Below are 57,046 nucleotides of genomic sequence, written 5' to 3' on the forward strand. Positions count from 1 at the left end.
ATTCCACCCTCGGCTACCTCAGCCCAGTCGACTACGAGCAGCAGACCACCGCTAGAGTGCTGCTCGCCGCATAACAGCCCGGTGTCCACGCTTCGGGGCGAGCCCCCGTTCATCTCCTCCAACACGGCCACCGCCTCCATCAGCTCGCCCGTGCCCAGCCCGCCCTGGAAGTCGATCGCGGCCAGCACGTTCGGGGTGAACTGGCGCAGATAGGTGTAGGAGGGCTCCAGCTCCGACAGCCGGCCGTGATCGCAGGCAGCGGCTTCCACGCATCGGAGGTGATCTCCCACAGCCGCTGCATGCCGATCCGCTCGCGCAGCATCCCGCCCACCTCATCATCCGGGATCGACCAGTCGGCCAGCACCGGCAGGATCGACTCCATCACCAGTTGCCGGGCCTCACCCTTCTTGGCCCGCTCGACCAGCGCCTCATCCGTCTTGGACTTCGCCCGCGACTCCCGCGCCGACACCGCCTGGTCGAGCTGGTCGACCGCGGCCTGCGCGACGAACGCCAGCAGGATCGGGAACTGGCGCTCCTTGCGCCGCTCCAGCCCCTGGTCGGTCGAGCGGCGCGCGACCTGGGCCAGAAACCGGCGGCGCTCGTTCGGCAGCACCGACACGTCCATTTGGTGGGCGTCGATCGCGCGCAGCCAGGTCAGCTTGTCGATCGCGGTCTTCACCGAGGTCGCCGAGGCGTCCCGGGCCGGGCTGACCAGCCACTCCAGCCGGGTCGTCCCCAACCCCACATCCACGACCAGCATCCGTTCCAGATCGGCGCGGACCTCCGCCGTCAGCAGGTGCCCCACCAGCTACGAGATCCGAGGCCGCCTTGCGGGCCGTGGCGACCATCTTGGCCAGGATGAGCGCGCCGGGCCGGATCACCTTCGCCGCCACCAGATACTCGCGCGCCAGGTTGAACAGCAACGTCGGCGAGTCGTGCTCCATCGCCCAGCAGGAACTGCTCCAGCTCCTTCATCGCCTGGCTACCCGCCGGAACGGTCTGCCACTCCAGATACTTGGCGACCAGGCCCAGATGGTCCGAGCGCGTCTGATCACGCTTGCCATATAGCCGCAGCGCCACCGGCACTACCCCAAGCCGCTCCGCGACCCGGGCCACGGCCGCCGGCGGTGCCGAACCCGAGCCACGGCAGCGTGCAGAGCTGGACCAGCATGCCCAGCCTGTCGACAGGCCCCGCCCGCTGGGACTCACGAACGCCACGTCAGCCGACGTCGGCATGAAATACCGGATCAACTCATCCGCGCTGATCTCCGGGAACGAGCGCAACTGCTCCTCGGAGAACATCTTCTCCGACATCGCACCACTCCACGTGCCGTACCAAACAAAACCGGAACGAACGTAGCGACAGTGATCATCGACCCGCCACAGGAGATCCAACTCCTTCGTTACCGCAGGTCAGACGCTACTTCGGTGAAAATTTGTCCATTGCTACCGGGACCCTACTGGGCACGGACATCGCCTACCTGCCGGTCACCGATCTGGAGTCGCTGGTGTGGCGGAGGGAGGCGGAGAGCGAGCCCATCCGGGCCCTGGCCGGGATCATCCGTGACCTGGGCCCTCTCCCGGTTCTTGATGTCGTCGGTCACCCTCGGGTGGGATCTGATGCCAAGCGGGCCGGGTGTTGCCTGGCTGTACGCCAATTCGCGCTGTTTCCGATGGGCAGGTGAGTGGCGGCGTCGCAGTCGTAGGAGCCGACCCGGACAATTACGAGAGGTCGAAGGGGGCGGGAGAGTGGCCTTCCCAGATCTGGCGGGATGCCTGTTCGGGGTAGGGCAGAGTCTTCGACTCGGTGTCCAGGACGCGGGTGAGGTGCCCGCCGGGCCGGTGGGCGGACCAGCCCGCGTCGCCGGTGGTGACGAAGCGGACCCATGCCTCCTGGAGTTCGCGGGAGAGCGCCACGGCCTCGGGAGTGGGCTCCTCGCCGATGAGCTGGGTACCGACGGGGCTGTCCAGCGTGCCGAACGCCAGGGGCACGTCGAGGCTGTGGCAGGCGCCCAGGATGCCGCCGAGGGCCGGGGCAACCCAGCACAGTTCGAACAGGTACGAGGTGCCGCCGGCTGCGGCGTTCGCCTCGGCCAGCTTCTGTGACGGCATGCGGAAGAGGGCGTCGGAGTACACCGTCTCCACCAGCTCCTCCGGGCCTGCCTGCGGGAACGCGGCACGGTAGGCCCGCGCGCCGTCCGGCTGCGGGGCGTGCAGTTCCAGGGCTGCGTGGGCGTCCTCCTCGGTGAAGGTGCCGTACCGTCCGCTCATGACGCTGAAGTACCGGAATTCGTCCCGGGTGTGGCCGACGAGCAGTTCGGTCCCGCTCGCGCGCGCGCCGGTCAGCGCGGGCCAGGGCGTTTCCGGGAGGACCTCGCCGTCGACGACGGGGCACAGCGCGGTGCCGGTCTCCGTGAGGCGTCCCCAGCTCTCCCGGTGCGCGTGGAGGCCGGCGTTGAAGGAGGTGAGCTCGGCGGCCAGGTGCCATGGATCGATGTCGCGCAGGGCCTCGGCGGTGGGGGCCGGCGCGCCGAGCCGGTCCGCGAACGCGGCGGTGACCTGCCGTGCCAGCGCGGGGGTGCTGTGCAGCCCCGGCACCGAGTGGGCGATGGCCCGCCGGAACAGGCCGCGCGCGGACTTCATCGTCAGCAGGGCGGCGACCGACCCTGCCCCGGCAGACACCCCGGCCACGGTGACCTGGCCGGGGTCGCCTCCGAAGGCGGCGATGTTGCGCTGCACCCACTCCAGTGCCGCGATCTGGTCGAGGAATCCGCGGTTGGGCGGCGCGTCGTCGAGGAACGCGAATCCCTCCGCGCCCACGCGGCAGTTGATGGTCACCACGACGAGTCCCGCCTCGGCCAGCGCTGCCGGGTCGAACATCGGGTCGCTCGACGCCGCCGAGAGGTAGCCGCCCACGGGGATCCACACCAGCACCGGCAGTCCCGCCGAGCCGGGATCCGGAGTGCCGACGTTGAGCGTCAGCCAGTCGGTGCCCTGCGGGGGCACGTCGATCGGCAGGGACAGCGGCACCACGGGGCCGAACTCGACCGCCTGCCTCGTCCCCTCCCAGCGGTGCGGCGGCGCGGGCGCGGCGAAGCGGAGCGCTCCGACCGGGGGCTGGGCGTAGGGGATGCCGCGGAACACCGCGTGCCCCTGCCGTCGGCGCCCCTGCACCACGCCTTCCGTGGTCCGTACCCTTGGCTGTTCGGACATGACGATTCCTTCCCTCGAGTGGACCCCAGGATTATGGGTCAGGTGTATTATGTCAACCGTATTGGAACAGTCCCGGGGTACGAGGGGAGGCCGGCGATGCCGAAACAGGTGGATCACCGCGGACGCCGCGAAGCGATCGCCCGCGCACTGTGGCGGGTGGTGGAGCAGCGCGGCGTCACACAGCTGACGATGCGCGTGGTGGCGCAGGAGGCGGGCATGTCACTCGGGCAACTGCAGCACTACTTCGCCTCGCGGACCGCCATGCTCTCCTTCGCCATGGACTTCGCGTCCGAGCAGACCTCGGCGCGCGTACACCAGGAGCTCGAAAAACTCGGTGACCGTCCGCACCCCCGCGACGTGCTGCGACTGACGCTCGCGGAAATGCTCCCCCTGCATGCCGACGCCCGTGCGACCAGCCGGATGAGCGCCGCCTACGTTCTGGAGGCGCTGCACGACGAGGCCGTGCACGAGCAGGCGCGCCGCGGCCTCGTCCAAGGGCGGGCCCTCGTCGAGCAGTTGGTCCGCCAGGCGATCGCCGACGGGCACATCGACTCCGGCCGCGACCCGGCGACCGAGACCAACCTGCTCCTCGCCCTCACCGGCTTCACCTCCCTGATCGAACTCGACGTGATCGAGCCCCAGGACGCGCTCGCCGCGATCGACGTGCATCTGGACCGGCTGTTCAGGAGTACGTGACCTGCCCCGGACACGGGGGCAGGGGGGACAAGATCAGCTCTGGCCCGGCCGCCCCCCGGCCTGGTCCACGACGCCGATCGCGACGCGAGTGAAGATCGACCAGGTCGCTCCCTTCTCGATGCGTCATTCCAGATGGGGATGAACGGGAGCCTGCTTGCCGTCCTTCATGGTGAACTTCCGGGCGCCGTTCGGCTTGGGGTAACGCGGCCGCCGACATCCGCCCGCACACCGGCCGCGCCGGCCTGGGCTACGACGGCCTCGCCATCTAGGAACGTCGCCCCTGGCTGGCGGCTCGGTGACGGCGGCTCGACGGCTGATCCGGGAACGCTGGTGGCCGCCACGACAGCGCTTGGGCCATCGCTCTGTTGGTGCTGAACGCGGCGCGCGAAGGCGGCGCGGAGGGTGTGCAAGGGCCGCTCGACGATGTGTCTCACAATCAGACGACTTGAGTACAGAATCGCGGGAAACCGCAGGCGAGAGTGGTAGAGCGCCTGGGGCTCGAACCCAGAACGTACGGATAAAGCGCGATGCCGCCGCGGTCGCGCCGGCCGGGCGCGACGGCGCGCTACCGCAGCGAAGGGCCTGGCGTAAGCCCGAACGGGCTTACGCCAGGCGACTTACCCGGTGAGGTCGCTCTTGTAGAAGACGGTCGCCCGGAACTGGTCAGGGCTGCCACTGATCTTGCTGGAGAAGCCGAACGCGAGGCGCGGGCCGCCCGACGATCGCCAGATCGCCATTCCCTGAGGTTCGCGACCGGGCAGCGACTCGCCCGCTCTCGTCCGGTACACCTGCTCGACCGAACCCCCGGCCTTGTTCATGTCGAGACGGACCAGGTAGGACGGCTTGGCCGGGTCGGAGGGCTTGGCGGGCGGACCGCCGAAGGAGAGGTACGCGTACTGGCCGTACGAGGTCATGCCCTGGAAGTGGTCGGAGTCGGAGAGACCGAGTTGGGCGTTGGTCGGGAGGGCGCGCTTGGCAAGGATGGGGGTGGTGTCGCTGATGCCCTTGTTGATGACGGCGGGGAGGTCGAACAGTGCCAGGCGCCACGGGCTCGTCGTCCCCATGTACCGGACGAGCAGTCGGTTGGTGTAGGGATCGATCGACGGTCTTGGACAGTCCCGGAAATCAGAGAGGCCTATCGGGAAGTTCCAGATCCCCGCGTCCTTCGTGTAGTCGAGCTGGCCCCCGTCCTTGTACTTGATGCGGCAGATCGTGTGGCTGTTCGGGGCCGTACCTGGGGACAAGCTCCTCCAGTCGCCCGCGAGCCACACATACGGAGATCCAGACGTGTGCGGCTGGATCGCCATCGACGAACCGTGGTCGAACCCGTGGAGCGCCATGGCGCCCAGCACCTTGCCGCTCAGGTCGGTCCTGGTCATCCAGAGATCGCCGTTCTTGCTCCCGACCTTGGTCTGCACGAAGTAGATGTGCCCGTGGACGTGGTCGAAGGCGAAGGACTGCATCGCCCAGTAAGGCTGGTGAAGTGTGGCCCGCACAACGGGATCGCCGCCGGCCCCCTCGAATGCGAAACGCCGTGAGGTCGGGACGTCCGCGGACGCCGATTCACCCGAGAACCAGGAAAGGCCGCTGGCGGCGGCTATCCCTGTACCGGCTCGGAGGAGTACGCGACGACTTACGGCAGACGTTCCGCCGATTTGGGTAGCTTTGCGCAAGTACCTCACCTTACTGGCCGTTCGGTTGATTAGGTTGATCGCGATCAACCTAATCAACCGAACCGATGGGTGTCGACAAGATGGACTGCGGGCGAAATATGGGCACTTCACGCGCCAGAAGCAGGTCAGCGCCCCTCCCCCGCCACCGTCCTGCGCATGCTCCAACGCTTGTGGCCGATTCCAGGAAGCCAGGCGTCTCGGCACCGTGCTTGCCCACAGACGTGAAGGGCGCGTGAACGCCAGGTTGAGCGCGGCCACTTCGTGGCACCCCTATGGGCAGATTCCGCCCGGCGACGGACACCGCGGCGGCGTGGGCACGCCCGCCGAGTGGCTACCGCGCCGCCCGGCACGGTGATCAACGCCTTACGGGAAGTCCGGTACCCAGGCTGCCCATTCGGTGAATGATCTGATTACTGAGAAAATTCACTCGGCCTGAGAACGGACGCAGAATCCGCGCCGGCCCCGAAAGAACGCACAAGCTCTGAGTCGTACCTCGGGCGCCGGGGTGCAGATCGTCCAGTGCCACAGCAAAGGTCAGATGGAGCCGACGTGAGTTCGTTCTCCGGGAATCGGGTCGCCTGTCATTCTCGACCCGGCCCCGATATCCGCACCGGAGAGATCAGAGGCTGATCGGCCGCCAGTCCTGCTCCCCATGGGGACCGCTGCTGTGACTGGCGGCGGCAACGGACGGGCACAGTTGGCTGTTCGCATTCTGCAGCTTTATGTCGTGCGCGCCGTAAGTCCTGTACCAGCGCTGCTCCGGACCGCCATTGGCCGTGCTGCCGTTCTCGATGGCCAGACACTTTCCCGAGGAGCCGTAAAAGGAACCGAGCCGGAATGGAGTCGCGGCGTTGACCGGCACCGCGCCGACAAGCGGCGCCACCATGGCGACCCGCAGCCTTGCCCGAAATTCCGCTCACAAGTTCGCCTTCCGAGGAATGGCCTGAATTCTTAACCAGGTTGTCGATTGTTGATGCTGTGTCCATGTCGATGGTGGCGCGAGGAGACGACGTCACCCCGACGACGGCCCAGCGCCATCCGCCCCCGGAGTCGGCGAAGGAGGGCATAGGGCAGCACGGCGGCCTCTTCACCCGAGATCTCTCGCGATCAAGCAGACCAGTTCCACTGCCCGCTGTCCAATATCGATTCGAGTCGATCATCGATAGCGAATCGGATATCACGCCTGATCATCTCGGAATGCCTGGACCACCGTACGGTCCGGAAGGGTCCCACCTCCGGACCGGCCAAGATCCAAGGCTTCGGTCGGCGGGGGCGACTTGCCAGGCGGGCAGGCTCCGACCTGGCCGGCGGCCGTGACGGCGGCCCTGCCGGACACCACGCCGTTTTCCCGAGGCTGATGACCTCGGCCATCGCAGACCACGCCCACGTACTTCCCTCTCAAGATCGAGGGGTCTCCTTTCTCGGGTATGATCGCCGACAAGCTTCTCCTCCGAGCCATTCATCTGGCATTGCCTATCGCCGGATTTCTGATGCATCGGTGGTAGATCAAGCACTGTTCACGGCATTAGATGTCTGACGCTTCAAAGCGTTCTGGTGCCACGCCCTCTCATTCGGAAGGTTTTTCTATGACCATTTCAAGTTTCGCTCGTTCCGCTGCGATGGCCCTCGCAGGTCTGGCCCTGGCCACGACGGTCTCTGGCTGTGGGGGTGGCGACAGCACTGCGGATAGTGCCAGCACCGGGAGCGTCGACAAGGCCGCCCTGATCACCAAGATGAAGGAGAATCCGGCCTCGAAGGACATCCCGGATGCAGTCATCGACTGCATGGTCAGTGTCATGGTGAAGCACGGTGACCAGGCCACATTGCAAGGCATTGTGGATGGCAAGGTGAACGTCGACAACGACTTCAAGGCCTTCGGCGCGAAGGAGAAGCAGGTCGACGAAGAGATAAACAAGTGTCTCTAGCCTCGATGATTCACGAGTTTGGGTGGCCGCGCCCGGCGCGCGTTGCAGTTGCCAGCCCAGGGCCAGGTGTAGGAGATCTCGATGGTGCGTCATCGTCGGCCGCTGACCGGGCGGGCGCCGGCGTGTAGCAGCGTGTAGCGCAGGTCGACGGTTCGGCGATGGCCAGCCTGGCCTCGCAGCACAGCAGGCGAACCCAGGTGAGCAGGTCGCAGCCGATCGCGGCGGCGATGCGCCGGGAGGGCAGGCTGGCCAGCCCTGTGTTCTTGCCGCAGTGGATGAGGTGCTCCACCCGTGCATGGACGCGGTGGCGCACCTCGCCCTGCCGCGGCGGCAGTGTGCTGGTCGCGATCGGCTGGTACGCCAGCCGATCGCTTCTCGAAGTCAGTCAATTTGGCGCCGGAGGCGGGCTTCTCCTGGCGCACCAAGAAGCGAGAACAGGTCCAAGCTCAACATCGCTGAAGTATCACTGTGAATGAAGTATTAACACCCTCCAGGAGAAGATCGACGGCTTGGTGGTATTCGCGGGGCTTCTTGGTGCCGATGGAGGCCTCTACCCGGTCCCAGGCTGCTTCGAGTCCCTGGGCAAGCCGGTTCAGGTGGAGTTCCCGGCCTGCCGTCGCTCGTGTTCCTGGCGGGCCTGTTTTCGGCGGGCCGGGCCGGCTCCTGTTGCTCGCGGGCGTGGCGGCGGACGGCGGCGGGGTCCAGCAGTTCCGAGCGAACCCTTGTGGCGTCATCGTCGATCACCCGCAACAGCAGCGCGTCCGTGCGCTTGGCGGGCAGAGCGCCGATCCAGCCGGCCAGGGCCTTGCGATCGTGCTGTACGGCTTGCGCCGGCCGCGAGCAGGTCGTGCTCCAGGAGCAGGAAGTCGGCCAGGGCCCGTTGCGGGCGGCCGTGCCGGGCGCGAGCGCTGTCGTGTCGATGCTGCACGACCAGATCGATGCGGCGGTCGCCGACGCCGCGGGGCGGGGGCTGCGTGTGGTGGCAAACGTGGCCGTCGGCTACGACAACCTCGACGTGACAGCGCTGCGTGAACGCGGCGTCGTCGCGACCAACACCCCGGGCGTGCTGACCGACGCAACCGCCGACCTGACCATGGGGCTGCTGCTGGCGGTGACCCGGCGGCTCGGCGAGGGAGAGCGGCTCATCAGGGACGGTCGCCCCGTGGCGGTTCACGCTGGAATTCATGCTCGGCTCGCAGGTGACCGGCAAGCTGCTCGGCGTGGTGGGGCTGGGCGAGATCGGCCGCGCCGTGGCCCGCCGGGCCCGCGCGTTCGGCATGCGCGTCGCCTACACCGGCCCCCGTCGTGCCGATCCGGGGGTGGAACGCGAGCTTGACGCGACCTATTTGTCTCAGGCTGACCTGCTGGCTCGCTCGGACGCGGTCACCCTGCACTGCCCGCTGACCCCGCGCACCCGCCACCTGATCGACGCCGCGGCGCTGTCCGCAATGAAGCCGACCGCTTTCCTGGTCAACACGAGCCGCGGCGCGGTCGTGGACGAGGCGGCCTTGGTGGAGGCGCTCAGAAGCCACACGATCGCGGGCGCGGGGCTGGACGTGTTTGAGGACGAGCCGCGGGTTCACCCCCGGCTGCTCGAACTCGACAACGTCGTGCTCGTGCCGCACCTGGGCTCAGCCACCACGGAGACGCGGACGGCGATGGCGCGGCTCGCCGCCGACAACGTACGCGCCGTGCTCTCGGGGGCCCCGCCTCTGACCCCGATCACCGGCTGAACTGAGGGCTGAAGGATGGGTTCTGAGGGCCGCCCACCGATCGCCGACGCTCCACCACTGCGCCTGCCGAGGACGTGGAGATTCTCGTCCTGCGTCACCAGCTCGCCGTCCGCGGACGGCAACTCGGCGCTGACACCAGAGTGAGATTCGCGCCCGAGGACCGGGCCTTTCTCACCGCGCATGACCTCGTTGCCGCGCGAGGTCATGCGCCGGGTGCGGCTCCTCGTCCGGCCGGACACGGTGCTGCGCTGGCACCGCGATCTGATGAAACGGCGTCATGCCCGTACCTGCCGCGCCAAGCGACCTGGGCGCCCGCCCAGGGTCCGCTCCGTCCGTGCCCTCATTCTGCGCCTGGTTCGGGAGAACCTCGCTGGAGCTATCGGCGGGTGCACGGCGAGCTCACCACCCTCGGTGTCGAGGCTGTCGCTCTCAGCGGGCAACGCCAGTACGTCCTGGCGGTCATCGAGCACGCCACCAGGCGCGTCCGTGTGCTCGGCGCCACCGTTCACCCGAGCGCGAACTGGGTCATCCAGGCGATCAAGAATCTGGTGATGGATCTGGACGATGCGGGCTGCCGGGCGCGCTTTCTGCTCCGAGATCGGGATGGAAAGTGCCCTGCGCTCATGGATGAGGTCCTCGCCGAGGACGGCACCAAGACGGTGCTCACCGGTATCCGGATGCCGCGGATGAACGCGATCATCGAGCGGTGGGTGCAGTCCTGCCGCCACGAGCTTCTCGACCGCTGCCTCGTATGGAACGAACGCCATCTTCGGCACGCCCTGCGCGAGTACGAACGCTTCTACAACCAGCACCGAGCCCACCGAACCCTGAACCAAGCAGCCCCGCTGCGTCCCGCCCCTGACGCGATCACCGATGCCGGGCGAATCATCGACCTGAAGAACCGACGGCGAGACCGGCTCGGCGGAGTACTCAACGAGGACTCGCATGCTGCTTGACCTGCATGGATGAAATTTTCGACAGGCGCACAGCCTTCGATGACAAAGATCACGCGGGCGATCGCTGCGTCGACCTTCCCCGCCTCGGAGATCGTCGAGGCGCAGTGGGTTGCCGAACGGCGCGGTCTGGAGCGTTTCCGGACCGAGCAGCCGCCGTACTCGATCGTCAACCAGAGCATCGAACGAGAGATGCTGCCGATCTATCAGCGCTACGAGATGGGCACCCTGGTCTGGAGCCCGCTGGGCCAGGGCCCGCTCACCGGCTGCTACCGCAAGGGGTAGCAGAGCCGCTCGCTCTCTTCGCCCGAGATCCCCCAAGAGAGCACCGACACGGGTGGGCGAGCGCTGCTGGGTCCCGGAACAGAGCACGGGGCGGGAGATACGAATCGGGCAGCTATGATCCCTGGACCGCCGATCGAATATGAAAACGGTCACCAGGGATCACTGCCGTGAATCTGTTCTGAGCTTCGCCTGCCCCGACGACGGGCCCGTACCGGTGCGAGATCCGCGCCAGCGCCTCGCACCGGGGGGCATCAATTCAACTTACTCAGCCGGAGTCGCGTCCCAGCCAATGTCACCGGCCGGAGTCGCGTCCCAGCCAATGTCACCGGCCGGAGTCGCGTCCCAGCCAATGTCACCGGCCGGAGTCGCGTCCCAGCCAATGTCACCGGCGCTGGCGGCAGGCGCCATCGCCATGGTCGCACCGAAGAATGCCGCAGACGCGGCCAGCGAAAGAACGATTTTCTTGGTATTCACAGATTCTCCTAACTTTCCGATAAGTGGAACACTTTATACGCGTTCCCCGATTCGGTTGAACCTGGCCCAGGGTATAGATATTCCATAATGTGCGTCAACTGCGGCGATCGGTTAATTCCCACAAAGTGGAGAGGTTACAGAAAACCATCGCCCCGCGTACCCTCGCGGATGCCGCCAACAGCATCGAGCACGGAGCTGTTCCGGCGCACCGTCGCAGGTCCACTGGATGGCCCCAACCATTGGCCGTGCCTTGATTTCGAGCTCCGCTTATTGTCGCTGTATCGATGTCGATGGTGGGCGCGAAAGGACAATGCCGCCTCACGTGACGACCTGGTGCATCCACAATCGGCGACGGTGAATGCGGGCACAGGGCAGCACAGCGGAATCTTCGTTTTCACTTCTTCGTGATCAAAGCACACCAGCCAAACGGTCCGCTGTCCAATATCGACATTAGTCGATCATCGATATCGGATCGGATATCACGCCTGGCTCAGCATGCCTGGACGCCGCGCGATGGTCATGAACATCACATCCTCAACCAGCGGTGACGCGGTTCGTCGGGCGGCGTGGTCGGATCGCGACGGCTCAGCGTGTCCCGCTCGGAAACCCGGGTTTCGCGCTGCGAGCTGGGGCTTTGCCGCGCGATCAGGTGCGGTTGCGACCATCGGCGAGGTCGGAATGCTCGCGACCTGCTCCAGGCTGGGCAGCCTGCCTGGGAATGGCGGGCCGCGTTGCCGCAGAAGCCTCTGGGACATCGGCCGCGCTATCGGCCGATGTTTCGCCGGGATGGCAAGAGCAGGTACCTCCGCCAAGCGTTGACGGCTGGGAGAAGGCAGCGCTCGGCTGGTTGTTCGATCACCTTCCTGCCGACTACCGCAAGCACCCTGTATTCACCGAGCATCCTGCGGTGCTCGCTGATGCTGCTCTTGTGCCCCTCCAGCACGCCTACAGCGCGGTCGTCGGTGGATACCGGGCGGCCGTCGTAGATCTGAAACCCCATCTGCCTCCCCACGTGCCGGCCGAGGTGCTCGGTGTGTATCGGCAGGAACGTGAGCGGATCATCCGGTGCGGCCGGGCTGTCCCCGTCGTCTCGCAGGCACTGCGGAACCGGGAGACCGGCTGAGCCTGTGTGCGGCCGCGAAGCAAACCTCGGCGGACGCCCGCTGATGATCATCGGCGACATGCCGCACACCGTGCTTCGCTGCCGCGCGAACGGCGAATCGGTGAAGGACATCCGCCCGGACCTGGTCATCTCCACCGGCGAGCGCAGGAGACGATTGCGTCCTGGCCTGGCGAGCATCGGCCACTGGCCGAGCGCGGGAAGCGGCAGGCGTATCCCAAGGCCCGTGGCAGGCCCGCTCCGACTTCGCCGTGCTCCACGCGAGCACCTGATCGGCACGGTCTACCGGCCGCATCATCGCTGGCCAGCGATATCCGCCGATTTTCGGCCGCAACTACGGCTACCCCATCCACTCAATCTCGGAAGTACACTCCAGGTGACTTCTCGATAAGGCGTCGTGGGGCATTTCCAAGAGACCGGTCCGCTTCTGAGATTACCGAGCTTGCCAGTTGCGGCAGCTTGACCATGGCCTCCGGACGAGCCTTTTACGGCCAGCCCAAATCACCGTAGGTGAACACCCTCGGAGAGTCACATGAGTGCTGCCCGCGGGGTCCGGCCGCTGGGAGGCGGAAAGCGGCCAGGACAATTCAGGCGACCCGCACGTGCACCTTGACGCGCCGTAGTGCAGTACGCCGAGGAGGTTAAACCGGACACGATTTCCGCATTCTCAGAAATCTTGACATTATTGTATGCGGTCGTCGGGTGACTCTGAAAGCGGCGAAGCAGAAGACTTTGATGGCGCCTTTTCTCGGTCATCCTGATCAGGCCGAGACCTTCCGCGTAGCCCTCGTCCAGGTACTCCACCACCAGGCGCGGGGTGGAGGAGCGCCCGTTGACGGTGAAGGAGTTGCAGTCGGAGCGCTGGGGCGGCTCGCCGGAGGCGCCGACCATCGCGACCGGTCGGACGGCCACCTCGGCGGCGGCCCGAGACTGCCTCCTCATAAACCCGCTGGGGACGCGCGTGCCGGCTTATTCTGACCAGGCTGCCGTTGCGGCGCCATCCCTCCCAGGAAGGGTGATGTGAGGTATTCACGACGTAAGAAGTCACCCCCTCGCGGGCCGCAGAAAGGCCGCGCAACCGTGCGGGGAAAGGGATTCTGGGCTGCGGCGATAACGGCGGTAACCACCATCGTCGTCGGTGTGGCCACAGGTCTGGGCACCTCTGCCGGTCAGAAATTCCTCGGCCTGGGTGAGAACAAACGGCCCGCCCCCATCGGCCCGCCGATCAAAATCACCAAGGTCACCCTGGTGCCGCGGGACACCGACCAGACCTGGGTCTTTCCCGATCCGCTGAGCGGGCAGGCGCTCGACAAGATCAATGGCGAGTACGCGGCGTTCAAGGATCACGACGAGATCCTGCGTTCAAGCGGAGCCGTCGAGACCGGTGTGTCCACGGTGGAGGTGGAAGTGGAGGGAAACCGCGCCAAGGACGTACGGATCACTGACATCGCCGTCGTCCCGCGATGCCGGGCGCCATTACGCGGCGCGCTCTTCTACTTCCCGCCGCAAGGAGAGACCGAGACCGTTCAGATCGGCTACGACCTCGACAGAAGGCCCTCCATCGGGCAATATCCGAAAAAGGACGAGACCGATCCGTTGCCGCAACTCACGGGCAACTACTTCGCCGACCAGAAATACGTCCTCAAGCTGGCCGAGCAGGCGACGTTCCGGCTCTCCGCGGTGACCCGCGGCCAGTACTGCGAGTACCACTTCGAGCTGAAATACATCGCGGACGGGAAACCCAACTCCCTGCTCATCAACAACAACGGCAAGGATTTCCGCGTGTCGGCGCTGATCGAAAAAGACCGCACACTCGACTGTTCCGCCTACGGGCAACGATACTCACCCGGAGATCCGGGATGGAAAAGCATGGACACCTCGCCATGCGCCGGCTGATCGCCGCGGTGCTCGCTGTCACGACGATCGCCTCGTGCGCGGCGGACAAGCCTGCCGCCAAATCCGCGGCCGCGCCTCCTCGGGACTTCCGGGTGACACTTCTGCGCGACGCGGTCCACCACGGTGTGGCGCTGAGTGCGGACGCCGAACGCGCCGTCATCAGTTCCGTGAACCTAGAGGCCAAGCCGCCGCGCGGTTCCGTGGCAGTCTGGGATCTGAGTGACCCGCTGCGTCCGCGTTCCTCCCCGCTGATCCCCGACCGGGGAGGCACGGACGTCGAGGTGGCTCTCAGCGGGGACGGCAAGCACGCCGCCACCTTCACCATCCTGGGGCAGTTGACCCTCTGGGATCTCACCGACCTCGCGAAGCCCTCCTCACGAACACTCACCACCAAAGGATTACGGGACTTCGCACTCAACCATGACGGCCGCTACGCCGTGTCCAGTGGCGACGAGGGCGTTCATTTCTGGGATCTCACCGACCCTGACAGACCACGGAAGCGCCAGCTTCTGGCTCGCGGCAAATACGATGACAGCTCCTACGCGGTGGCGCTGAGCGGCGATGCCAGGCGCGCCTTGGTCAGCCCCGTCCTGAAATACAACGGGGGTGAAGTCACCCTCTGGAATCTGTCCGACCCCACGCACCCGGAGGCGTACGTGTTGCTACGCAACGTCGACCATTACGCCGCCAACTCCGTCGCGCTCAGCGGTGACGGCAATCATGCGCTGATCGGTTTCCACCGCTGGACGACGTACGACGACCTCATCACCTATTGGGACCTGCGTACGTGGGACAAGACCGAGCTGAGACCGATGACCGGCTGGGAGATCATCCCAGAGGCCGTGGAAAGCGCCTGGCAATGGCAGGTCTCGCTGGACCAGTACGGGAAACGCGCGCTCATCGCCAAGACCTCCTACGTGCCAGGGCCCGAAGGACCCCCCTACACCAACAAGAGCGATGTGCGGTTCTGGGCACTCGACAGCCTGGAGGGCTTCGGCAGGTTCAAGCTCACTCCTTGAGCGTATTCCTCGCGGTTGAGGGCATCGGTAGCCTCACATCCGGCTTCAGCCTTCATCGTTGGAGCAGGGCCGTAGCGTTCTCGGCCGGCATGGCGACAGCCCGTACTTTCGGCGTGTGCTGGAGGGTGTGCGCATCCAGCGCCGCGGGCTGGGCTGCCCGCGTAAGCGTCCCGGGCGTGTGCTGGCCGACAAGGCGTACTCCTCTCGTGCCAACCGCGCTTACCTGCGCCGACGCGGTATCAGGGCAGTCATCCCGATCAGGAGGGATCAGCAGGCCAACCGCCTCAAGCGCGGCAGTAAGGGTGGGCGACCGCCCGGGTTCGACACCGAGCGGTACAAGGAGCGCAACGCCGCCGAGCGGTGCGTCAACAAGATGAAGGGCTACCGCGCGGTGGCCCTTCGCACCGACAAGCGCGAGCGCATCTACCAGGGCACCGTCGACGTCGCCTCGATCAGGATCTGGCTCCGTGACCCGGTTCAATGGCGACACTGCCCACACGGTAGAGAGGTGGTCGTCGATGAGTGAGAGGACGGAAGACGTGGATGTGTATGAAGCCGTGGACAGCCGCCGGGCTGTGCGGGCGTTCAGCGACGAGCCCGTGCCCAAAGAAGTACTTGAACGAGTGCTGACCGCAGCGACGCGGGCTCCATCGAGCGGGAACCTCCAACCGTGGCATCTGTACGTTGTGGCCGGTGAGCCCTTGGCCGAACTGAAGAAGCATGCGACGGCCAGGGCACTGGCAGGAGACCCGGGCGATGAGCGGGAGTATCCGATGTACCCGGCAGAACTGACATCGCCGTATCTGGACCGCTTCTCCGCCGCTGCTGCCCAGCGGTACAAAGCGCTGGGAATCGAGCGCGACGACCCCGACAGGCCCATGAAGATCGCCGCTTTGAACTCGGAGGCGTTCGGGGCGCCAGTCGTACTGTTCTGCTACCTCGACCGGACGATGGGGCCCGGGCAGTGGGGGGACGCGGGGATGTACCTACAGACGGTCATGCTGTTGCTGAGGGCGGAAGGGTTGCACAGCTGTCCCCAGGTGATGTGGACGATGTATCGCAAGACCGTCAGCCGCGTAGTCGGAGCCGATGACACGCTCGTGCTGTTCTGCGGTGTCTCGGTGGGATTCGAGAAGGAAGACGTGGCACGGCTGCGTACTGAGCGCGCGGACATGACGGAAACAGTGAGCTTCGTCGGAGCGTGACCGTCGGGCGGTGAGGATCTACGGGACAGACCGTAGCACCCGGCCCGAATGATCGTCAGCATCGAGACCAGACCCGGGTGGGTGGTCCGACCGAGATTTGGACGTGACTCCGAGACGAACTCAGCGCATCGATCTCCAACGGCACGCTCAGGCTTCACCCTGAGCTGCTCAAACTGCGCTGATACAACTCAAGGTTCGTTGTCACAGGACAGTACCGTGACCGGGCTACGAGAGCAGCCCGACCAGACGCTCCAGGCCAAGGCCGAGACCGCGGCGGCACCGCGCGCCCGCACTGGGCCCGGACGTGATTCTCGATCTGCCAGGGCTGCTCACCGATCACCTGCGTGCCGCCGGCGCCGAAGCCGTCCGCCAGGCCCTCGCCTCCGGGCAGTTCATCCGCCGCGGCTGCGGCTACTCGGTCCGCAGCCCGCCACCGGTGGCCGCGCTCAGTCGCCGGCCAGCGTCCCGCCCAGAGGGGTGCGCTCGTAGCGCACGGATCGGCCGGTCCGCGTCCGCGTGACCAGGCCGGATTCGCGCAGCACGGCCAGGTGGCCGCCGACTGCGCCCAGGCTGAGACCCAACTGGCGGACCAACTGCGTGGTCGTCGCGGGCACCGCGAGCGCCCGCAGCACCTGCGCGCGATGCGGGCCGACCAGCCGCGCCAGCGCCGCCGCACCGTCCTGCGGGGGCGGCGGCCCGAGCAGGTTCGCGACGCCACGCGCCGGATACACCAGGGCGTACGGCCAGGGCGGCTCGACGTAGCTGATGAGGGTGCCGAAGACGGTCGGCATCAGCAGCAGTCCCTTGCCGCCCAGCCGGTGCCGCTCCCACCCGTTCCGGGGGCCGGTGCGCACCTCGATCACACCGTCGGCCCCTTCGGAGCGCCAGCCCACCCGCGGATCCAGGTCGGACAGCGCCGTGGCCCAGCCGTACATGGCGAGGTGCCCGGCGCGGTGCACCAGGTCGCGCTCCAGCACCGTACGCAGCCGCGGCCAGTCGGGCTTGACCAGCGCGTGCCAGGTCGCCTCGATCGCGTCCGAAAGCCGGGTGAGCACGTCGGGGGCGGCCAGGAGCTGCTGGACGTGGCGCGGCGGCGTACGCAGCCCGACCAGGTTGCGGGCGATCTCCGCGCGAACCTGGCCCGGCGGGGTCGCCCGCACCGCGGCGAGTTCGGCGGCGAAGTCGCCGCCAGGGCCCGAAGGCGGAGGATGGATGAAGTCGGCGTTGTAGGCGCCGCGGCGCAACAGCGCTGTCAGCGCCGCGACCGCGGGCGTCTCGCGCAGCAGCCGCTCGTACCGGGGCGCGATGCGCTCCGCCCAGGGACGCAGCGGCCCGGCCGGCTGCTTGCCCGCCGCGACCCGCAGCGCGTTCATCGCCTCACCCAGCGGCGAGATCGCGTAGCGGGTGTGCGCCACGTCGACCGGCCCGACTTCGATGGCAAGCATCTTTCGCCTCCACGCGAAAGCTTAACGCTTCCGCCCGCACCGCTCCGAGACTGGCCCGCATGACGACACTCCAGGCCGTACCGGCGGGGGCCACCTACCGCGAGGTGTTCGCGGTGGGCCAGTTCCGCGTGCTGTTCACCGGCTACACGCTCTTCCTCGGCGGCGAGACGGTGAAGATGCTCGCGCTCTCAGTGACCGTCTACGCCGGCACCGGCTCGCCTCTGATGGCCGCGCTGGCCTACGTCGCCGGTTTCCTGCCCTACGCCCTCGGTGGCACGCTGCTGCTGGCGTACGCCGACCGGTGGCCGCCGCGGGCCGTGATGGTCGGCTACGACCTGGTCCGCGCCGCGGTCGCCGCTGTGCTCGCCGCCGGGCTGCTCTCCCCCATCGCGATGCTGGTGCTGGTGTTCGTCACCGGCATCCCCAGCGCGGTCGCCTCCGCGGCGCGCAGCGCGCTGCTGCCCGAACTGCTCGACGGCGACCGGTACGTGCTCGGCCGGGCCGTTTTCTCCATGGCCGCCGGGGGCACGCAGGTGCTCGGCTTCGCCGTGGGCGGGGTGCTGATCGCGGCGCTCGGCCCGTACGGCGCGCTCTGGATCACCGTGGCGAGCTGCCTGCTGTCCGCCGCGCTGCTGCGCCTGCGGCTGGCCGAGCAGCCGCGCCGCGGCACGACCGCAGGGTACGCGGTACGCGAGACCTGGCGGGTCAATCGCGAACTGCTGCGCCGACCGGCGATCCGTTCGCTGCTGCTGGCCCAGTGGCTGCCGCCCGCGCTCGTGGTCGGCGCCGAGGGCGTGCTCGTCCCGTACGCCGTCCAGATCGGCATGCCGGACTCGGCCGGGCTGCTGTTCACCGCCGTGGCGCTCGGCATGCTCACCGGCGACCTCGTGATCGGCCGGCTGGTCACCCCGCAACGCAGGGAACGGCTGGCCGGGCCGCTGGCACTGCTGCTCGGCGCGCCGCTGCTCGGGTTCGTGCTCTCGCCCGGGCCGGTCACCGCGGCGCTGCTGCTCGCCGTGTCCGGGTTCGGGGTGGCGTACCAACTGGGGTTGGCCCGCCGCTTCCTGGAGGCGGTGCCGGAGGCGAACCGAGGCCAGGCCTTCGGGCTGGCGCTGACCGGGACCATGACGTCGCAGGGGCTGTTCGCGGCCGGCGGCGGGGCGTTGGGCGAGGTGGCAGCGCCCGGTCTGGTCGTCGGCGCGGCGGGCGCGGCGTCCCTGCTGGCCGTACTGGGTCTCTGGCGCGTGCTCGCGTCGCCGAAGGCGTAGCAGCGCATGAGGAGCGGCCGATGCCGGAGAAGAGTTTGGCCAAGGCCACAGACTCGCCAGTGTCAACACGCGTAAAGAGGACGGTCAGCCCGTCCACCTGATCAGCAATCTGCAGTCCGGCAGGGCCAGCCGGCCTCGTAAGACGCGTTGGGTCAGGTTCCGGCCGCGGGGTCCGATGACGGTTCGGTGCTCTTGGTGTGAAGCGCGAGGCCGCCACCGTTCGCGGGCCGGAACCCCAGTCCATGGAGCTCCGGATCGTCGAGCGCGGTGACCACGCGTAGGGCGCCGGCCTCGGCTACCTCGCAGACCACGAGACGCACCAGCGCGTCGCGCACCGCTGATGGGACGCCGGGCAGGATATGCACCAGGTCGAGACGGGCGATGGTGCGTCGCTCGTCCTCCCAGGACGCGGCTGCCTGACCGACGAAAGGTTCCCCGCGGGCGTTGTCGGCGCAGGCCTGAAGCCAGCAGGCAAGCCTGGCCTCGACGATCAGCTTTCTGGGAATGGTGACATCCATCCCTGCCCGGGCCAGCCAGGCGCCGACCTCGGACACAGGCGGAGAAACCGATGCCGGCAGCGATCCGAGAATGGAATAAGCCTTCTCGAGGTCATCCGGCGAGGCGGAGAGCTCAAGGTCGTTGAGTGCTACGCGACCGATGTCGAACCCGGCGGGCCAGGCGTCCGGGGCATCGTGAGTGTCCAGCAGGACGTACCCATCTCGGATCATCCGGCGGCTTCGACGAACCAGGCCGGTATCGAGTTCGATCGCGAGGCGGGATGCGAAGTCTGCGGCCCATTCATCAGGCGCGGTCACCGGCAGGCCGGTGTACGAACCGCCAATCCACGGACTCGCCGATCCCCTCGGGAACTCGACCTTGACGGCGTATGTGTTCGGATCTCGCCGCCAATGGAAGATCACCAGCATGCCGCCGGACTCTGCCACGACGTCGACCGCGGAGTATCCGTCCAGCACAGCGCCCGCACGTGACAAACGGGTCCTGACCGCTTCGAGGACCTCCTGCCGGGACCACTCCATTGTCATACGTCCAGCCTCCCACGCCCTTCTCGGATGGCTGCTGCGGCCGAACCCGGATGAGTGGATGCGCCGCCTCGGCACGTGCCGCTGAGGCCACTCGGTGCGCCTCGCGGCCCCGCTTGCGCTCCACCGCGCGGCGCTGGAACAAAGCCTCGCCTTCGTCGAGGGCACCGACCCGGCCGCACGCAGCCGTTCCAGGGTGGCCGCGTCCAGTGCGGTCGCCGGAGTGAAGCCCTGACGCGTCAAGCCTCCGGCGGCGGCATCGGGCCGCTCAGGGGCGGGCGCTGGTGCGACCCCCTCAGGCCAGACGAAGGAGAGCGGACGCCGCCTCGGCGCTCGCGACGACGTCGAGACGGCCCCAGCGGACGGGCCAGGTGAAGCGGCGGTCGACGGTCCAGGCCAGGACGGCGTCGAGGTCGTCCGGGGAATCCAGGCGGTCCTCGTCGGCGACCACCAGGGCCGCGGCAGGACCGACGGCGGGATCGGCGATGGCGCACCACGAGGAGTCCGCCAGAGGGAAAGCGTCGGACCAGAACATCCCGTGCAGGGTCGCACAATCCTCGTCGAGCGAACTCCGCTCACTGTCAAAATGACGGCCGAACACGAAGTCGCCCAGCACGGCGCCCGTGAAGGCGTCGACAAAGCGCAGTGTCTGCGCGCCAATCAGCGCGAGCACCCCGTCCGCGCCCCACAACACCGCCTGCGTCCCGTCCGGCGCGTCGATCGACCCCACCCGGGCCGGTTCGTCGCCCAGTGACCACACCTCCGCCCGCCCGTCCTCGGTCAGGCACGCGGCGAAGTCGCCCGCGCTCTCCCAGGCCCAGGGCCGCTCCTGGCCATCGTAGAAGTACCGGCCGATGCGCCTGGTGGTGGCGATGGGCAGGTGATACTGGTGACGGCCGCGCGCATCGTAAACGTCGACACCGCCACCGCTCTCCACCACGACCGCCAGCCGGGCCTCGGCCCCGCGCATGCCCCAGTGCAGTGACCCCTCGGCCTGGTCCACGGGATCGCCCACCGGACGTCCAGTGCCGGCGTCGAGGACGGACAGCCGGCGCGGGCGGCCCGGCGTCAGCGCCGCGGCATACCGGTCGTCCGGGCTCCATGCGACGGGCCCGGCGGTCAGCGCCAGCCAGCGCATCCGCCCGCCCGGGAGATCGACCACGGCGGCCCATGTCTCGTTGTCCCCGAGCAGCCGCCCGCCGTCGCGGGACCAGCGCACCCGGCGGAAGGAGAAGTAGTCGTTCTTGAGCCGCTCCTTCACCTCCTCCGGCAGCGGTTCGGTCAGCATGGCCGGCTCGGGGCCTGTGTTGTGGAGGCGGTAGTCGTTGTAGAAGACCTTGCCCTCGTCCAGCGCCGCGACGCAGCCCATCATCTCGTGCTCGCTGCTCATCGAGATGTGGGCCCGCCGACCGTCGGGGGCCAGGGCGAAGACGGCCGCGGCGTCGTACCCGTCCGTCACGTCCGCGCTCCCGTACGGATTGGTACGCGCGCCGAACGGGTCCCACACCCCGACGTTGTTCGTGCAGAACGCCAGCGCGACCCGAGTGCCGTCCGCGGACCACTGCACGGTGTCGCGGCGGCCGGGCCAGCCGACGCCGTACCTGATGTCGATCGTGTTGACGAGGCGTCCCGTGGCCATCTCCCATACCTGCAGGGGGCCGGTGCCGTCGTACTGCCCCTGCGCCAGTCCCCGGCCCGTGGCAAGGTAGCGGCCACACGGGCTGAGCGCGTAGTCCTGAAAGTCGCCTCCGAACATGGTGTACGGGTGACGCAGCCGCGCCCCGCGCTCGCGCAGGCGCTCGGTGGCCAGCCGGTGCGCACCGGCGACGCCATGCCGCTCTTCCACGTCGGCCAGGAGGGCGCGCAGCGTGAGCAGGTGCCGCTCCGGCTCGAATGCCGACCAGTCGGCCTCCTCCAGCAGTTGGAGCAGGGCCGCGGGATCGTCCCGCACCGCTTCCAGGTCGGCATGCCCGGGAAAGTCCCCGGATCCCGTACGCCTGGCCCGCGAGGCCAGCAGTTCCTCCACCGACAACACCGGCACACCCAGCCGCTCCGCCGCGAGGACGCGCTCGTTCGGGTAGCCGCCGTCGTACCCGTCGAACACGAGGTCCACGGAACGCGACACCTCGTCCACGACGTTCGCCCCGGCCCCCTGAAGCCGCATCCTCAGCTTCGCGGCGGACTCGGTGCGGAACCTGCCGGCCACGACGACGGTCTTGCCTCGAAGATCCATAGCTGTGGAGGATAGACGAACCATGATGTCACCCTTGGAGGCCGTCCACCGCGACGAATCTGAACTCCGACGTGTAGCGACGGCCGTCCCCGTCGACGAGCCAGAGTTGGTCGAGCGCCGGCAGCATCTCCGTGATCTGGAGCGACTCCACCCGCCGTACCGCCTTCGCCGCCACGTTGACCAGCGCGGGGCTGCCGAAGTGCACCGCCACCGGCTTGTCCTGGTCCGGCACTCTGAGGAGGACCAGTTCCGGCATCTCATGCCGGGCCCGCCACCGCCTGGCCTGCTCGAAGCGCTCTCTTTCGTTCTTGGCGAAGGCCCATCGTGCATCGGTGACGGGAAAGCGCCAGGTCTCCCTGTGCACGACCATGCGGTCGACGGTGACGCGTGGCTGGTGCTCCCCCTCCGCCAGCGGCCGGAAGGCGTTGACGGCCGCGTCTCGGTCACGTTCGCCTGGGCGCACCGGTCTCCGATCGCCCGGACCCGTCCCTGGCCGCGGTCGTGGGCCCGTTCGTCAACACGCCCATGCTCGACGTCGACGCCCGCGACGATCCCGCCTTCGCCGAGCTGCTGGTCAGGACCAGACGCGTACCTGGACGCGTACGCCAACCAGGACGTGCCGTTCGAGCGCGTGGTGCGGCGGCTCAAACCTGATCGGCAGCTCAGCACCGGCCCGCTGGCGAACACCCTGTTCGTGCTCCACAGCCAGGGCCTGCCCGAGCTGAGGCTGCCCGGCCTGCGCGTCGAGCGGGTGACGACCGCTCCGCCGCCTCCGCCCGTGGAGCTGGTCGTGTCCCTCGTGGAGGACGGCGGCGCGGTCCGGGGACGATTCGACTACCGGGCCGAGCTGTGCCCGCCCAGGACCGTCGCCGGCCTCGCCGCCGACTTCGGCGCGGTTCTGCGGGCGGCGGCACGGCCCGGACGCAGGCTGTCGGGGCTGCTGCCCGGCGCACCGGTCCACCTGCCGCCTTCGCGGGCTCAGGCCGAACCGGCCGGACCCCGCCTCGAAGACGATGCGGAACGGGCGAGGGAGATCTGCGCCATCTGGGCGGACGTCATCGGCGTCGACGAGGTGCGTCCCTGCGACGACTTCTTCGACATCGGCGGCTACTCCCTGCTGGCGGTGGAGATCCTCACCCGCGTGGAAGCGGTACGGCGTCACCCTGACGATCAGACAGCTCTTCGAGAACCCCACGCCGACCGAGCTGAGCGGGCTGCTAAGACGCCGGCTGCAGAGAGTCGGCCTGCAGAGAGTCGGCCTGCGGAGCTCGGCGAACGGAAGGCAGGCAGGTGGCGGCGATCGCGATCAGCGACATCGCGCCCGCCAGGACCGCCGACGTCGCGACCGGGCCGATCGATCCCACCAGGAGCCCACCCGCCAGGCTGCCCATCGGGAGTTCCTGGCCGTCACTCAGTGCTGGACGGTGACGACGACCTTGCCGAGCTGGGTGTTCGACTCCAGGTGATGGTGCGCCTGCACGATGTCGGCCAGATCAAAGGTCCGGTCGATGGCGGGCTTCAGCGTGCCGGCGCGGAGGCCGGTCTCGATGAACGCCCGGGCGCGGCCCATCCGGGCGGGGTCGGCGGTGATGAGGTCGACGTTGAAGCCGTGGACGGTGATGGGCCAGTTCATGGGCAAAGGCGCGGGCCGGGGGTCCAGCCAGCCGTACACGATGATCAGCCCGTCGGCCGCGACGGTCTCGGCGAGTCCGCTCAGGCCAGGCCCTCCGACGGCGTCGAAGACGATCCTCGCCCCCTTGCCACCGGTGACGGTGCGAACGCGGCCGACGAGGTCGCCCTCGTCGGCGGCGATGACGTGAGCGGCCCCGGCCTGAAGGAGCCGCGTGGACTTGGCGGCGGTCCGGGTGACGGCGATGGGGACGGCGCCGAGGTGGTTGGCGATCTGGATGGCCGCGAGCCCGACGCCGCTGGACGCGGCGGTGATGAGGATGCGGTCGCCGGGGTTGGTGCGGCCCACTTCCACCAGGGCGCCATAGGCGGTCAGGTACGTGGTCCACAGGGCGGCGCCGGTGATCGCGTCGACCCGGGCGGGCCGGGGCAGGAGTGACTGGGCCGGGACGTTGACGCGGTCTGCGTAGACGCCGTGGCGTGACATTTCCTGATCGCTGATGATGCTGACCCCATCGCCAGGTGCGAAGCCCGCAACCTCGGGGCCGACCGCCTCCACCGTTCCGGCCGCTTCGAAGCCCAGCCGGGAGCCGGGAAGGGTCGGCTGGTAGTAGTACGTACCGGCGCGAAAGAGCGCCTCGGCGCGGTTGAGCCCGATGGCATCGATGCGGACACGGACCTCACCGGGGCCCGGGGGGTCGAGCCGGACCTCCTCGATCTGCAGGACGTCCGGGCCGCCAAGTTCGTGGAAGAGCACTGCTCGTGCGTCGTTCACCATGGGTAGGACGCTACGGTCTGCTGATGAGACGCTCCATGTCGCGGAGTCTTCCAATTCTGTCCGATCGTCTCCCTCTATGGATGCCAGGCTATGCTCGGCCTCATGGACGTGCTGAGCGACGCGATCACTGGCATGCGCACCGGCGTCCCCCATTCCTCGCGCACCCTCATGTCCGCGCCGTGGGGCATGCGCTTCGCCCCCTCCGATGGGGCAGGCTGCCACGTCATCCTGCAAGGCTCCTGCTGGCTCCTGCCGTCCGAGGGAGAGCCCATCCCGCTCGCCCCCGGCGACGTGGTGTTCCTCCCGCACGGACGAGGGCACGCGATCGCAGACGATCCCGCGACTCCGCTGGTCGACGTCATTCAGGGCCAGGACGGGAACTGGGTGCCGAGCGAGGAGGCACCCCAAGGTACGGGCCCGGCCACGCTCATGCTGTGCGGGGCCTACCGACTCAGCCGGACGCGAGGACACCCGCTGGTCACCGGACTGCCTGACGTCGTCCACCTGCCAGCCAGAATCGGCACACATCCCGCGCTGCGCGCCGCCGTGGATCTGCTGGGCGCTGAGCTGGAGCAGCCGGGGCCCGGCTCTGACGCGCTGGTGCCGGCGCTGCTCGACTCGCTGCTGCTGTACATCCTGCGCGCCTGGCTGCGCGAGCACAGGCAGGCGGCCACCGGCTGGGCCGCCGCGCTGACCGACCCGGCGATAGCCGCCGCCTTGCGGTTCCTCCACACCGACCCCGCCCACCCCTGGACCGTGGAGGACCTCGGGGCACGTGCGGGCCTGTCGCGGGCCGCCTTCGCGCGGCGCTTCACGACGCTGGTGGGCCAGCCGCCTCTGGCCTACCTGACCTGGTGGCGGATGACCGTCGCCGGCCAGCTCATGGCCACCAGCGACGCCCCGCTGCGTGTGGTCGCCGAGTCTGCTGGCTACACCTCGGAGTTCGCCTTCGCCAAGGCGTTCAAGCGGGAGTTCGGGATGTCGCCCGGCAGGTACCGCAGGCGACACGACAACAAGGCCGTCAAATAGGCGCGCGGTGCTCGCTTGGAGCTCATGATACGGACCCGGCCCTAGGGGTTGATGTGCACCCAGAACAGGGGTGAGAGCGCCCGACGGTCCTCGTTGGTGAGCGGCTGCTCGTGAAAGCAGGGCTTCTTACGAAAATGGACTCTTGCGAGAGCAAGCTCGCGCTTCGCGGGAAACAGACCCGCCGAGCCGGACATCTGCTGAGATGTGTCCAAACAACGGAAAGAAGGCAACATCGGGCCTCCGGCGCCGGAGCAACGCTTCGAGCGGCTCTATCTGGCGCACTATCCCGCTATTGCCGCCTATGTCACACGACGTACCGAGTCCACGGACGACATCGCCGACGTCATCGCCGAGACGTTCACGACCGCCTGGCGCCGGCTGGACGACGTCCCCCCGGGGGACGGGGCACGGCTGTGGCTGTACGGCGTCGCCCGGCGTGTCCTCGCCAACCACTTCCGCGCCGAGGAGCGCCGCTCGGCGCTGGCCGTACGGCTGCGCGAGGAACTGGCCGCCTGGTCCCGGCCAGTGGCCGACCGGGACGGCGACGCCACCTACCAGGCGTTCAGACGCCTGTCACCCGACGACCGGGAGCTGCTCACCATGGTCGGCTGGGAAGGGCTGAGCAGCGCCGAGATCGCCAAGGTGCTCGGCTGCTCACGCGGAGCCGCGCGCCTGCGCCTGCACCGCGCCCGCAAGCGGCTGGCCAGGGAACTGGCCGCAGCCGACCTCGACCTCACCACCTACGGCCTGCGCGCCGTCGCACTCGCGGAGGGAAGATCATGAAGAACGGCGTGGACCGCGTCATCGCCCGCCTGTCCCCCGACGCCGGGCCCGGCCTGACCGAGGGGGCCCATGAGCTCATGCGCGACATCATGGCCTCCGAGCCGACCACCGCCAGGACCGTCGCACCGACCGGGCGGCGCGCGCGCCGGCCGCTGGTGCTGCGCGCCGCGGTGCCGGGCGTGGCCCTGCTGGCCGCCGCGTTCCTCGGGACGAGCTGGCTGCTGCCCGCCGGGCTCGGCCTCGGCCCGGGGACGGCCTCGGCGCTCGACATCAAGAAGGAGCACGGCTACTACGTCATCGAGATCAAGGACCTGTACGCCGACTCCGGCACGTACCAGGCGCAGCTCCGTGACGCCGGTCTGGACGTGACCCTCAGGGTCATCCCCTCGACGCCGTCATGGGTGGGCTCCATCTTCCCCACCTCGCCCACCGAGCACCGGTATCTCGACGAGATCAAGACCATCGACCAGCCGGGGGGTTGCGACAAGATGGGCGGCTGCCCGATCGGGGTGAAGATCCCGGAGAACTTCCAGGGGCCCGCCGAGATCACGCTCGGGCGCGAGGCCCAGCCCGGCGAGCTGTTCGAGAACCGCACCACGATCGACGGCCTGGGCGAACCGCTGCACTGCCTGCCCTACATCGGCCGGACCGTGGCCGAGGTGCGCGGCATGCTGCAGGAGCGCGGTGTGACCGTCCAGAGCTTCCAGGACATGGACCCCGAGTCCGGCGGGACCAAGGAGTCGGTGCCGGACTCGTGGCTGGTGGAGAACGGCACCATGACGGAGCCGGGCAAGGCGAACCTGAACGTGTACGAAGGGTCGGAGCCGCAGGAGCCGGGGGGCCGCCGCGGCGAGAACTGCCCGATCTCCTAGGACGATCTCCTAGGCACGCGAGAACCGCCGCCTGAGCTGGGCGTACGAGGGCTGCTGCCCGCACGGGGCGCCGGGCAGCAGCCCTCTCCGCACGCCGTGCCCTCGCGGCGCAACATGCCGCGCCGCCGGTTGCAGCGGGGTGACCGCCGCAACCCCGCCAGCACCTGGCCCACTCCATCGCCCGCTGAACGCGCCCCCGGTGGACAACGCCGCCCCCTTACGTGGGCCGCTGACCACCGTCAGCCCCACCCCGAAGACAAGATCGAATACGCCCGGCTCCTCAAGGCTCAAGCCGACTCCGTGGGGGTCGCCGTCCTGCTTCACCCCGACACGGCCACGCCTTCAGTCTTGGCGGCCGGACTTCCGGGCACAGCGGCTCATGACAGAAGGGCCGCGCGGTGGCGCAGGTGAGTCCGTAGGTCGGTTTGATTGCTGGGAGCCGTGTCATGGGGCATCACGGCTCTGCTCGGCGGCCCAGCGCCGGAACGCCTCTCTGTCGGCCTGCACGACGGGGTACCAGATCTCGGCCTGGCGGGGATCGAGCTCTCGCAGTTCGGGGATCCGCTCGTTCCACTGTCTCGCGACGTCGGCGACCACCCTGCGGCACTCGGTCCGCAACCGCCGCCGGAGGAAGACCAGGAAAACCGCCATGACCGGACGAGCCCAGCCGCGCCCGCGGGCGGTCAGGGTGACGCCCACCCGCCATCTGCGCTCCCCCGCGTCCTTGGGCCTGATCCTCAGCGCCGCCTCGGCGAGGGGATGACGGAGCAGCACTGTCACCGGTGCGTCGCGGCGGCTCCACGCGCGCCCCTCCGCCGATTTCCACCACCGGTCGGCGTCGAACCGGATGGCGAAGGACAGCCGACGCCGGCGCTCGTGCCCGTGATACCTGCCACTGGCCGATGCCTGCCGGACCTTCTCGGGGCTACGGAGCTGAACCGTCCAGGTGCTCTTGTTGTCGTTGTCGTGCCAGGTCGTGATCTCGGCAGCCACCTCGCCCCGGCGCTCCCACGACCTGATGACCAGCTCGGTCGGCGTGCGGCCTGCCTGCTCGGCCTCGCCCTCGGCGTCCGCTTGGTCCTCGTGCCACCGGTACCGCGCGCCGACCGTCAGATGCTCTCCCTCGACGAGAGCGACGCGCGCGAGATCCCCAGCGTCGTCGGCCCATGCGTCGCCGTCCAGCGCCAGACCCTCCGCGCGCTCGAACAGGCCATGAACGAACTCCTCGAACCATGGCCGCGGGAGCGCTTCCACCACGACCTCGCACTGGAATCGAGCCATGCGAACGATCGTCTCCAAGCAATCCTGGCAAAAGCCATAGCGATCGCGCCCGAGGTGCCTGCCTCTCCGGGTCCGTACGGTACGCGCAGAGTGCGGTCCTTTCGCGAACCTTCGACGGCCCCTGGGTACGATTGCCGCGCCTACTGCGTCCGCAGCAGGCGGCAGGCGCGTGCCGACTACGAGAGCTTTGAAGGCGTGCGCGCCCCTGGGCCCGGCCTCAAGGTCAGGCCGTGAGGGCGGCCTCGGCTTCCCGGTAGATGACGCTCGGGTCCTCGGACAGCCACGCCTTCACCTGGCGGCTCCAGGCGTCGGCGAGCACCTCTGACCGGTGCGCTTCGATGCCGTCGAGGGCTGCCGCGACGATCGCCTCGGGGGCGGTCTTGTCGCCGTCGTACCAGGCCATCATGTCGGTGTCCGCGGCGCCCAGGTGCAGGCCCGTCACCAGGGTGCGCTGGTCGGCCAGTTCCAGGCGGACGCTGTTGGTGAGCGCCCATTCGGCGGCCTTGGCCGCGTGGTAGGCGCCCGCGCCGTCGAAGGCGAGCCAGGAGATCGCGGACAGGACGTTGAGGATCGCGCCGTCGGCCAGTTGGGGCGCGAAGGCGCGGATCACGTTGAGGGTGCCGTAGAAGTGGGTGTCCATCTCGCGGCGGATCGTGTCCAGGTCGCCGGTGATGAGGTTCGCGCCGGTGGAGATGCCCGCGTTGTTGATGACGATCTTGACGTCGGGTGCCGCGGCGGCCGCGGCGGCGACCCACGCCGGGTCCGTGATGTCCAGGCGCAGCGGGATGACTCCCGGTACGTCGATGAGGTCCGGACGGCGGGCGGTGGCGTACACCTTGCCGGCGCCACGGTCGAGGAGGGAAAGGACGAATTGCCGACCCAGGCCCCGGTTGGCGCCGGTGACCAGCACATGTGCTCCGTTGATCTGCATGCCGGATAGGCTAAAACCTGACGTTGACGTCAGGGGCAAGTGTTGTGATGGAGGTCACGGTGCGTATCGGCGAGTTGGCGGCGCGGTCGGGCGTCAGCGTGCGGGCCTTGCGTTACTACGAGGAGCAGGGGCTGCTGGAGGCCGGCCGGAGCGAGTCCGGGCAGCGTCGCTATCCCGAGTCGGCCGCCGACCGCGTTCAGTTGATCCAGACGCTCTACTCCGCCGGCCTGTCCAGCCGGACCATCGCCGAACTGCTGCCCTGCGTCGATGCCAAGGCCAGCACTCCCGAATCGCGGGCCCGGCTGGCCGCCGAGCGTGATCGCATCGACGCCCAGATCTCCGCGCTGACCCGTACCCGTGACAACCTGGACGCGGTCATCGCCTCCACCGCAAGCCCGGCCAGCGGCTGCGCCTGGGTCGCGGACCGAGATGCCGCCGCGCGGGCGAGTCACTCCGCGACGCCGTGACAGCCGCGGCCCGGCTCGGGTGCGATACCAAGAACACGATCCGTCACGCCAAAAACGTTCGGGCACCCGCCTGGACGCGCCGATCGGGGTGGACTCGCTGCTGCTGTTGCTCGAAGCGCTGTTCGACGCCCACGCCGCCGCCGGGTTCCCGCGACCCTCGCCCTTCGCCTTGACGAGGACACCTTCGAGGTGGCCATCGCCGACAGACGCATCGACATCAGCCGAGACGAGCCCGACCGGCCCCTCGACGAGGTGCTTGGCAGCGGCGCAGCCCGCTTGGACGGGGACCGTCAAGTGGTCGACAGGTGGCGTCGGCACCCGCGTCCGTGCAGGTCAAGCGGTAGCTCGGGCGCGACATGGCCAGGACAGCGATACGACAGCCGTCCTTGGTTGACTCGGTGTGTCGCGTCGTTCGCCGTCCGAAACGGCGTCGGTTCCGCGATCGACAGGGGCTCGCGGCGACTTCACCAGGGAGATCGCGATGAATGCCACCTTGACCAGGAAGGAAAGACGTCGCATGTTTACCCGGATTCGCCGGCGAGCGCTGACCCTCGCGTTCGCCACGGGACTGCTCACGGCACAGGTCGTGACGATGGGAGCGTCCCCCGCCGCCGCCGCGCCGCAGGACTGTGAGGGGGGCGCCAACGGCTTCGTCGACATACCCGACACCCTGCGGGGCGCGCAGGTGCCAGTGCCGTCGGTCAGCATCTTCGGACGGACCGCCACTCTCTACGTCGGCTCGGTCCGTGGCGTCACCCGCGGTTGGGCTCACCTGGGTGGGGACACCCTGTGGGGTGACAGCGTGTGGATGGACTGGACCCGGAACGGCGGCACGACCTGGATCCAGTGCGGTCCGTTCGAGGTGACCTCCGGCGGACAGACGAAGACCAGCGCGGCACAGCGCACCAGTTCCGACACCAACTGGCAGTTCCGGGCCTGTCTGAGGTGGGGTCGCCACGATCCGCCGCACGTTCGCTGCACCGCTTGGTGGTGATCGCCGGATCGCGGCTGCCAACGCCGCCGGACTTGCAGCGCAGCACGTCGCCCGGCCCGGCAGCGTCGGGCCGAGCAGCGTCGGGCCGAGCAGCGTCGGGCGGGGCAACGATGCCGACGTAGCACAGCGTGCGCCAGGGCGGCCGGTGTACGGGAGGAACTGGTCGCCGGCGGCCCCGCGGGCCTGGCAGGAGGCCCGTCCGCACACGTGGCCCTGCCCAGGCCGCTCCCTTGGGAATGGACCAGGTCGCTGGGCGGCATGCCCCGTCGCTCCCCGGCAAAGATATGCAGAAAGGGGGACGCGTGAACGGGGCGGCCACAGCGATCCTTCCAGCATGAACATCGTCGCCTCACTCGTCATCGGCGCGGTCACCGCCGTCGCCCCGGCCACGACCACGCCGCTGTCATGGCAGGACTGCGGAGACGGTCTGCGGTGCGCACAGATCCAGGTGCCGGCGGACTGGGCCCGCCGGTCAGGGCAGAAGGTGACGATCGGTCTCGCCAAGCTGCCCGCCCAGGACCAGGCTCGCAAGAAGGGCGTGCTACTGGTCAACACCGGCGGGCCCGGCGAGCAGATCGCGCTTCTCCGCCAGGCGAAGCAGTCCTTCGCAGATCTCACCAAATGGTTTGACGTGGTGATTTTCGACCCGCGAGGGTTCGGCAAGTCCAGCGTGATCAACTGCCCTATCCGCGCACCCTTCGCCACCGAGTGGGTGTTTCCGGACAAGGACGCATACGACGCGTACGCTGCTAAAAACCGCGCTTTCGGGCAAGCATGCGCCAAAGAGGCCGGGCCGCTGTCGGGAAACCTCAACTCCTGGCAGATCGCGCACGACATGGAGGCGATCAGAAACGCCCTGGGGCAGGCGAAGCTCACCTACCTGGGCAACTCGCACGGCACCGTGCTCGGGCAGGCCTACGCCGAGTTGTTCCCGCGCAAGGTCGGCCGGATGTACCTCGACAGCGTCTTCGACCACACCACCCCCGACCCGCACACCTGGCTCCAGCCACGAGCGGAGGCTCTGGAAGCCAACTTCAAGCGCTTCGCCGCCTGGTGCCAGAGCACTGTCACCTGCGCGCTGCACGACAAGGATCCGGTGGCCGTCTGGGACGAGGTGATGGCCAAGGCCCGCCGCGAGCCCATCCCCGCCCCCGAAGCCGGTCCCGGCGTAGGCATCAGCGACACCCAGATCGCCTCCCGCGCCAGCTTCACCTACGAGGCCACCTGGGAGCCCCTGGCCGCCGGGCTCGCACGGGCGCAGGCCGGCGACGCCTCGTTCTTCGCCAAGGTGGAAGGCGCGCCGGACCCCGACCTGTCACGCGTCATCCTCTGCGCGGATCTGCCCTACCCCGGCTACGGAAAGATCAAGAAGCTGGAGGGCATCCTGCGTCGCGATACGCCCCACATCGGGTGGCGGGCCGTGTGGCCGATGGCCAACCACTGCGCCGGCCTCCCGCCAACCAGGACGTACCCGCCTCACCCCATCAAGGCGCCGGGCCTGCCGCCCGTGCTCATCGCGGGCGGCGAGTACGACGACAACACCCCGATCGCAGACGGCCGCCGGCTGGCCGCCCAGCTTCCCGGGGCCCGCTTCCTGCCGGCCATCGGCGGACATGCGCTCTACCTCTCCGGCCACCCGTGCGTACGCGAGCACGTGCACCGCTACCTGACCACGGGCCAGATGCCGCCGCGCGGCGCCTCCTGCGGACCGGCGAAGTAGCGTTGCCGCTGTGTACGCCAGAGAGGGACTCTTCGTGCTCGCGGCCACGGCTGCGCTCACCGCATTCGCCGTAGTCGACGGCGAGCCGCCGCCGTGGCCCGGGCTGCCCCTCCTGGCCGGTGCCAGCCTCGCCGCAGCCCTGCCGCTGACGCTGCGTGCCCGTTTCCCGCTGACAGGAGCGCTGCTTTCAGCGGCGATAGCTCTGCTCGGGCTGGCGATCCCGGGCTGGCAAGGCCGGCTGGTGACCATGGCCATGTTCGGCGCGGCGGCCTTCCGCCTGCCGCGCCGCGCCTGGCTGGTGCTGAGCCTGTCCATCGTCTGGACCGCCGGTTACGGCCTGCTCATCCCGCGCGCCCAGGCGGGGCTGTCCGTGGTCACCGACCTGGTCATCATGGGTGTCGCTCCGGTCGCGATCGGTCTCGCCCTGCAGTTGTACGGCGAGCGGGCCGCGCAGGCGGCTCGGCTCGACCACGCCGAGTCCCGCCGCGCGATGGCCGAGGAACGTGCCGCGCTCGCCCGCGACGTCCACGACAGCGTCGGCCACCACCTCACCGCCATCCGCATGCAGGCCACCGCCACCCGCCGAGCGCTGCGTGGCCAGGTGCAGACCGCCGACAAGGCACTGGGCACCATCGCCGAGTTGTCCGCAACCGCGTTGAACGAGGTGCGCGCCCTTCTCGACTCACTACGCGAGGCACCCACCGGACCGGACCTGGAAGAGATCGAGAACCTGGCCAAGCGGCTCTCCACCCCACGGCTGCCGATCTCGGTCCACCGCGCCGGCCCCGGCACCACGCTGCCGCCCGCTGTCGGCCATACGGTCTACCGGCTCGTGCAAGAAGCGCTCACCAACGCCGCCCGCCATTCCGGAGCCGGCCACGTGGACGTGCACGTGCTGTGCGACCCGGCCGCTGTGACGGTCTCGATCACCGACGACGGCCACGGGCGTGCCGGAGCGGAGGGGCGGGGCATCAGAGGCATGCGCGAACGTGTGGACCAGCATGGCGGCACGTTCGTGGCAGGCCCGGGGCAGGATCACGGCTGGCGGGTGGAGGCCGTCGTGCCGATCAGGCCAGTCGGTTCAGGGAGGGCGGCGTGACGATTCGAGTGGTCATCGCCGACGATCAGCCGGCCGTACGTGACGCGTCGCGCGTGACACTGGACGGCGAGCCCGACATCAAGGTGGTCGGTGAGGCGGCCGACGGAGCCGAGGCCGTCCACCAGGCGCTGTGGCGGCGCCCCGACGTGGTGGTGCTGGACCTGCGCATGCCGTACGTCGACGGGATCTCCGCGATCCGGCAACTGGCCGGCACGGAAGCTCCGCCGGGGATGCTCGCGCTGACGACGTTCGACACCGATGAGTACCTCTTCGGGGCACTCCAGTCGGGGGCTTCGGGGTTCCTGCTCAAGGACAGCGACCCTGAACTGCTCCTGGAGGCGGTGCGAGCGCTGCACCGCGGGCACGGACTGGTGGACCCTCAGGTCACCACCCGGTTGATCCACCGCTTCGCGAGCCTGTCGCCCGCGTCCCCCGCCGACGCGCAACAGCGGCTCACCGCGCGTGAGCTCGAGGTGCTCCGGCACCTGGCTCACGGGCTGAGTAACGCGCAGATAGCCCGAGCCCTGACCATCGAGGAAGGCACGGTCAAGAACCACGTCGCGAGTCTCTTGCGCAAACTCGGGCTGCCCACGCGGGTGCGCGCCGTCATCTATGCCTACGAGCACGGCCTGGCCCCGCGCTACTCAGACACCCAACCTTCAAGGAGGTTCACATGCCCTTGAGCCGTCGGGGGGCAAGCCGCCGCCGGAGGGGCTGGTGGATCGCGGGCACGGTCACCGCGGTTCTCCTCACCACGGTCGTGGTGCTGACTACGATCGCCTTCCCGTCCGTCGCGGCCACCACCTGTCCCGGTTGTTACGGCCTCGAGCGCCTCCAGCCCGGCGTGTACGCCGAACCCCGCCTGGCGCCGGCCGAGCGCCGGCACGTGGCTGAGGTCGTCGAGCAGGCGAACAAGCGGGTACGTGAGTTCTTCGGCGGACGGGCAAGCACTCCTGACATCCTCGTATGCCTATCGGACGACTGCTACCGCAGGATCGGCGGCAGCCGGGAACGCGGCATCGCCGTGCTCAACCGGTCGGTGATGCTGTCCCCGCGCGGCGTCGATCCCGTGATCGCCTCGCACGAGCTGACCCATGTGGAGCTGCACGCCCGTTTGGACGGCGCCGAAGTCCCGCAGTGGTTCGACGAGGGCCTGGCTGTCCTGGTCAGCGATGACCCCCGATACCTCGCCCCGGACGGCGACCGCTGCCTCCTCGACTCCCGCCGCCCCTTGCCGGTGACGCTCGGCGACTGGCTGCGCGCGGCATCAGCGGATCCCCAGATATACGCCGAAGCCGCCTGCCAGGTGAATCGTTGGGCAGGGACAAACGGCGGGAAAGATGCCGTACTAACTCTCATCGAACGGCTGTCAACAGGACACGCCTTCCCAGACATTCAGCTATCAGCCGCAGCCGCAGCTTGATCGCCATCACCATGACCAACGACGACCGGGGTCAATGAAGGCACGTGGAATGGGCTCAGGAGAGCAGCTCCTCACTGCTGTCGCGGGTCAATCAAGTTGGAGACAGGACCGCGGCGATCCCTCACCGCACCAATCGGCAAGAGCACACGCGTCACTGCGGCCGCGAATACCGACGAAACCACAGATCAGATACGGTTTGGCGGCTTATCGCATGGTTCTTGACGGCACCCCTTGCAGGTGGCCCGCAGCCGGGCCCGCCCGGCCGGCCCGCAGCCGGCCGGCCCTCCGGCCGGACGCCACCGTTTACCCTTGCGGGGCAGCAGGTTCAACGGGCCGAACTCATCGACGCAGATCACTTTCCCGTCTGCGGGTGGGTGATCGTACAACTCCAGCACCCGCCGCATCCGGTGTCGGCGCTCCCCGGATCGGCCCGCGCCGGTCCGGCTCGTCCTCCGGCGCGGAGGAAGGCGAGCACGTTGTCCGGGTCGCTCACGAACGGGACCGCCTTCTCTTGGCCGCCACCATCTCCACGGCCCCGCGCTTGTCGGCGTCGGTGACATGGGAGTACGGGTCCCGCGAGGTCACCGAGACGTGACCGGCGATTCAGGGCATGATCGAGGGCCGCGTCTCCGGGCAGCGGACCCCGTTGGCCGGGACCGACTGCGAAATCAGGTAGCGGTCGATCGCGCCGATCGTGCACTCGCTGCGGCCGTACACGCTGTGCCCCGAGCCCTCGTAGGTGAGCACGCGGGCCTCGTCACCGATCTGCTCGGCCGTGCTGAGCGTCCACAGGTAGCCGGTGGCGGGGTCGTTCAGCGAGGAGGCGAGCAGGATGGGCGGGGTGGCGTCCACACGCAGCCGGTGCTGCGGGTTGGGAATCGGCGTGGGCTGCCCCAGGCAACCAGCGATCCGGCCACGCCTTGAGCAACGCGAAAGGCGCGGACCCGGGCGAGTCCGCGCCTTTCAGAGCGCGCGAGCGGCGGCTCAGAACGGCCGCGCGGGGTCCGTCAGGGCATCGTGTGGCCGCCGATCTTGTAACCGACGGGCCTGTTCGTGATGTTGGCTCTTGGGGATGGTGATCGTGATCGCCGGTACCATGCCCAGCGATCTCGCGACGTCGCTGAGCACGGCCGCCCCGAAGCACTCGGGTCCCTGGGCGAGCAACTGCCTGACCTGGTAGGCGCGCGAACCGCTCACCGGAGCGTCGCGGTCTTCGGCGGCGTTGACACATGGGAGCATCTGAGCGGCATTCCGGTCAGAGGGCGGCCGACATCCGGCAAACCGGCAGGCCGCGGCAGTTCGGGCAGTGCCGGCCGACTCCTGTCCTGTTCACCGGCGGTAGGTCCGCGCCGCCGGGCGCGGACCTCTTCCGGCACGGCCGTGAGCGGTGATCTCAGCCGAGAGACGCGAGCGCGTCCGCGAACGCCGCGACGGTGTCGGCGACGTCGGCGTCGGTGTGCGCGGCGGACAGGAACCACAGGCCGCGCGGGACCATGTTGACCCCCCGGTCCAGCAGCGCGGCGTGCAGGCGCAGCATCCTGGCCCGGTCGGTGGCCGCGAAGTCCCGGTAGTCGCGGACCCGGCCGTCGGTGAAGTACGTCTGGAAGACCGGGCCAGGGCCGTCCACCAGGAGCGGCACCCCGGCCTTCCGCGCGGCCTCCTCGAAGCCTTCCATCAGGGCCCTGCCGCGGCGGTAGAGCCCGTCGTACACCTGCTCGCGCTGCTCGTCCAGGACGCGCAGGGCGGCGTCGGCGGCGGCCATGGCGACGGGATGGGAGTTGAACGTGCCCGCGTGCGCCACGCGGCCGTCGGAGATGTGGTCCATGACCTCGGCGCGCCCGGCCAGCGCGGAGACCTGCATGCCGCCGGCCATCGCCTTGCCGAAGACCGACAGGTCGGGAATGACGCCCAGGAACTCTTGGGCGCCTCCGGGGGCCAGCCGGAAGCCGGTGATGATCTCGTCGAAGATCAGCAGGCTGCCGTTGCGGTCGCAGAGTTCACGCACGCCCTCCAGGAAGCCCGGATCGGGCAGGATCGCCCCGGTGTTGCACAACACGGGTTCGGCGATCACGGCGGCCACCTGGTCGTCCAGGAGACGTCCGAGCGCCTCCAGGTCGTTCCACGGGGCGACCACGAGGTCGTGGTCGCCCCGCTGCTGGCCGACGGTTCCCGGCACCGGGAGCGGCGCGTCGGCGGGGCCTGCGGCCTCCAGGGCCGGGTGGACGCTGTAGAGCACCGGGTCGAACCAACCGTGGTAGTGGCCCTCGAACTTGAGGATCTTCGTCCGCCCGGTGACCCCGCGCGCCAGCCGCAGCGCGGCGTGCACCGCCTCGGAGCCCACGGTGTTGAAGCGCACCCGCTCGGCCGAGGGCACCATCGAGATCAGCCGCTCGGCGACGGCGACCTCGGTGGCGTGCTGGGCGGAGTAGACGATGCCCCTGGCCGCCTGCGCCGAGATCGCCGCCACCACCTCGGGCGGGCAGTGCCCGAGGATGGCCGGCCCCTGGCCGAGCACATAGTCGAGGTAGGAGTTGCCGTCCACGTCCCACAACCGCGACCCCGCCGCGCGCTCCACGTACAGGGGCACGCCCGCCATCCGGCGCGCGTCACTGGAGACGCCGCCCGCCAGGGCCTGCCTGGCGCTGTCGTACAGCGCGGAGCTCGCGCTCAGCTTCCTGCTCATGCCGACCATCAAAGGGCGGTACGGCGGGCCCCCACAAGCAGCACGGCAAGCAGCGGGCGGTTGTCGCAAGGACGGGTTCTTGTGACCCGTCGCCCTCGGTGGCGAGCATGAGGAGCATGCAACTCGGGCGTATCCGGCGCACTCCCGCCGATCCAGTCGAAGTGGTGGCCCTGCGGCAGCCCGGCGAGCTCGTCAGCCTCGCCGCGCTGGGCGACGATCCGGTGGCGATGCTGAGCACGTACGGGCTCGACCGCCTGGCCGAGGAGGCGGATCGCGGCGCGGGCTTCGCCGAAGGGCCGGTGATCTTCGAGCCGCCGGTCGGGCAGTGCGGCAAGATCTGCTGCCTGGCGCTCAACTACCAGGAGCACGCCGACGAGAGCGGGCTGGCGGTGCCGCCTGAGCCGGTGCTGTTCTTCAAGCCGCCGACCGCGCTGGTCGGCCACCGGCAGCCGGTGATCGCGCCACCGCGCACCAAGCACCTGGAGCACGAGGTCGAGCTGGCCGTGGTCATTGGCCGGCCGACGCGCGACCTGCCCGAGGAGCGCTGGCGGGAGGCGGTGGCGGGCTACACGGTGATCAACGACATGACCGCCCGCGACCTGCAACTGGCCAACATCGAGCGGAACGTGCCCTGGGACCAGTTCAAGGGCTTCGACAGCTTCGCGCCGCTGGGCCCCTACCTCGTCACGGCCGACGAGGTGCCCGATCCGATGGCGCTCGACCTGCGCCTGGAGGTCGACGGGCAGGTCCGCCAGCGGGCCAACACCCGGCAGATGGTGTTCGGGCTGCCGCGGCTGATCGCCGACCTGTCCGATGGGATGACGCTGCTGCCCGGCGACGTCATCGCGACGGGCACGATCGCGGGGATCGCGCCGCTGAGGGACGGCGACGTCATGCACGCGACCGTGCAGGGCGTGGGAACCCTGAGCAATCCGGTCCTATTCCGGCCGTCCTAATTCGTCTATTGTGGCGGCATGTACGCAGTCGCCGCCCTGGTGGACCTGGACGACTTCGTGGTCTCCGAACGCGCCCGCGGCCACTCGTGGGCGTCCGCGCAGTTGGATCGCGTGGAGCGGGTGGTCAGGGTGACCGCGGGCGAGCGCGCGAGCAGCCGCCCGCTGCCCCCGGACGAGTGGCTCGTACTGCTGACCGGCGAGGAGCCCGGGGTGCTCGCCGCCGAGGCGGTGCTGCTGGCCGAGGAGCTCAGGGAGCGGATCGAGCGGGAGAGCGAGCTGACCGCCACCGTCAGCCTGGGGCCGCCGTGCGGGTCCCGGGCGGTCGCGGAGCGGGAGGCTCGCCGTACGAACTCCTACAAGCTGGTGCTGGGCGGGGACCGGGTGATCGCGGCGCCGGCCGGTGGGACGGGCGGACCGGCCGTGCCTCCCGTGAGGATCGAGGCGGCGCTGGCGAGCAGGGTGCGGGCGGGCGACGGGGCCGGCGCGGCCGGCCTGATCTCGGCGTGGCTGGACAGGTGCGCGCGGCTGCCGGGGGCCGATCCGCAGCAGTTGCGCAGCCGGCTCATCGGGCAACTGCTGTTCGTGGTGGACGTGGCCGGCACGAGCAGGCTCGCCGACGGCAGGACCGACTGGGTGGACGCGTGCGCGCGGCTGCCGTTCGACGACCTGATCGCGGTCGCGGACATCCACGAGCGCTCCTACCTGCGGCTGTGGCTCCAGGACGCGCTGAGGCGGCTCGTGCCCGCGCCGCCGGAGCGCGGCGTGCTCGCGCTGGCCGAACGGTACATGGCCGAGCACTTCGACGACCCGGGCCTGCGGCTGGCGACGGTGGCGGAGGCGATCTCGGCCAGCCCGTTCTACATCTCGCACCTGTTCGCCCAGGAGCGGCGCACCACGTTCCTGCGGCACCTGACCGGGCTGCGGCTGCGGCACGCCAGGCACCTGCTGAACGCCTCCACGCTGCCCATCGACGCGGTGGCCGCGCGCTGCGGCTACCGCAGCGCCAAGGCGCTGCGCGGCGTCTTCAAACGTCACGTGGGCTGCACACCGACGGCCTACCGCCGTACCGGCGGCTGACCGGCCGACACGGCTCGCCGCAGGCACGCCGGCTGACCGGCCGGTACGGCTCGCGCGGCCACGTCACCGGCTGACCAGCCGGTACGGCTGCCGCGGCCGCCCCACTCCGGCCGATTTGACCGGCGGCAGCGTCCAGGCCAGCCCCTCCTCCACCAGTTCCTGCAGCACCCGCCGGGCGCTGCGCGGCGCGAGACCGAGGATCTCGGCCACGGTCTCGGCGTCGACCACCAGCGACTCGGGATCGTCGCCCAGCCGCTCGACCAGCCTGCTGATGATCTTGTCGCTCCTGCGCGGCTCGGCGGGGTCCTCCGGCCTGCGGCGCTGCCGCGGCGGCAGGGACAGCGCGACGCCGTCGTCACCGATGACGAACGCGGCGGTGGCGTCGGCGTTCCCGGCCCGCTCGATCGCGATGAGCGCGTTGGAGTCGGCGTCGCGCGCGGTGTGCCCGAGCCCGATGCCCACCTCGACGGCCACGCCCAGGTCGGCGCGGACGCGGTCCATGAACGGCGCGACCCTGAACCCGTCGGTGGCCTGGCCGAGCGCGCCGACCGTGGCGGTGACCACGTAGCGGTTCTCGCCGCGCGGCACCACGGTGGCGCCCATCAGCCGCGCCTCGGCCAGCAGCGACTGGTGCAGGGAGAGCTTGAGCTCCTGCTGCCAGTAGTTGCCCGGCCCCGAGTGGGTGGGCCGCGCCGCGGCGGCCAGCTCCACCAGGACGATGGCGATCCGCGCCTCCTCGAGGCGGCTGCCGGTGCCCAGCAGCGCGGCGGTGTTGAGCGCCAGGCGCAGCGTGTGCGGCGTCGGCATCATGCGCAGCACCGGCACCTGCGCGGCCTGCAACTTCTTGGCCACGGTCCTGATCGTGGTCAGCGCCGCCGTGGTGGCCCCGTCACGGTGGAGCTTCTCGTGGAAGCCGATGAAGTCGCGGACCGACTCCGGCTGGTGGTACTCCGAGACGTGTACGCCGTCCGTCGCGACGCCGATCTCCTCGTATGCCTCGGCGACGTCGGCCGCGGGGATGGAGTCGATGCTCACCCGGGCCGGGTCGATCCCGTGGGAGAGCACACCGCGCAGCAGGCTGGAGTACAGCCCGGTGCCGCTGACCGGCACGAACGTGGCGGGTACGGACAGCGCGCCCGACCGCCTGGCCAGGTCGTACTGGAGCGGGCCGGTGAAGAGCACCACGTCGATGCTGCCCACGATCTTGGACAGCTTGTCGTAGGTCTCGTTCTCCCCCGCGTGCGGAGCCCCGACCAGACGGAGGGAGGCGGCATCGGGCAGCCCGGCCCCGATGTGCACGATCTGCTCCACCAGGTCGTGCGGGCCGACCACCCCGATCGCGATCTTGGTTCTCAACTGCTCCACCTTGGTCATCTCCACTTGAGCAACCCGCTGATCGTTCCCCCGAGCACCGCTGCCCGCTCATTGTCCGTCAAGTCCGAGAAGAGTACGCGCCCCAGCGACATCCGCAGGTCGATGAAAGGGAAGTCGGACCCGTAGACCACCCGGTCCCGTCCGACCCGCCGTACCATCCTGGCGATGTCGGCGCCGCTGTTGTGGGACCCGCACACCTCCAGGATGACCCGTGGCCGCCGCTGCGCCACCTCGATCGCCTGGTCCAGGCCCAGCGGCGTCACCCCGGAGTGACCGGCCAGGAACGTGACCTCCGGGTTCCGCTCCGCCACCTCGTCGAGCATCGGGAGGTCGTTGTACGGGGACCCGGCGAACGTGTGCGTGAGCACCGGGCACCCGGTCAGCGCGGCGAACTCCCACACCGGGCCGTACCTGGACCCGTCCAGCGGGTACTCGTGCAGGTCGGGGTGGAGCTTGATGCCGCCGAAGCGCGGGTCGCCGCCCCACCGCTCCAGCTCGGCGACCGGGTCCTGCCACGGGTTCACAGTGATGTAGCCGGTGAACCTCTCGGGCGCCTCGGCCACGATCGCCGCCGTCGCCGCGTTCCCGGCCGCCGCGTCGAGCTGGATGGACAGATGGCTGGAGAAGACCGCGTGCGCGACGCCGCACCGGTCCATCACCCTGATCATCGCCGCGGGGTCCGCCTCGGGGATGAAGAACAGGCTGTACGGCCCGGCGTGCGCGTGGGCGTCGACGATCCGGGTCACCCGCTGGGGTCGCCGCTCCCACACGGCCCGCGCGGTCTCGTTCACAGGATCCCCCTCCCGATCGCGGCCACGTCCGGATCGCCGAGCTCCGACCACAGCAGCCGGGTCACCGCCTCCGCCGGGTCCCGGTACGGCTGGCCGGTCCCGAACACGATCCGCCGCGCGCCGTACCGCGCCACCAGCCACTCCAGCCCGCAGTGCGAGGACAGGTCGGCCGTCCCCAGGCACACGTTGGGGTGCCGGTCCAGCACCCCGGCGATCTGCCGCAACATCCGGTATCCGGCGGCCCCGACGACGATCCGCAGCCCCGGGTGCGCCCCGGCGACCTGCTCGACGGTCGCCCAGTCCACCTGCGGCGCGTCCACCAGCAGCGGTAGCCGCGCCCCGGCCAGGGCCCGCAGGACGGCGGCCGCCTCGACCCCGCCCAGCGGGTAGCCGTGGTCGCGCGGAAAGGCCCGTACGGCCCGCACCCCCTTGACCGCGGCCTCCTCGGCGAAGTCCGCTCCCAGCTCGCCGCAGCCGTCGGGCAGCATGACCCAGCACGGATGGAGCCTGGGCTGGTCCTTGACCAGCTCGAGTAGCTGGTCGTTGCCACGCTTGGGGTCGTGCAGCCAGGCCGTCATGCCGCCCACGACGGCCTCGGCTATCCCGACCCGGTCCAGCGCGGCGAGCAGCTCCTCCACGGTCCCGCCACCCACGTCCCTGCGCGGGTGGCGGCCGAGCATGGCGTCCGCGTCGACCAGCAACGGGCGCGTTTCACCCATGAACGGCCCAGCTCTCGCCGGTGTCGCCCCTGGTCCAGGCGGTGGCGCCGAAGGTGTCCACGGTCCCGCCGACGCTCACCCTGAGGGTTTCTCCCGCCTCGACGGACACCTCGGGCGGCTCGCCCCGGAAGGGGACGAGCGCGACGGCGAAGCGGCCGTCCGCGCGGCGCAGGCCCAGCGAGTGGATCTCGCCGTACTCCGCGGTCCTGGTCCCGGGGTCGGGGATGCGCGCGGGACCGTTCCCGTGCAGGACCTCCTCGGGCGGCGTCAGCGGCACCGCGAGCAGGCCCCGGGTGACGTAACCGGCCCCGTGGGGCCGCCAGGGCGCCAGCCCGTGCACCTGCCACACCGCCTCGGCGTCGATCCGGTCGGTGACCAGCCAGTACGACGGCTCGTCGCGCACGAACACGATCCGCCGGTCGTGCCGTGCCGGGTACCCGTGGTGGTGCCCGGCGAAGACGTCGATGTGCTCCCCGGCGTGGAACAGGTCGAGGGCGGCCTTCCTGTCCTCGGTGTAGTCCTGCCCGGGGACCAGGAGCGTGTTGTGGCCGCGGGTGGCCTGGTACCAGTCGTAGTAGCCGGGGTCGTCGTAGGACGGCGGCCCGCCCGCCTCCCAGGCCAGCGGCACACCCCAGCCCGACAGCACGAAGTCCAGCGCGGCGTGGTGGCTGTGCGGTTCCAGCTCGTGCCCCACGTACGGCCCGTAGTTGACCACGGTGTGCAGGTGACCCGACCGGAAGATCGCGTACCCGCTGACGTCGAGCAGGTGCGAGCCGGGCACGGGCTCCTCCTCGGGCCAGACGACGCCGCTGTCCTGCAGGTGCGGGACCCAGCCGCCGGAGGTGACCAGCGAGCCGAACCAGGAGTGCATCGCCCGCACCTTGGGGTGCTCGGCGAAGCCGGGATCCACGGCCACGACGCGGCGGACGGCGTCCAGGACCATGCCGTGGTAGCCGGGCGAGCGCTCGTGGTGGCCTCCGTCGGCCCGTACGTCGAGCTCCAGGTGCTCCAGGACGCGCCCCCGCGCGATCTCCGCCCACGCGTGCGCCTCGGGCAGCTCGGGGAAGAGCGTGGCCACGTGCAGCAGTTCGGCGACGCAGACGAACTGCCAGTTGCCGTGGCGGAAGGCCGCGTGCTCCTCCGCCGACCAGCGGGCGCCGCCGAGCACGGTCTTCATCATCATCGCCCAGCACTCGTCGCTCAGCGCGGGCTCCTCGGCCAGCACCGCCATGGCGCGGGTGAGGTGCATCGACCGGGCCCACACGCCCAGCGAGTACCAGACGACGTCGAGGCCGGGCCAGTCACCGTGGACCTGGTCGCGGGTGCCGTACCACCGGCGGAACAGGCGGTCCCACTCCGCGGCGTAGCGCGCGTCGCCGGTCTCGCGGTAGGCGTGCACCAGCGGCATCATCCACCTGAGGTAGTGGAAGCCGTACAGCCGGGATCGGCCGCGGCCCTTGTCGAGGAAGTCCACCTCGGCCCCGAGGAGGGCGTCGGCCTCCTCGATCGTCGCGGTGAAGTCCCAGGCCGGGTCGGGGCGGCGCCACGGCCTGGCCTCGGCGATCGACGTGACGCCCAGCTCGGCCAGGAGCGCCTCGTCGGTGATGTGCCGCATGCGTGCGTCGTCCACGTGCGGCGGGTTCTCCACGTACGTCATGAGACCTTCACCGGCTGACCTGACCGGGCCGACTCGTGCGCCGCCGCCAGCACCGCGGTGACGTGCCGCGAGCTCTCCACCGTGATCAGCGGCTCGGCGCCGGTGCGCGCGCACTCCACGAAGTGGTGGATGGCGTCGCGGTAGGCGCCGGCGGGGACGCCGTGCACGACGCGCTGCAGCATGTTGCGCGGGTAGGTGTAGGCCCTGTCGGTGGCCACCTGGATGTTCTCCTTCTGGCGGTCGAGCTGGATCACCCCGTCCTCGCCCACCACGGTGACGTAGCTGTCGACCATCGTGGGGAAGGTGTTGGGGTAGATCCACGCCGACTCGAACGTGGCCATCGCGCCGCGGCTGAACCTGGCCTGGATCTGCATGGCGTCCGGGGTGACCTTCAGCTTGCCGTAGCGCGCGGTGGCGAAGACCTCGACCACGCGGTCGTCGTAGAGCCAGGTCAGCAGGTCGATGTCGTGGCTGGACAGGAACCACGCGCAGGTCGTCTGATCCGCCCACGAGATCATCTCGGTCGGGACGTGGATCGTGTCGTCCTTGCGCGCGTAGCCGACGACCGGCTCGCCGATCACCGGCATCTGGTCCTTGGCCTGCGCGTACGCGGGCACCCAGCGGTGGTTGAACAGGTACATGGCGCTCACGCCCGCCTGCCTGATGGCCCGTACGGCCCGGTCCGCGTCCTCGACCGTGGTGGTGAAGGGCTTCTCGACCAGGATGTGCAGGCCCGCCCGCGCCGCGGCGACCATCACGTCGGCGTGCAGGTGGTCGGGCGTGGTGATCGACACGGCGTCGACCAGCCCGGACTCGATGAGCGCCTGGTAGGTCGGGAACACCGGCGCGCCCGCGAGCGGTCTGCGGCAGACGGCGGTGACCTCCGCGTCCGGGTGCGCGGCCAGCACCTCGGCGTGGCCGCGGCCCATGATGCCGGTGCCGATGATCCCGATTCTCAATTTAGGAGGCAAGAGCGTCATTCCATTGCTTCTCGGCGGTGTCGAGCGCCTCCTCGGCGCTCTTGGTTCCCGTCAGGAAGGCCCTGACCTGTTCGGCGAAGTACTCACCCAGCTCGGCGTCCTTGGCGGTGCCGATGGGCTTGTACTCCAGCTTGGCCATGCCTTTCACGATGACCCGGCGGGCGGCGCTCATCGCGTCGCCGCCGTCGCCCTGGGTGAAGAAGGCGTCCTTGGTGGAGGAGATCGTGGACGGGTAGATCGGCACGATCTTGCAGAAGGCGAGCTGGTTGGCGCCGTTGGTGACGTACTTGAGGAACTCCGCGGCCGCCTTCTTGTGCGCGGAGGCCCTGGGGATGGCGAAGGCCTGCTGGGCCAGCAGCAGGTAGTTGCCGGTGCTCATCCGGACCGGCTCGGTGACGACCAGGTCCTTGTAGACGTCCGGCGCGTTCTTCCGCACGTTGAGCAGATCGGCGGCGTTGGTCGTCGGCTTGAAGGCGAGCTGCCCGTTCTCCAGCGTCTGGGGCAGGTTGCGGATGTCCTTGGAGACCGCGCCGGGCGCGATGCCGCTGCCGTAGCTCTTCTTGAACGTCTCCAGGACCTCCGCGGCCCGCGGGGTGTTGAACGCGGCCTGCCTCCCGTCCGCGGACAGCAGGTCGATGCCGTAGTAACGGAGCACGTTGTGGTCCGGGATGATGTTGGAGCCGTAGACCTCGGTCTCCTTGTGGACCCTGTCGCCGAGGGCGAGCGCCTCGTCGTAGGTCGTGGGCGGGGCGGCCGGGTCGAACCCGGCCTCGGTCACCACCGACCTGCGGTACATCGCCACCGGGGTGCCGCCGTTGTACCAGGGCAGGGCGTAGAGCTTGCCGCCGGTGCGCAGTGGTTCGACCAGGTTGGGCCGGAAGTCGGCCAGGTCCTCCGGTTTGAGCAGGTCGTCGAGCGGGGTCAGCGACGGGACGAAGCGTCCCAGCTCGATGGAGTTGACGTTGACCAGGTCCGGCACGGCGCCGCTGGCCACGGCCGCGAGCAGCTTGGTGGCGCTCTCCTGGCCCGGCACGTCGACCCACTTGACCGTGACCTTGGGGTGCTGCTTCTGGTAGGCGGCGATGAGGCCGTTGACGTAGTCGCCGTAGTTCTTCCTGAGGTTGATCGTCCAGAACTCGACCTGGCCCTCGAACGGCTGGTCGGAGGCGGCATCGGTGCCGCCGGTGGACGTGCCGGCCACGCATCCGGTGCTGAGGAGTGACAGGGAGAGCGCTCCTGCCGCTAAGGCAAACCTACGGGACATCGTGGTGGTCCTCGATTCTGGCCGTCCTTAAAGTCTCTTTCGGCAGAATGGCAGTTCAGGATTTTCCGGTCAAGGCCAAGCTATTGACCGTCTGCGTTGGCTTTGTATAACTTCTGGCCATCCGATACCTGATCTACGGCCGTCACAATCGTCGGAGAAGGATGTGAGGCCATGCTCCGCCCCGGCCAGCGCTGGTACACGCCCTACCTCTTCGCCGCCCCCGCCCTCGTCCTGTTCGGCGTCTTCTTCGCCTGGCCGGCGGTGACGGCGATCCAACTCTCGTTCCTGAAGTACGACATGATCTCCCCGCCGCCCGTCTTCGTGGGCGGGGACAACTTCGCCCGCATGCTGGGCGACGACCGGTTCTGGACCGCGCTGCTCAACTCGTTCCTGTTCCTGGTCGGGCTGTTCCCGCTGCTGGTGGTGGCGCCGCTGCTGCTGGCCGTACTGGTCAACCAGAAGCTGCCGGGGATCCGGACGTTCCGGATGCTCTACTACCTGCCGGTCGTCACCTCGATGGTCGCCGTCGGCATCGCCTGGGAGTACGTCTTCCACCAGCAGGGCGTCCTGAACTGGATGCTCACCGGAGCGGGCCTGCTCGACCAGCCGATCCAGTACCTGCTGGACCCGGACTGGGCGCTGCCCGCGGTGATCCTGGTCGAGGGCTGGAAGAGCATGGGCTTCTACATGATGATCTACCTCGCCGGGCTCCAGACGATCCCGGAGAGCATCTACGAGGCCGCCCGAGTGGACGGCGCGGGGCCCTGGCGGCGACTGCGGAGCATCACGGTGCCGCTGCTCGTGCCGTACATCGCGGTCGCGTTCACCGTGGAGATGCTCGACGCGATGCAGGCCTTCACCTCCATCTACGTGATGACCAAGGGCGGGCCCCAGGACGCGACGCTCACGCTGGGCTACTACATCTGGTCGGCGGCCTTCGAGCGCTACGACATGGGCTACGCCAGCGCGATGGGGCTGGTGCTCTGGGTGCTGATGATCGGCCTGGCCATCCTCAACTACCGGATCACCCGCGGAAGGACGGTCATGGCATGATCTTCAGGCGGGCGGGGATGTACCTCGTGCTCACGGCGATCGCGCTGGTGTTCGTCGGGCCGTTCCTGATCCTGCTGTCGGCCGGGCTCAAACCCGCCGGCCAGGCCGTCTACTCCTTCCCGCCGGACGTCATCCCCCGCCCGCCGGTGCTCGACTGGGTCATCGAGGCGTGGACCTCGATCCCCTACCCCACCTACCTGCTCAACTCCGTCATCTACGTCGGCGTGATGGTGCCCGCCCACGTCATCGTCTCGGCACTGTGCGCCTACCCGCTGGCCCAGATGAACTTCCGCGGCCGCAACCTGGTCTTCTTCGCGATCCTGTCGACGATGTTCCTGCCGGGCGAGCTGATGCTGATCCCCAGGTTCCTGGTGGTCACGCAGCTCGGCATGGCCGACTCCTTCGCCGGCGTCATCCTGCCCGGCCTGCTGTCGGCCTTCGGGATCTTCCTGCTCCGCCAGACGTTCGCGGGCGTCCCGCGCGACATCGTGGACGCCGCCCGCACCGACGGCTGCCACGAACTGCGCATCTTCTGGCACGTCATGCTGCCCGCGGCGCGCCCGACGCTGGCGATCCTCGGCATCTTCGGCTTCATCGCGGTCTGGAACAGCTTCATCTGGCCGCTGGTGGTGCTGAAGGACTCCGGCAAGTATCCGCTCGCGCTCGGCATCTCCTACCTGGCCGGCATCACCGGCACCGACGTCCGCACGCTGGCCGCCGGAACGATCATGTCGATCATCCCGGTCGTCATCGTCTTCATGCTCATGCAACGCCACATCCTCGACGGCATGCGAGGCGCAGTGAAAGGCTGATCATGTTAAACCGCAGACAGTTCGGACTGGGCGCCCTGGCCCTGGGCACGCTCGGCTTCACCAGGTCCTCCACCTACGACTACACCTCCCGAGAGACCTTCGACCTCTTCGACCGGGTCTTCCACGGCAGCGGCGGCGTCGGCCGGCCCGGCGACACCAACGAGCACGGCGGGCTGGCCTGGGGGCAGTCCTACGTCCTGATGGGCTTCATGCGGATGTACGAGGCCTACCGGGACACGCACTACCTCGACCGGCTGGTCGAGAACGCCGACCAGGTGCTGGCCAACCGCGACTCGGTGCGCGGCGTCACCGACCACCGCGGCAGGTCGCTGCCCGCCTGGCGCGCGATGCACCCCTACACGGTGGGCACGGCCGTGCTGCGGGGCGTCGACGGCACGCCGCTGCTGGAGGTGCGCAGCGCGCTGAGCTACGCCGACGACGCGGTCGCCACGGTCACGGCGGGCAGTTCCGCGGACCGCTTCTCGCTGGAGGTGCGCAACACCAGGACGGCCAAGGTCGCCACCTTCCCCGACCTGTCGCTGGACCCGGCCTCGGCCGACTACGCGGTCAGGCGGATCCTGGACGCCTACCCCACCCCGACCATGGTGACGGCGCGCGACCCGCGCGACGCGCCTGCCGGGGGCGTGACGCCCGCCCTGGGCCCGATCCCGCTGGCGTCGCAGCCGGTCGTCTTCACCGTGCACACCGGCATGATCACCTACCCGATCGCCGCGTTCGCCAGGACCGTCCTGGCCGACCCCGCCCTCCGGCGGCGCTACAGGAGCAAGGCGCTGGAGTACCTGGACGCCGCCAGGGCGGCCGCCGCCGTGCACGACGAGGAGTGGCGGGAGAGCGCAGACGGGCGCGGCTACTTCGTCTGGAACAAGGGGACGCCGCTGGCCTACGACGGCACCGAGCAGCCCACCAACCAGAGCCTGGCGCTCGGCCAGACCTACACGGAGCTGGCCGCGGCCACCGGGGACCGGACGACCAGGGACCGGGCCCGCCGGATGGCCCACACCTTCTCGCGCGAGCTCACGGTCGACTCCGACGACGCCTACGTCTGGTCGTACTGGCCCACCTTCGGCAAGCTCTACCAAGGGTTCGACGCCGCCTCCGGCGTCTCCGAGTACACCCCGTCCTACACCGGCGGCGCGCGGCAGATCGAGGATTTGAGCCACGGTGCCATCGACGTCGAGTTCGCCGTCGCCGCCTTCCGTCACAAGATCTTCTACTCCGGGCGCGACATGACCCGCTTCGCCAGGACCTACAGCAAGAACCTGGTGGCGACGCCGGGCGCCGACGGCATCGCCACCGCCAACGTGCGCGTCGACGGCACCGGCGGCTCCACCAGCGCGGGGCAGTACCTGCAGGCTCCCCGCTGGATGGCCGTGGCCGACTGGGACTCGACCGTGCTGCCCCACGCGCGGGCGATCTACGAGGGGCGGGCGGTCGAACCGCAGCAGGGCTCGTACCTGGCCTGCGTCGCCTACCTCAACTGGCAGGCCAGGCGCGGCTCCTGACCTCGGCGACAGCACGGGTGATCCGGCTGCGGACCTCACGGCCCCGGAGGGAAGACGCCCTGGCCCGGAGTGAGGATTCCGTCGGGGTCGTAGCGTTCACGGGCCGCCTCGAAGGCGGCCCATGAAGGGCCGTAGTGGGTGCGCCACTCCTCAGGCGTGGTGGGTATGGAGCCGACCGGGTACTGGTAACCCCCGACGCCCTGGGCTCGCAGGTAGAGGGAACGGTTGGCCTCCACCATGTCCTGCGGGCTCTCGGCTCCGTCCGAGGCGGTTCTGAGCAGCGTGAAGAGGAAGACCGTCTCCTCGTCGGGCACGCGCAGCAAGGGCAGGTTCAGGCGGGCACGGGGGAAGGGATAGAGCAGGACCACGCCGCTGGCGCCGACCTCGGTCTCGGTCAGGTCCTTGATGGCGGCCTCCACGAAGGCGTCGGTGCGGCTCGCGGGCAGGAACATGTTCCACCAGGGGTGCGGGCGGTACCACTCGCCGGTGGACTTCAGATAGGTGACGCCCGCGGCGAGCCGGTTGAGGAAGTCGAAGTAGGACATGTTCTGGATCTGCCGGTCGCCGGGCTGGTCGCTCAGCCCGGCGAGGAGCCTGGCGTCGTCGGGCGGGGTCGTGCCGTCGAAGAAGGCGACCGCTTCGAGCTGGTAGCTCCAGCCGTCGGAGCCGGTCGGCAGCCCGAGCTCTCCCTCCACGTAGGCGAAGCGGCCGTCGTCGACCACGCGCCGCTGGTCGGCGGTCAGCGCGGCGACGCTCGGGTAGGAGAGCAGGTAGTGGCGGACCGTCGCGGGGGCGGGCAGCAGGCGCATGGTGGCCTTGGTGATGATGCCGCACTGTCCTCTTCCGGCCAGCACCGCGTGGAAGAGGTCGGGGCGCAGCCGCGCGGAACACCTCCTCAGGCTGGCGTCCCCCGTGACGACCTCCAGCTCCACGACGCTGTCCGCCTGGGATCCGTGGTGGTGGGTCTGGCCGCCGACACCGCCCACCGAGAGGGTGCCGCCGACCGAGAGCTCCAGGTAGTCGGTGAAGACCGGAGGGGTCAGGCCGTGGGCCAGGGTCGTCTGCGCCACACTGCTCCAGAGCGCGCCCGCCTCCACGACGGCCGTGTCCTCCCGCACCTCAACCGCGTTGAGCGGGGTCATGTCGATGATCAGACCGCCCGCGACCTGGCCCTGGCCGAAGGTGGCGTGTCCCTGGCCGCGCGCGGCCACCTGCAGGTTGTGCGTCCGGCAGTACCTCATCATCTGCATGATGTCCGACACGGCGCCGGGCTCGAGCACGGCCCCCGGGGTCCGATGGACCAGGTGCCCGAAGTCGTCGGCCGCCTGGCCGCGCGAGGCGGGATCGGTCACCACCTTGCCCTTCAGCGGCGGCAGGTCGACCATCCCCTGAGACTGGGCGGCGTCGGTGACCCACGTGCGCGTGGACGGGTCGAAGCCGACCACGGCCGCCCCCGCCGTGAGGAACGCCCGTTTCCACGGATGCCACGTCATACCCGATCCTTTCGCCAGGCGGTCACGTCGCGTCGATCATCGCCGACGGCACCCGGCGACGCCAGCCGAACGAAACCGGATGACAGCCACAAAAGTGTCACTACGGCGCTGCGGCGAGGAAGGCGTCGGCTCAGGCGGCGAGGGTGCCGAGGTCGGCGGCGACTCGGGCGAGGGCCCGGACGAGGTCGTTCTCGGTCTCGGTACGCCACACCAGCGCGTACGGCAGGGCGTCGAGGTCCCGGACGGGCAGGTAGGCGATGTCGGGCCGGTTCCAGTAACGCCGCATGTGGGCGGGAAAGACGTTGACGATCTGCCCCGTACTGGTCAGGGTGAGGACCTCATCGGCGTTGCGGACCACGGGACCGCGTTCGATCCGGCGTCCCGAGCGGGTGTGGGACGGGCTGTAGCTGTCGAACCAGTAGTCCGGCCGCGCCGGGGTGTCGGCATGCTGGAAGTCGGCGAGCGCGTCCAGTGAGATGGAGGTGCGCCGGGTGAGTTCGTGGTCGGCGGCCACGGCCAGCACCCGCGGGTCGGTGAACAGGAGCGGCCCCACCGTCAGGTCGGGTTCCTCGACCGGCAGCCAGCAGACCAGGACGTCGAGATCGCCGCGGCGCAATCCGGCGAACGGGTCGACGAAGGGGGCCTGCTGGATCCGCAGCTTCCACTGCGGGTGGCGGGTGTGGAAGGTGTCCCAGTAGGGGCGCAGGTCGTGGACGTTGAAGGGGAGCATGCCGACGCGCAGCACGGCGGTGATGCCCTGGGCGGCGAGTTTGGCGCGGCGCATGCCGTCCCGCAGCCCGCTGTAGACGGGCCACAGGTCGTCGCGGAGTTGCCGGCCGAGCGGGGTCAGCCGGACCGTGCGGTTGGTGCGCTCGAACAGCGGGGCGCCGATCTGGCGTTCCTGTTTCTTGATGGCCTGGGTGACGCGGGCGGGACTCACGCGCAGCCGTTCGGCGGTCCGGCCGAAGTGCAGCTCCTCGGCCAGGGTCAGGAAGATCTCCATGTCCCGGAGGTCCACGATCCTCCTTCCGTCAGCTCAGGGGTCGATACGCTCTCGCACGGGTGGCGCTCCGCGTTGATCCTAGTCACCGGAGGAAGCGAGCCACCCTTGGAGTGACGCGATGACGTCTCTGCTGGGCAAGACGGCGTTTTTCGAATGGGCCAAGAGGGACATCTACCACGGCACCCATAGGTGCGCGTGATCCATTCGTATAATCGCCAGGATGGATTTCGACGAACTCATCCGCGTCCTCGCCGCGCGGAACGAGCAGACCTGGAGACCGGCCTGGAACGCCTTCCTGGAACTCGGTGGCGCCGGGGTTCCCGCGTTGGTGGCGGAGTTGATCGACGAGGAGTCTCCTCTCGACTGGGCTCGGGCGGGCACGCTGCTGAGACGTCTGGGCGATCCGGCGTTCTGCGCGGTTCGTGACGCCGTCGCCGCCGACCTGCCGAAAGAGCCGGCCCGGCGGGCCGGCTGGACGTTCGGTGGTTTCGGTCAGCCCGAACACCTGGACCGTCTCATGGAGTCGCTCGAACATCCCTCGGCCCGGGTCCGGGCGGGTGCGGCCATATGCCTGCAGAGAATGAAGGAGAAGGCGCTGCCGGCGTGCGACGCGCTGATCCGGCTGCTCGGCGACACCGAGGCGGACGTGCGACAACGCGCCGCCTGGGCGTTGGAGGCGATCGGCCCCGGAGGACTGGACGCGCTGCGGAAGGTACGCGAGTCCGGTCCGGGTGCGGGTCGCCTCCACGCCTTCCACTCGATCCTGAACATCGGCGGACCTGACGTCCTGTCACGAAAGGACCAGGAGCTCTGGCGGCGTTACGTCAGGGCCAGGGCCGCCGCCGACCGGCCGCAGGAGATCTGGGAGAACAGTTGCATCGCCGTTCCCGGTGGTCGGCAGGAAGACCTCCTGCGGACCCTGGACTTCTCCGACCCCAGCCCGATGTACTTCGACCTGGGACTGGGCGTCGCGAGTGGATCATGGTGGACGGCGCCACCGGTCGAACACCAGGACCGGGCGGAGGCGTACGTCACACCGGAACTCGACGGCTGGACCCTCGTCGTCAGCGGCTGGTGCTACCCGGCCTGGGATGACGCGTGGTACGCGCAGACGCGCGACGCGTTGCGACGGCTGAGCGCCCGGTTCGGCACCGCCTGGGGATTCGCCGGCCGCGGCTACGGCGGTACCGCGGCATGGGCCTGCGCCAAGAACGGTGACCTCATCTGGGAGCGCGCGGTCACCATCGACGACGAATGGGGCGACGGCGACCCCACCGAGGGCATCGACACCGACGAACCGCTCGGCATCGATCCGACCGCGCTGACCGAGAAGACCTCCATGCGCGGCGTGGGCCTGCGCGCGCTGACCCCTTACGGGCGCGACGCGCCACGGAACGAAGACATGCCGTAGGTGACCCACGTGCCTGACAACCCCAGATGACGTGTCAGGCACGTTCCCCAAGGGCATGGTGCGGGCTCAGGTGAGCGGGAGGATCAGGCGCTCGTTGACGGTTTCGACCAGGACCTGCCGGTTGGTGAGGACGACCCAGGTCCCGCCGCCGCCCGCGCCGACGAGCCCCGGTCTGACGATCAGGGAGGCGGAGAATCCGGCCCCGGCACCGGGGTGCCCGGCCACGTCCTTGGGCAGCGTCAGCATCCAGCCGAGCCCCGCCTGTCCGCCGAAGCCGTCCCGCTCGGCCTGCGGGCGAAGGGCCTCGCGGGCGAGCGCGCCGGGCAGCAGCGACGACCAGGCCAGGCCGAAGCGTACGAGGTCGGCCGCCGTGGTCCACAGGCCGCCCACGGCAGGCACGACGGAGATCCGCGCCGGTACGCGTTCGAACACGCCCTCGCCGGTGAGGCGGTGGCCGACGGCCACTCCGGTGGCCGGACAGCTCCGCGGGAACCACGAATCGCTCATCCCGAGGGGTTCGAGCACCATCCGGGTGGCCGCCTCCTCGTAACGCGTCGCGGTGACGTCGGCGATGAGCTGCCCGAGCAGCGCGTACGCGCCCTTGCCGTAGGCGAACGTGCCGCGCGGCCCGTCGCACGACACGACCGGCCCGGTGACCGAGACCAGGTCGGGGACGCTGTCGGCGAACATCGACGCGGGCGCGGGACCGTCGACGCCGCCGGTGTGGGACAGCAGCTCCCGTACGGTGACGGCGTCGCCGGCCAGCCGGATGGTGCGCAGGTACGCGTTCGCGGGGTCGTCGAGTCGTACGCGTCCGTCCGCGACCAGCCGCAGCACGGTGGTCGCGGTGATCAGCTCGGTGATCGCGTACGCGGGGAACCGGTGGTCGGGCCGCAGCATGGCGTCCGCATCGAGGTCCGCCCAGCCGTGCGCGGTCACCCACAGCGAGCCGTCGTCGTTCGCGCCGGCCACGATGAGGCCGACCAGGCCCAGTTCGGCGAACGACTCCGCGGCCACCGCGGCCGCCTCCTGCGGCACCGTACCGGAGGTGCGCGTCGGCGGCGCCGCCACGCGTGGGTCGTCGGCCTTGGTCTCCAGTGGATAGAGCCGCAGCCTGCTCAGCCGGTGCGGCGGGTCGGGCTCGGTGGCCGCCTCGACCCGCAGGTCGTCGATTCGCGCGCGCAGGAGCAGTGGCTCGGCCCGCAGGTCGGTGAGGTCCTCGCGCAGTTGCCGGGCCACGGTGCCGAGCAGGTCGGTCAGTGTGTGGGGCGGGATGAGGTTCAGGTAGTCGTCGGTGAAGTGCCGGCGCAGTTCGTCTTCGTCCGGGGGTGTCCATCGCGGGGTGCCGGCCGCGGCAAAGCGGGAGATGACCCAGCGGACCTGCGTGAGGGCGTGGCCGGCCGGGCCGGTGGCGGCGATGTGTCGCTTGAGCGCGTTCCAGCTCGAGAGCCCGTGTTCGCGGGCGATGGCCAACTGGGCCTGGTGGAGCGAGGTGAACTCCCCCGCGGACAGGCGGCGTTTGGCCTCGAGCTTCAGGTAGCGGAGGCTCGGCCGGTCGGGGAGCGTACGAAACTGATCGGACAAGGCAGTCCTTCCCTGGTCGCCCGCGGGTCCGCGACATCGGGCAGGAAAGACATACCGTCGATCTGCTTGGTGAACCGGTGAGCTTGCAGCTCTGCCCGCGGACCCAGAGGCGGCCGGGAACCGCCACTCACGATGCTACCGGGGCACCCCGCCGACGGCGAACACGTTTTCCTCCGCCCCCAGTCCCGGCCATCCGTGGTAGCCGTCCTCTGCGTCAGCCGAGGATCACGTACGGCTCCGGCGGCTCACCCGGGAAGACGAGCGGCGCGTACGGCACCGGATTCTCGACCACCGGGATCGGCTGCTTCGTCGGGACCAATCGGTCCGCCACCACCCCGCCGTGGTGGTCGACGGTGCCGAAGCAGTAGCCCCGCTCGCGGGCGGCGTCGATGAGCAGCGCCAGTCCCCCGTTCGTACCCGGGCCGGCCGGGCTGTCGTAGGGGCCGTCGTGCAGCGAGATGATCGCGCCCGGGTACAACTGCTCGACGATCGCGTCGCTGATCTGCCGCGGCGTGCGCTCCGGCACCCAGTCGTCGGTGCCGATGCGGAGCAGGTAGTCCGTGTAGCCCAGGTCCGCGATGATCTGCCGGACCTGCGCGTTGGCGGCGCCGAACGGCGGGCGGATGCCCTTGAACGAGATCGGGGCGCCGGCGGCGGCGAACGCGGCCTCCCCGTCCTGGATCTCGTGGCGGACACCGTCGGGACCCTCGCCGGCCAGCACCTGGTTGAGGTTCGCGTGGCTGTAGGTGTGGTTGAGCAGTTCGTGCCCCTCGTCCAGTTGGAACCTGGCGAAGTGCGGGTTCGCCTTGACCCGGGTGCCGGTGTCCATGAACACGCCGGTCACCTGCTTTTCGCGGAGGATCCGCAGCGTCTCGGTCCGGTAGTGCGACGGGCCGTCGTCGAACTGGATGGCCAGCCTGCGGTCGCAGGAGTTCGGGACGGACTTGTCGCGCGGGCCGCCGACGTGGGTGCGGGCGGCGGCCGAGACCACGCCGGCCCGGTCCCGGCTGCTGAGCAGGCCGTCGGCGACGAACTCGTCGGCGACCGCACGGGCGGCGGACACGAAGGCGCCGTGGGTGGCGAACGGCTCCCGCTCCCAGACGCGGTCCAGCAGGGTGCAGCCGTCCGAGCCCTCGGGGTTGGCGATGCCGGTGTCGACGCGCGGCGGGCCGAACCAGATCGTCTCCTCCGGGGACCAGCCGTTCGGGCATGCGTCGGACGCGGCGCTCGTCATCGCGGCGCTCGTCATCGTGGCCGACGCCGCGCCCGTAGTCGCGCCCGTAGTCGCGCCCGTAGTCGCGCCCGTCGTTGTGGGCGTCGTCCCAGCCGAGGCGACCGGCGTCGGGGTGATGATCCTGTACGGCTCCGGCGGCTCCCCGCCGCCGAACTTCAGCGGCAGGTACGGCACCGCGTTGACGACGGACGGGATCGGGTCGCCGCTTGAGACGTACCGGTCGGCGACGATCGCACCGGTGCTGTCGA

At 69.5% G+C, this 57,046-nt stretch carries 51 protein-coding genes and 1 pseudogene (1 of these 52 cut by a window edge); 27 read left to right on the forward strand and 25 right to left on the reverse strand.

The window, feature by feature from the left end; translation table 11 throughout:
• Positions 1-139 precede the first annotated feature (139 nt).
• The 3 genes from ACZ6S0_RS42090 to ACZ6S0_RS42100 all read right to left on the reverse strand — a co-directional run bounded on the left by ACZ6S0_RS42090 (position 140) and on the right by ACZ6S0_RS42100 (position 3,213).
• Entirely contained in the window at positions 140-805 is a 666-nt protein-coding gene (locus ACZ6S0_RS42090; RefSeq protein WP_465924934.1) for a hypothetical protein, read from the reverse strand.
• On the reverse strand, positions 790-1,314 hold the full coding sequence (locus ACZ6S0_RS42095; RefSeq protein ID WP_465924935.1) for a DUF4158 domain-containing protein: 525 nt from the start codon (positions 1,312-1,314) through the stop codon (positions 790-792). Before ACZ6S0_RS42095 ends, ACZ6S0_RS42090 begins: the two co-directional genes overlap by 16 nt.
• Positions 1,315-1,722: 408 nt before the next feature.
• Positions 1,723-3,213: a carboxylesterase/lipase family protein gene (locus tag ACZ6S0_RS42100; RefSeq protein WP_465924936.1), complete on the reverse strand. Its 1,491-nt coding sequence runs from the start codon at positions 3,211-3,213 to the stop codon at positions 1,723-1,725.
• Positions 3,214-3,309: 96 nt separating this feature from the next.
• Between ACZ6S0_RS42100 and ACZ6S0_RS42105 the strand changes: the two genes are divergently transcribed.
• Positions 3,310-3,909 carry a TetR/AcrR family transcriptional regulator gene (locus ACZ6S0_RS42105; RefSeq protein ID WP_465924937.1) on the forward strand — a complete coding sequence of 200 codons (600 nt, stop codon included), beginning with the start codon at positions 3,310-3,312 and terminating at the stop codon, positions 3,907-3,909.
• Between the two features lie 617 nt (positions 3,910-4,526).
• Here the strand turns inward: ACZ6S0_RS42105 and ACZ6S0_RS42110 are convergent.
• Together ACZ6S0_RS42110 and ACZ6S0_RS42115 are read right to left on the reverse strand one after the other, a co-directional pair.
• Positions 4,527-5,372, reverse strand: coding sequence for a phage baseplate protein (locus tag ACZ6S0_RS42110; RefSeq protein WP_465924938.1), 846 nt, complete (start codon positions 5,370-5,372; stop codon positions 4,527-4,529).
• Positions 5,373-6,201: 829 nt separating this feature from the next.
• On the reverse strand, positions 6,202-6,468 hold the full coding sequence (locus tag ACZ6S0_RS42115) for an RICIN domain-containing protein (RefSeq protein ID WP_465924939.1): 267 nt from the start codon (positions 6,466-6,468) through the stop codon (positions 6,202-6,204).
• Positions 6,469-7,168: 700 nt separating this feature from the next.
• Here ACZ6S0_RS42115 and ACZ6S0_RS42120 point away from each other — a divergent pair.
• From ACZ6S0_RS42120 to ACZ6S0_RS42140, 5 genes and pseudogenes are all read left to right on the forward strand, one after another.
• On the forward strand, positions 7,169-7,507 hold the full coding sequence (locus ACZ6S0_RS42120; RefSeq protein ID WP_465924940.1) for a hypothetical protein: 339 nt from the start codon (positions 7,169-7,171) through the stop codon (positions 7,505-7,507).
• Positions 7,508-8,426: 919 nt separating this feature from the next.
• Positions 8,427-8,558 (forward strand): annotated as a pseudogene (locus tag ACZ6S0_RS42125) (hypothetical protein); the annotation flags it as partial.
• A gap of 133 nt (positions 8,559-8,691) precedes the next feature.
• Positions 8,692-9,240 carry an NAD(P)-dependent oxidoreductase gene (locus ACZ6S0_RS42130; RefSeq protein ID WP_465924941.1) on the forward strand — a complete coding sequence of 183 codons (549 nt, stop codon included), beginning with the start codon at positions 8,692-8,694 and terminating at the stop codon, positions 9,238-9,240.
• Positions 9,241-9,626: 386 nt separating this feature from the next.
• Complete coding sequence (locus ACZ6S0_RS42135; protein ID WP_465924942.1) at positions 9,627-10,196, forward strand: integrase core domain-containing protein; 570 nt, start codon at positions 9,627-9,629, stop codon at positions 10,194-10,196.
• Between the two features lie 39 nt (positions 10,197-10,235).
• Positions 10,236-10,478 (forward strand): aldo/keto reductase, encoded by a 243-nt coding sequence (locus ACZ6S0_RS42140; RefSeq protein ID WP_465924943.1) that lies wholly within the window; start codon positions 10,236-10,238, stop codon positions 10,476-10,478.
• Between the two features lie 261 nt (positions 10,479-10,739).
• Here ACZ6S0_RS42140 and ACZ6S0_RS42145 read toward each other — a convergent pair whose 3' ends face one another.
• Positions 10,740-10,952: a hypothetical protein gene (locus ACZ6S0_RS42145; protein WP_465924944.1), complete on the reverse strand. Its 213-nt coding sequence runs from the start codon at positions 10,950-10,952 to the stop codon at positions 10,740-10,742.
• A gap of 718 nt (positions 10,953-11,670) precedes the next feature.
• Here ACZ6S0_RS42145 and ACZ6S0_RS42150 point away from each other — a divergent pair.
• The 5 genes from ACZ6S0_RS42150 (at position 11,671) to ACZ6S0_RS42170 (ending at position 16,192) form a co-directional block, all read left to right on the forward strand.
• Positions 11,671-12,075, forward strand: coding sequence for a hypothetical protein (locus tag ACZ6S0_RS42150; RefSeq protein ID WP_465924945.1), 405 nt, complete (start codon positions 11,671-11,673; stop codon positions 12,073-12,075).
• Positions 12,076-13,212: 1,137 nt separating this feature from the next.
• The gene (locus ACZ6S0_RS42155) at positions 13,213-13,968 is read left to right on the forward strand and encodes a hypothetical protein (protein WP_465924946.1); all 756 of its coding nucleotides are present in this window, start codon (positions 13,213-13,215) and stop codon (positions 13,966-13,968) included.
• On the forward strand, positions 13,956-14,987 hold the full coding sequence (locus tag ACZ6S0_RS42160; protein WP_465924947.1) for a WD40 repeat domain-containing protein: 1,032 nt from the start codon (positions 13,956-13,958) through the stop codon (positions 14,985-14,987). Before ACZ6S0_RS42155 ends, ACZ6S0_RS42160 begins: the two co-directional genes overlap by 13 nt.
• Positions 14,988-15,045: 58 nt before the next feature.
• Positions 15,046-15,513, forward strand: a complete 468-nt coding sequence (locus tag ACZ6S0_RS42165; protein ID WP_465924948.1) for a transposase — start codon at positions 15,046-15,048, stop codon at positions 15,511-15,513.
• Positions 15,506-16,192 (forward strand): nitroreductase, encoded by a 687-nt coding sequence (locus tag ACZ6S0_RS42170; protein WP_465924949.1) that lies wholly within the window; start codon positions 15,506-15,508, stop codon positions 16,190-16,192. The genes ACZ6S0_RS42165 and ACZ6S0_RS42170 overlap by 8 nt, the downstream gene beginning before the upstream one ends.
• Before the next feature lie 446 nt (positions 16,193-16,638).
• On the opposite strand, the gene ACZ6S0_RS42175 is transcribed toward ACZ6S0_RS42170, so the two are convergent.
• A complete protein-coding gene (locus tag ACZ6S0_RS42175; protein ID WP_465924950.1) occupies positions 16,639-17,637 on the reverse strand; it encodes an ArsR/SmtB family transcription factor in 999 nt (332 codons plus the stop codon).
• A 59-nt stretch (positions 17,638-17,696) separates the two neighbouring features.
• Here ACZ6S0_RS42175 and ACZ6S0_RS42180 point away from each other — a divergent pair, with 59 nt between their 5' ends.
• Positions 17,697-18,905: an MFS transporter gene (locus ACZ6S0_RS42180; RefSeq protein WP_465924951.1), complete on the forward strand. Its 1,209-nt coding sequence runs from the start codon at positions 17,697-17,699 to the stop codon at positions 18,903-18,905.
• 152 nt (positions 18,906-19,057) lie between these two features.
• Here ACZ6S0_RS42180 and ACZ6S0_RS42185 read toward each other — a convergent pair whose 3' ends face one another.
• The 4 genes from ACZ6S0_RS42185 to ACZ6S0_RS42200 form a co-directional block, all read right to left on the reverse strand.
• Entirely contained in the window at positions 19,058-19,831 is a 774-nt protein-coding gene (locus tag ACZ6S0_RS42185) for a hypothetical protein (RefSeq protein ID WP_465924952.1), read from the reverse strand.
• Between the two features lie 409 nt (positions 19,832-20,240).
• Positions 20,241-22,178 carry a BRCT domain-containing protein gene (locus ACZ6S0_RS42190; protein WP_465924953.1) on the reverse strand — a complete coding sequence of 646 codons (1,938 nt, stop codon included), beginning with the start codon at positions 22,176-22,178 and terminating at the stop codon, positions 20,241-20,243.
• Positions 22,179-22,206: 28 nt separating this feature from the next.
• Positions 22,207-22,641 carry a lantibiotic dehydratase gene (locus ACZ6S0_RS42195; RefSeq protein WP_465924954.1) on the reverse strand — a complete coding sequence of 145 codons (435 nt, stop codon included), beginning with the start codon at positions 22,639-22,641 and terminating at the stop codon, positions 22,207-22,209.
• A gap of 948 nt (positions 22,642-23,589) precedes the next feature.
• Positions 23,590-24,585, reverse strand: a complete 996-nt coding sequence (locus tag ACZ6S0_RS42200) for a zinc-dependent alcohol dehydrogenase family protein (RefSeq protein WP_465924955.1) — start codon at positions 24,583-24,585, stop codon at positions 23,590-23,592.
• A 102-nt stretch (positions 24,586-24,687) separates the two neighbouring features.
• On the opposite strand from ACZ6S0_RS42200, the gene ACZ6S0_RS42205 reads away from it, so the two are divergent.
• From ACZ6S0_RS42205 to ACZ6S0_RS42215, 3 genes are all read left to right on the forward strand, one after another.
• The gene (locus ACZ6S0_RS42205) at positions 24,688-25,614 is read left to right on the forward strand and encodes an AraC family transcriptional regulator (RefSeq protein WP_465924956.1); all 927 of its coding nucleotides are present in this window, start codon (positions 24,688-24,690) and stop codon (positions 25,612-25,614) included.
• Positions 25,615-25,818: 204 nt separating this feature from the next.
• Positions 25,819-26,397, forward strand: a complete 579-nt coding sequence (locus tag ACZ6S0_RS42210; RefSeq protein WP_465924957.1) for an RNA polymerase sigma factor — start codon at positions 25,819-25,821, stop codon at positions 26,395-26,397.
• Complete coding sequence (locus ACZ6S0_RS42215) at positions 26,394-27,269, forward strand: hypothetical protein (protein WP_465924958.1); 876 nt, start codon at positions 26,394-26,396, stop codon at positions 27,267-27,269. Before ACZ6S0_RS42210 ends, ACZ6S0_RS42215 begins: the two co-directional genes overlap by 4 nt.
• A 444-nt stretch (positions 27,270-27,713) precedes the next feature.
• Here the strand turns inward: ACZ6S0_RS42215 and ACZ6S0_RS42220 are convergent, their stop codons facing one another.
• On the reverse strand, positions 27,714-28,550 hold the full coding sequence (locus ACZ6S0_RS42220; RefSeq protein WP_465924959.1) for a hypothetical protein: 837 nt from the start codon (positions 28,548-28,550) through the stop codon (positions 27,714-27,716).
• A 223-nt stretch (positions 28,551-28,773) separates the two neighbouring features.
• Positions 28,774-29,481, reverse strand: coding sequence for an SDR family oxidoreductase (locus ACZ6S0_RS42225; protein WP_465924960.1), 708 nt, complete (start codon positions 29,479-29,481; stop codon positions 28,774-28,776).
• 59 nt (positions 29,482-29,540) lie between these two features.
• On the opposite strand from ACZ6S0_RS42225, the gene ACZ6S0_RS42230 reads away from it, so the two are divergent.
• From ACZ6S0_RS42230 to ACZ6S0_RS42255, 6 genes are all read left to right on the forward strand, one after another.
• Positions 29,541-29,948, forward strand: a complete 408-nt coding sequence (locus tag ACZ6S0_RS42230; RefSeq protein ID WP_465924961.1) for a MerR family transcriptional regulator — start codon at positions 29,541-29,543, stop codon at positions 29,946-29,948.
• 481 nt (positions 29,949-30,429) lie between these two features.
• Positions 30,430-30,942: a hypothetical protein gene (locus tag ACZ6S0_RS42235; protein ID WP_465924962.1), complete on the forward strand. Its 513-nt coding sequence runs from the start codon at positions 30,430-30,432 to the stop codon at positions 30,940-30,942.
• Positions 30,943-31,276: 334 nt separating this feature from the next.
• Positions 31,277-32,662: an alpha/beta hydrolase gene (locus ACZ6S0_RS42240; RefSeq protein ID WP_465924963.1), complete on the forward strand. Its 1,386-nt coding sequence runs from the start codon at positions 31,277-31,279 to the stop codon at positions 32,660-32,662.
• A 10-nt stretch (positions 32,663-32,672) separates the two neighbouring features.
• Positions 32,673-33,761, forward strand: a complete 1,089-nt coding sequence (locus tag ACZ6S0_RS42245; RefSeq protein ID WP_465924964.1) for a sensor histidine kinase — start codon at positions 32,673-32,675, stop codon at positions 33,759-33,761.
• A complete protein-coding gene (locus ACZ6S0_RS42250; RefSeq protein ID WP_465924965.1) occupies positions 33,758-34,444 on the forward strand; it encodes a response regulator in 687 nt (228 codons plus the stop codon). Before ACZ6S0_RS42245 ends, ACZ6S0_RS42250 begins: the two co-directional genes overlap by 4 nt.
• Positions 34,435-35,184 carry a hypothetical protein gene (locus tag ACZ6S0_RS42255; protein WP_465924966.1) on the forward strand — a complete coding sequence of 250 codons (750 nt, stop codon included), beginning with the start codon at positions 34,435-34,437 and terminating at the stop codon, positions 35,182-35,184. The genes ACZ6S0_RS42250 and ACZ6S0_RS42255 overlap by 10 nt, the downstream gene beginning before the upstream one ends.
• 603 nt (positions 35,185-35,787) lie before the next feature.
• Here ACZ6S0_RS42255 and ACZ6S0_RS42260 read toward each other — a convergent pair.
• Positions 35,788-36,093 (reverse strand): alpha/beta hydrolase, encoded by a 306-nt coding sequence (locus tag ACZ6S0_RS42260; RefSeq protein WP_465925065.1) that lies wholly within the window; start codon positions 36,091-36,093, stop codon positions 35,788-35,790.
• Positions 36,094-36,577: 484 nt separating this feature from the next.
• A complete protein-coding gene (locus tag ACZ6S0_RS42265) occupies positions 36,578-37,867 on the reverse strand; it encodes an aspartate aminotransferase family protein (protein ID WP_465924967.1) in 1,290 nt (429 codons plus the stop codon).
• 116 nt (positions 37,868-37,983) lie between these two features.
• On the opposite strand from ACZ6S0_RS42265, the gene ACZ6S0_RS42270 reads away from it, so the two are divergent.
• Both ACZ6S0_RS42270 and ACZ6S0_RS42275 read left to right on the forward strand, forming a co-directional pair.
• Positions 37,984-38,823 carry a fumarylacetoacetate hydrolase family protein gene (locus tag ACZ6S0_RS42270; protein ID WP_465924968.1) on the forward strand — a complete coding sequence of 280 codons (840 nt, stop codon included), beginning with the start codon at positions 37,984-37,986 and terminating at the stop codon, positions 38,821-38,823.
• 18 nt (positions 38,824-38,841) lie between these two features.
• A complete protein-coding gene (locus ACZ6S0_RS42275) occupies positions 38,842-39,900 on the forward strand; it encodes a helix-turn-helix domain-containing protein (RefSeq protein ID WP_465924969.1) in 1,059 nt (352 codons plus the stop codon).
• Positions 39,901-39,963: 63 nt separating this feature from the next.
• On the opposite strand, the gene ACZ6S0_RS42280 is transcribed toward ACZ6S0_RS42275, so the two are convergent.
• The 6 genes from ACZ6S0_RS42280 to ACZ6S0_RS42305 are packed head-to-tail and all read right to left on the reverse strand — an operon-like array spanning position 39,964 to position 46,685.
• Positions 39,964-41,256, reverse strand: coding sequence for a transcriptional regulator (locus ACZ6S0_RS42280; protein ID WP_465924970.1), 1,293 nt, complete (start codon positions 41,254-41,256; stop codon positions 39,964-39,966).
• 14 nt (positions 41,257-41,270) lie between these two features.
• On the reverse strand, positions 41,271-42,065 hold the full coding sequence (locus ACZ6S0_RS42285; RefSeq protein WP_465924971.1) for an amidohydrolase family protein: 795 nt from the start codon (positions 42,063-42,065) through the stop codon (positions 41,271-41,273).
• Entirely contained in the window at positions 42,062-42,784 is a 723-nt protein-coding gene (locus ACZ6S0_RS42290; protein WP_465924972.1) for an amidohydrolase family protein, read from the reverse strand. Before ACZ6S0_RS42290 ends, ACZ6S0_RS42285 begins: the two co-directional genes overlap by 4 nt.
• The gene (locus tag ACZ6S0_RS42295; protein WP_465924973.1) at positions 42,777-44,441 is read right to left on the reverse strand and encodes a heparinase II/III family protein; all 1,665 of its coding nucleotides are present in this window, start codon (positions 44,439-44,441) and stop codon (positions 42,777-42,779) included. The genes ACZ6S0_RS42290 and ACZ6S0_RS42295 overlap by 8 nt, the downstream gene beginning before the upstream one ends.
• Positions 44,438-45,400 carry a Gfo/Idh/MocA family protein gene (locus tag ACZ6S0_RS42300; protein ID WP_465924974.1) on the reverse strand — a complete coding sequence of 321 codons (963 nt, stop codon included), beginning with the start codon at positions 45,398-45,400 and terminating at the stop codon, positions 44,438-44,440. The genes ACZ6S0_RS42295 and ACZ6S0_RS42300 overlap by 4 nt, the downstream gene beginning before the upstream one ends.
• Before the next feature lies 1 nt (position 45,401).
• Positions 45,402-46,685: an ABC transporter substrate-binding protein gene (locus ACZ6S0_RS42305; RefSeq protein ID WP_465924975.1), complete on the reverse strand. Its 1,284-nt coding sequence runs from the start codon at positions 46,683-46,685 to the stop codon at positions 45,402-45,404.
• Positions 46,686-46,856: 171 nt separating this feature from the next.
• Between ACZ6S0_RS42305 and ACZ6S0_RS42310 the strand changes: the two genes are divergently transcribed.
• Genes ACZ6S0_RS42310 through ACZ6S0_RS42320 form a run of 3 tightly spaced genes read left to right on the forward strand, consistent with a single transcriptional unit; the run spans position 46,857 to position 50,073 of the window.
• Entirely contained in the window at positions 46,857-47,738 is an 882-nt protein-coding gene (locus tag ACZ6S0_RS42310) for a carbohydrate ABC transporter permease (protein WP_465924976.1), read from the forward strand.
• Complete coding sequence (locus ACZ6S0_RS42315; RefSeq protein WP_465924977.1) at positions 47,735-48,550, forward strand: carbohydrate ABC transporter permease; 816 nt, start codon at positions 47,735-47,737, stop codon at positions 48,548-48,550. The genes ACZ6S0_RS42310 and ACZ6S0_RS42315 overlap by 4 nt, the downstream gene beginning before the upstream one ends.
• 2 nt (positions 48,551-48,552) lie before the next feature.
• Positions 48,553-50,073 (forward strand): hypothetical protein, encoded by a 1,521-nt coding sequence (locus ACZ6S0_RS42320; protein WP_465924978.1) that lies wholly within the window; start codon positions 48,553-48,555, stop codon positions 50,071-50,073.
• A 35-nt stretch (positions 50,074-50,108) separates the two neighbouring features.
• On the opposite strand, the gene ACZ6S0_RS42325 is transcribed toward ACZ6S0_RS42320, so the two are convergent.
• Both ACZ6S0_RS42325 and ACZ6S0_RS42330 read right to left on the reverse strand, forming a co-directional pair.
• Entirely contained in the window at positions 50,109-51,566 is a 1,458-nt protein-coding gene (locus ACZ6S0_RS42325; RefSeq protein ID WP_465924979.1) for an FAD-binding protein, read from the reverse strand.
• A gap of 130 nt (positions 51,567-51,696) precedes the next feature.
• Positions 51,697-52,584: a LysR family transcriptional regulator gene (locus tag ACZ6S0_RS42330; RefSeq protein WP_465924980.1), complete on the reverse strand. Its 888-nt coding sequence runs from the start codon at positions 52,582-52,584 to the stop codon at positions 51,697-51,699.
• 205 nt (positions 52,585-52,789) lie between these two features.
• Here ACZ6S0_RS42330 and ACZ6S0_RS42335 point away from each other — a divergent pair, with 205 nt between their 5' ends.
• Complete coding sequence (locus ACZ6S0_RS42335) at positions 52,790-53,980, forward strand: HEAT repeat domain-containing protein (protein WP_465924981.1); 1,191 nt, start codon at positions 52,790-52,792, stop codon at positions 53,978-53,980.
• Between the two features lie 66 nt (positions 53,981-54,046).
• On the opposite strand, the gene ACZ6S0_RS42340 is transcribed toward ACZ6S0_RS42335, so the two are convergent.
• Together ACZ6S0_RS42340 and ACZ6S0_RS42345 are read right to left on the reverse strand one after the other, a co-directional pair.
• Positions 54,047-55,564 carry a serine hydrolase domain-containing protein gene (locus ACZ6S0_RS42340; RefSeq protein ID WP_465924982.1) on the reverse strand — a complete coding sequence of 506 codons (1,518 nt, stop codon included), beginning with the start codon at positions 55,562-55,564 and terminating at the stop codon, positions 54,047-54,049.
• A 214-nt stretch (positions 55,565-55,778) separates the two neighbouring features.
• Positions 55,779-57,046, reverse strand: partial view of a polysaccharide deacetylase family protein gene (locus ACZ6S0_RS42345; RefSeq protein WP_465924983.1) — the 3' portion only. 997 nt of this gene lie beyond the right edge of the window; 1,268 of the gene's 2,265 nt are visible here — the last part of the coding sequence; the start codon falls outside the window, past its right edge; it ends in the stop codon at positions 55,779-55,781.

It is taken from the genome of Nonomuraea sp. NPDC051298 (genome assembly GCF_055586305.1).

Coding starts and splice junctions, on each gene's coding strand:
- ACZ6S0_RS42095 (WP_465924935.1), bottom strand. CDS start 1,314: ATGTCGGAGAAGATGTTCTCCGAGGAGCAGTTGCGCTCGTTCCCGGAG.
- ACZ6S0_RS42100 (WP_465924936.1), bottom strand. CDS start 3,213: ATGTCCGAACAGCCAAGGGTACGGACCACGGAAGGCGTGGTGCAGGGG.
- ACZ6S0_RS42105 (WP_465924937.1), top strand. CDS start 3,310: ATGCCGAAACAGGTGGATCACCGCGGACGCCGCGAAGCGATCGCCCGC.
- ACZ6S0_RS42110 (WP_465924938.1), bottom strand. CDS start 5,372: ATGCAGTCCTTCGCCTTCGACCACGTCCACGGGCACATCTACTTCGTG.
- ACZ6S0_RS42115 (WP_465924939.1), bottom strand. CDS start 6,468: ATGGTGGCGCCGCTTGTCGGCGCGGTGCCGGTCAACGCCGCGACTCCA.
- ACZ6S0_RS42120 (WP_465924940.1), top strand. CDS start 7,169: ATGACCATTTCAAGTTTCGCTCGTTCCGCTGCGATGGCCCTCGCAGGT.
- ACZ6S0_RS42130 (WP_465924941.1), top strand. CDS start 8,692: ATGCTCGGCTCGCAGGTGACCGGCAAGCTGCTCGGCGTGGTGGGGCTG.
- ACZ6S0_RS42140 (WP_465924943.1), top strand. CDS start 10,236: ATGACAAAGATCACGCGGGCGATCGCTGCGTCGACCTTCCCCGCCTCG.
- ACZ6S0_RS42150 (WP_465924945.1), top strand. CDS start 11,671: ATGGCGGGCCGCGTTGCCGCAGAAGCCTCTGGGACATCGGCCGCGCTA.
- ACZ6S0_RS42160 (WP_465924947.1), top strand. CDS start 13,956: ATGCGCCGGCTGATCGCCGCGGTGCTCGCTGTCACGACGATCGCCTCG.
- ACZ6S0_RS42170 (WP_465924949.1), top strand. CDS start 15,506: ATGAGTGAGAGGACGGAAGACGTGGATGTGTATGAAGCCGTGGACAGC.
- ACZ6S0_RS42175 (WP_465924950.1), bottom strand. CDS start 17,637: ATGCTTGCCATCGAAGTCGGGCCGGTCGACGTGGCGCACACCCGCTAC.
- ACZ6S0_RS42180 (WP_465924951.1), top strand. CDS start 17,697: ATGACGACACTCCAGGCCGTACCGGCGGGGGCCACCTACCGCGAGGTG.
- ACZ6S0_RS42185 (WP_465924952.1), bottom strand. CDS start 19,831: ATGCTGGTGATCTTCCATTGGCGGCGAGATCCGAACACATACGCCGTC.
- ACZ6S0_RS42190 (WP_465924953.1), bottom strand. CDS start 22,178: ATGGATCTTCGAGGCAAGACCGTCGTCGTGGCCGGCAGGTTCCGCACC.
- ACZ6S0_RS42200 (WP_465924955.1), bottom strand. CDS start 24,585: ATGGTGAACGACGCACGAGCAGTGCTCTTCCACGAACTTGGCGGCCCG.
- ACZ6S0_RS42205 (WP_465924956.1), top strand. CDS start 24,688: ATGGACGTGCTGAGCGACGCGATCACTGGCATGCGCACCGGCGTCCCC.
- ACZ6S0_RS42215 (WP_465924958.1), top strand. CDS start 26,394: ATGAAGAACGGCGTGGACCGCGTCATCGCCCGCCTGTCCCCCGACGCC.
- ACZ6S0_RS42220 (WP_465924959.1), bottom strand. CDS start 28,550: ATGGCTCGATTCCAGTGCGAGGTCGTGGTGGAAGCGCTCCCGCGGCCA.
- ACZ6S0_RS42225 (WP_465924960.1), bottom strand. CDS start 29,481: ATGCAGATCAACGGAGCACATGTGCTGGTCACCGGCGCCAACCGGGGC.
- ACZ6S0_RS42235 (WP_465924962.1), top strand. CDS start 30,430: ATGAATGCCACCTTGACCAGGAAGGAAAGACGTCGCATGTTTACCCGG.
- ACZ6S0_RS42240 (WP_465924963.1), top strand. CDS start 31,277: ATGAACATCGTCGCCTCACTCGTCATCGGCGCGGTCACCGCCGTCGCC.
- ACZ6S0_RS42255 (WP_465924966.1), top strand. CDS start 34,435: ATGCCCTTGAGCCGTCGGGGGGCAAGCCGCCGCCGGAGGGGCTGGTGG.
- ACZ6S0_RS42265 (WP_465924967.1), bottom strand. CDS start 37,867: ATGAGCAGGAAGCTGAGCGCGAGCTCCGCGCTGTACGACAGCGCCAGG.
- ACZ6S0_RS42270 (WP_465924968.1), top strand. CDS start 37,984: ATGCAACTCGGGCGTATCCGGCGCACTCCCGCCGATCCAGTCGAAGTG.
- ACZ6S0_RS42275 (WP_465924969.1), top strand. CDS start 38,842: ATGTACGCAGTCGCCGCCCTGGTGGACCTGGACGACTTCGTGGTCTCC.
- ACZ6S0_RS42290 (WP_465924972.1), bottom strand. CDS start 42,784: ATGGGTGAAACGCGCCCGTTGCTGGTCGACGCGGACGCCATGCTCGGC.
- ACZ6S0_RS42295 (WP_465924973.1), bottom strand. CDS start 44,441: ATGACGTACGTGGAGAACCCGCCGCACGTGGACGACGCACGCATGCGG.
- ACZ6S0_RS42305 (WP_465924975.1), bottom strand. CDS start 46,685: ATGTCCCGTAGGTTTGCCTTAGCGGCAGGAGCGCTCTCCCTGTCACTC.
- ACZ6S0_RS42310 (WP_465924976.1), top strand. CDS start 46,857: ATGCTCCGCCCCGGCCAGCGCTGGTACACGCCCTACCTCTTCGCCGCC.
- ACZ6S0_RS42315 (WP_465924977.1), top strand. CDS start 47,735: ATGATCTTCAGGCGGGCGGGGATGTACCTCGTGCTCACGGCGATCGCG.
- ACZ6S0_RS42320 (WP_465924978.1), top strand. CDS start 48,553: ATGTTAAACCGCAGACAGTTCGGACTGGGCGCCCTGGCCCTGGGCACG.
- ACZ6S0_RS42325 (WP_465924979.1), bottom strand. CDS start 51,566: ATGACGTGGCATCCGTGGAAACGGGCGTTCCTCACGGCGGGGGCGGCC.
- ACZ6S0_RS42335 (WP_465924981.1), top strand. CDS start 52,790: ATGGATTTCGACGAACTCATCCGCGTCCTCGCCGCGCGGAACGAGCAG.